This window comes from Rhizobium sp. 01T417 (assembly GCF_056398905.1).
Genome location: NZ_JBFTQH010000003.1, coordinates 224370 through 279775 on the forward strand (window position 1 = coordinate 224370; position 55406 = coordinate 279775).

The 55406-nt window shown below is 60.6% G+C and carries 56 protein-coding genes and 1 tRNA gene (2 of these 57 cut by a window edge); 33 read left to right on the forward strand and 24 right to left on the reverse strand.

Annotation, left to right across the window (positions count from 1 at the left end; all coding sequences use genetic code 11):
• Positions 1-314, reverse strand: the beginning of a protein-coding gene (sppA, locus tag AC1DPR_RS04940) for a signal peptide peptidase SppA (RefSeq protein WP_112665779.1). Its footprint begins 637 nt before the window's first position; 314 of the gene's 951 nt are visible here — the first part of the coding sequence; it begins with the start codon at positions 312-314; the stop codon falls past the left edge of the window.
• Between the two features lie 212 nt (positions 315-526).
• Between sppA and lptC the strand changes: the two genes are divergently transcribed.
• The 6 genes from lptC to ptsN all read left to right on the forward strand — a co-directional run bounded on the left by lptC (position 527) and on the right by ptsN (position 5720).
• Positions 527-1192: an LPS export ABC transporter periplasmic protein LptC gene (lptC, locus tag AC1DPR_RS04945; protein ID WP_025658730.1), complete on the forward strand. Its 666-nt coding sequence runs from the start codon at positions 527-529 to the stop codon at positions 1190-1192.
• 13 nt (positions 1193-1205) lie between these two features.
• Positions 1206-1826, forward strand: a complete 621-nt coding sequence (locus AC1DPR_RS04950; protein WP_026371837.1) for an LptA/OstA family protein — start codon at positions 1206-1208, stop codon at positions 1824-1826.
• A 39-nt stretch (positions 1827-1865) separates the two neighbouring features.
• A complete protein-coding gene (lptB, locus tag AC1DPR_RS04955; protein WP_018857727.1) occupies positions 1866-2648 on the forward strand; it encodes an LPS export ABC transporter ATP-binding protein in 783 nt (260 codons plus the stop codon).
• 156 nt (positions 2649-2804) lie between these two features.
• Entirely contained in the window at positions 2805-4364 is a 1560-nt protein-coding gene (gene rpoN / locus AC1DPR_RS04960; RefSeq protein ID WP_018857726.1) for an RNA polymerase factor sigma-54, read from the forward strand.
• A 252-nt stretch (positions 4365-4616) separates the two neighbouring features.
• Positions 4617-5192, forward strand: coding sequence for a ribosome hibernation-promoting factor, HPF/YfiA family (gene hpf, locus AC1DPR_RS04965; protein ID WP_025658734.1), 576 nt, complete (start codon positions 4617-4619; stop codon positions 5190-5192).
• Between the two features lie 63 nt (positions 5193-5255).
• Complete coding sequence (gene ptsN, locus AC1DPR_RS04970) at positions 5256-5720, forward strand: PTS IIA-like nitrogen regulatory protein PtsN (RefSeq protein ID WP_007529605.1); 465 nt, start codon at positions 5256-5258, stop codon at positions 5718-5720.
• A 73-nt stretch (positions 5721-5793) separates the two neighbouring features.
• Here ptsN and AC1DPR_RS04975 read toward each other — a convergent pair whose 3' ends face one another.
• The 3 genes from AC1DPR_RS04975 to AC1DPR_RS04985 form a co-directional block, all read right to left on the reverse strand.
• Positions 5794-8133, reverse strand: coding sequence for a methyl-accepting chemotaxis protein (locus AC1DPR_RS04975; RefSeq protein ID WP_018857724.1), 2340 nt, complete (start codon positions 8131-8133; stop codon positions 5794-5796).
• A 220-nt stretch (positions 8134-8353) separates the two neighbouring features.
• Positions 8354-9253: a ribokinase gene (locus tag AC1DPR_RS04980; protein ID WP_018857722.1), complete on the reverse strand. Its 900-nt coding sequence runs from the start codon at positions 9251-9253 to the stop codon at positions 8354-8356.
• 48 nt (positions 9254-9301) lie between these two features.
• A complete protein-coding gene (locus AC1DPR_RS04985) occupies positions 9302-10528 on the reverse strand; it encodes a DNA recombination protein RmuC (protein WP_025658737.1) in 1227 nt (408 codons plus the stop codon).
• A 195-nt stretch (positions 10529-10723) separates the two neighbouring features.
• Here AC1DPR_RS04985 and AC1DPR_RS04990 point away from each other — a divergent pair, with 195 nt between their 5' ends.
• The 4 genes from AC1DPR_RS04990 (at position 10724) to truA (ending at position 14696) form a co-directional block, all read left to right on the forward strand.
• Positions 10724-12220, forward strand: coding sequence for a methyl-accepting chemotaxis protein (locus AC1DPR_RS04990; RefSeq protein ID WP_477815815.1), 1497 nt, complete (start codon positions 10724-10726; stop codon positions 12218-12220).
• A gap of 97 nt (positions 12221-12317) precedes the next feature.
• Positions 12318-12836, forward strand: coding sequence for a peptide deformylase (gene def / locus AC1DPR_RS04995; protein ID WP_025658739.1), 519 nt, complete (start codon positions 12318-12320; stop codon positions 12834-12836).
• Positions 12837-12960: 124 nt separating this feature from the next.
• Positions 12961-13896 (forward strand): methionyl-tRNA formyltransferase, encoded by a 936-nt coding sequence (fmt, locus tag AC1DPR_RS05000; RefSeq protein ID WP_477815816.1) that lies wholly within the window; start codon positions 12961-12963, stop codon positions 13894-13896.
• The gene (gene truA, locus AC1DPR_RS05005) at positions 13896-14696 is read left to right on the forward strand and encodes a tRNA pseudouridine(38-40) synthase TruA (RefSeq protein WP_477815817.1); all 801 of its coding nucleotides are present in this window, start codon (positions 13896-13898) and stop codon (positions 14694-14696) included. The genes fmt and truA overlap by 1 nt, the downstream gene beginning before the upstream one ends.
• Before the next feature lie 12 nt (positions 14697-14708).
• Here the strand turns inward: truA and AC1DPR_RS05010 are convergent, their stop codons facing one another.
• The 3 genes from AC1DPR_RS05010 to dapD form a co-directional block, all read right to left on the reverse strand.
• A complete protein-coding gene (locus tag AC1DPR_RS05010) occupies positions 14709-15305 on the reverse strand; it encodes a hypothetical protein (protein WP_062371269.1) in 597 nt (198 codons plus the stop codon).
• Positions 15292-16485: a succinyl-diaminopimelate desuccinylase gene (gene dapE / locus AC1DPR_RS05015; protein WP_477815818.1), complete on the reverse strand. Its 1194-nt coding sequence runs from the start codon at positions 16483-16485 to the stop codon at positions 15292-15294. Before dapE ends, AC1DPR_RS05010 begins: the two co-directional genes overlap by 14 nt.
• Before the next feature lie 160 nt (positions 16486-16645).
• The gene (gene dapD / locus AC1DPR_RS05020; RefSeq protein ID WP_018857714.1) at positions 16646-17506 is read right to left on the reverse strand and encodes a 2,3,4,5-tetrahydropyridine-2,6-dicarboxylate N-succinyltransferase; all 861 of its coding nucleotides are present in this window, start codon (positions 17504-17506) and stop codon (positions 16646-16648) included.
• Between the two features lie 181 nt (positions 17507-17687).
• Here dapD and AC1DPR_RS05025 point away from each other — a divergent pair, with 181 nt between their 5' ends.
• A complete protein-coding gene (locus tag AC1DPR_RS05025; RefSeq protein WP_018857713.1) occupies positions 17688-18554 on the forward strand; it encodes an LOG family protein in 867 nt (288 codons plus the stop codon).
• A 49-nt stretch (positions 18555-18603) separates the two neighbouring features.
• Here AC1DPR_RS05025 and AC1DPR_RS05030 read toward each other — a convergent pair whose 3' ends face one another.
• Together AC1DPR_RS05030 and AC1DPR_RS05035 are read right to left on the reverse strand one after the other, a co-directional pair.
• Positions 18604-19227 (reverse strand): EF-hand domain-containing protein, encoded by a 624-nt coding sequence (locus AC1DPR_RS05030; protein ID WP_477815819.1) that lies wholly within the window; start codon positions 19225-19227, stop codon positions 18604-18606.
• Positions 19228-19336: 109 nt separating this feature from the next.
• On the reverse strand, positions 19337-20044 hold the full coding sequence (locus tag AC1DPR_RS05035) for a pyrimidine 5'-nucleotidase (RefSeq protein ID WP_018857711.1): 708 nt from the start codon (positions 20042-20044) through the stop codon (positions 19337-19339).
• Positions 20045-20145: 101 nt separating this feature from the next.
• Here AC1DPR_RS05035 and AC1DPR_RS05040 point away from each other — a divergent pair, with 101 nt between their 5' ends.
• Positions 20146-21225, forward strand: a complete 1080-nt coding sequence (locus AC1DPR_RS05040; protein WP_113470574.1) for a trifunctional transcriptional activator/DNA repair protein Ada/methylated-DNA--[protein]-cysteine S-methyltransferase — start codon at positions 20146-20148, stop codon at positions 21223-21225.
• Complete coding sequence (locus AC1DPR_RS05045) at positions 21222-21995, forward strand: isocitrate lyase/PEP mutase family protein (RefSeq protein WP_113470575.1); 774 nt, start codon at positions 21222-21224, stop codon at positions 21993-21995. Before AC1DPR_RS05040 ends, AC1DPR_RS05045 begins: the two co-directional genes overlap by 4 nt.
• Before the next feature lie 33 nt (positions 21996-22028).
• Here the strand turns inward: AC1DPR_RS05045 and argB are convergent, their stop codons facing one another.
• Positions 22029-22916, reverse strand: a complete 888-nt coding sequence (gene argB / locus AC1DPR_RS05050) for an acetylglutamate kinase (protein ID WP_018857708.1) — start codon at positions 22914-22916, stop codon at positions 22029-22031.
• Between the two features lie 134 nt (positions 22917-23050).
• Between argB and AC1DPR_RS05055 the strand changes: the two genes are divergently transcribed.
• The 3 genes from AC1DPR_RS05055 (at position 23051) to AC1DPR_RS05065 (ending at position 24988) form a co-directional block, all read left to right on the forward strand.
• The gene (locus AC1DPR_RS05055; RefSeq protein WP_112823941.1) at positions 23051-23590 is read left to right on the forward strand and encodes a sigma-70 family RNA polymerase sigma factor; all 540 of its coding nucleotides are present in this window, start codon (positions 23051-23053) and stop codon (positions 23588-23590) included.
• Complete coding sequence (locus AC1DPR_RS05060) at positions 23587-24306, forward strand: anti-sigma factor domain-containing protein (RefSeq protein WP_113470576.1); 720 nt, start codon at positions 23587-23589, stop codon at positions 24304-24306. Before AC1DPR_RS05055 ends, AC1DPR_RS05060 begins: the two co-directional genes overlap by 4 nt.
• Positions 24307-24430: 124 nt before the next feature.
• Complete coding sequence (locus AC1DPR_RS05065) at positions 24431-24988, forward strand: fasciclin domain-containing protein (RefSeq protein ID WP_112665797.1); 558 nt, start codon at positions 24431-24433, stop codon at positions 24986-24988.
• 52 nt (positions 24989-25040) lie between these two features.
• Here the strand turns inward: AC1DPR_RS05065 and yihA are convergent, their stop codons facing one another.
• The 4 genes from yihA to rpmH all read right to left on the reverse strand — a co-directional run bounded on the left by yihA (position 25041) and on the right by rpmH (position 28180).
• Positions 25041-25700, reverse strand: coding sequence for a ribosome biogenesis GTP-binding protein YihA/YsxC (yihA, locus tag AC1DPR_RS05070; protein WP_018857704.1), 660 nt, complete (start codon positions 25698-25700; stop codon positions 25041-25043).
• A 126-nt stretch (positions 25701-25826) separates the two neighbouring features.
• On the reverse strand, positions 25827-27623 hold the full coding sequence (yidC, locus tag AC1DPR_RS05075) for a membrane protein insertase YidC (protein WP_113470618.1): 1797 nt from the start codon (positions 27621-27623) through the stop codon (positions 25827-25829).
• Positions 27623-28024, reverse strand: a complete 402-nt coding sequence (rnpA, locus tag AC1DPR_RS05080) for a ribonuclease P protein component (RefSeq protein ID WP_007802014.1) — start codon at positions 28022-28024, stop codon at positions 27623-27625. Before rnpA ends, yidC begins: the two co-directional genes overlap by 1 nt.
• A 21-nt stretch (positions 28025-28045) precedes the next feature.
• Positions 28046-28180, reverse strand: a complete 135-nt coding sequence (gene rpmH, locus AC1DPR_RS05085; RefSeq protein WP_016552555.1) for a 50S ribosomal protein L34 — start codon at positions 28178-28180, stop codon at positions 28046-28048.
• Between the two features lie 447 nt (positions 28181-28627).
• Between rpmH and AC1DPR_RS05090 the strand changes: the two genes are divergently transcribed.
• The 3 genes from AC1DPR_RS05090 (at position 28628) to AC1DPR_RS05100 (ending at position 32507) form a co-directional block, all read left to right on the forward strand.
• Positions 28628-30628, forward strand: coding sequence for a methyl-accepting chemotaxis protein (locus AC1DPR_RS05090; RefSeq protein WP_477815820.1), 2001 nt, complete (start codon positions 28628-28630; stop codon positions 30626-30628).
• A gap of 156 nt (positions 30629-30784) precedes the next feature.
• Positions 30785-32308 (forward strand): ATP-binding protein, encoded by a 1524-nt coding sequence (locus tag AC1DPR_RS05095; RefSeq protein ID WP_025658753.1) that lies wholly within the window; start codon positions 30785-30787, stop codon positions 32306-32308.
• Between the two features lie 122 nt (positions 32309-32430).
• A tRNA-Arg gene (locus AC1DPR_RS05100) sits at positions 32431-32507 on the forward strand.
• A gap of 173 nt (positions 32508-32680) precedes the next feature.
• On the opposite strand, the gene AC1DPR_RS05105 is transcribed toward AC1DPR_RS05100, so the two are convergent.
• From AC1DPR_RS05105 to AC1DPR_RS05115, 3 genes are all read right to left on the reverse strand, one after another.
• Entirely contained in the window at positions 32681-33874 is a 1194-nt protein-coding gene (locus AC1DPR_RS05105; RefSeq protein ID WP_477815821.1) for a succinylglutamate desuccinylase/aspartoacylase family protein, read from the reverse strand.
• Between the two features lie 520 nt (positions 33875-34394).
• Positions 34395-34865, reverse strand: a complete 471-nt coding sequence (locus AC1DPR_RS05110) for an aminoacyl-tRNA deacylase (RefSeq protein WP_113470619.1) — start codon at positions 34863-34865, stop codon at positions 34395-34397.
• A gap of 175 nt (positions 34866-35040) precedes the next feature.
• On the reverse strand, positions 35041-35613 hold the full coding sequence (locus AC1DPR_RS05115; RefSeq protein ID WP_018857698.1) for a cysteine hydrolase family protein: 573 nt from the start codon (positions 35611-35613) through the stop codon (positions 35041-35043).
• Positions 35614-35731: 118 nt separating this feature from the next.
• On the opposite strand from AC1DPR_RS05115, the gene AC1DPR_RS05120 reads away from it, so the two are divergent.
• From AC1DPR_RS05120 to AC1DPR_RS05135, 4 genes are all read left to right on the forward strand, one after another.
• Positions 35732-36718 carry a GlxA family transcriptional regulator gene (locus AC1DPR_RS05120; RefSeq protein ID WP_018857697.1) on the forward strand — a complete coding sequence of 329 codons (987 nt, stop codon included), beginning with the start codon at positions 35732-35734 and terminating at the stop codon, positions 36716-36718.
• A gap of 101 nt (positions 36719-36819) precedes the next feature.
• Positions 36820-37143 carry a hypothetical protein gene (locus AC1DPR_RS05125; RefSeq protein ID WP_026371834.1) on the forward strand — a complete coding sequence of 108 codons (324 nt, stop codon included), beginning with the start codon at positions 36820-36822 and terminating at the stop codon, positions 37141-37143.
• Between the two features lie 197 nt (positions 37144-37340).
• A complete protein-coding gene (locus AC1DPR_RS05130; RefSeq protein WP_018857695.1) occupies positions 37341-37709 on the forward strand; it encodes a hypothetical protein in 369 nt (122 codons plus the stop codon).
• Positions 37710-38469: 760 nt separating this feature from the next.
• Positions 38470-39507, forward strand: coding sequence for a 4-hydroxyproline epimerase (locus AC1DPR_RS05135; protein WP_018857694.1), 1038 nt, complete (start codon positions 38470-38472; stop codon positions 39505-39507).
• Positions 39508-39510: 3 nt separating this feature from the next.
• On the opposite strand, the gene AC1DPR_RS05140 is transcribed toward AC1DPR_RS05135, so the two are convergent.
• Both AC1DPR_RS05140 and AC1DPR_RS05145 read right to left on the reverse strand, forming a co-directional pair.
• Positions 39511-39993 (reverse strand): RbsD/FucU domain-containing protein, encoded by a 483-nt coding sequence (locus tag AC1DPR_RS05140; protein ID WP_113470579.1) that lies wholly within the window; start codon positions 39991-39993, stop codon positions 39511-39513.
• Complete coding sequence (locus AC1DPR_RS05145; RefSeq protein WP_113470580.1) at positions 39977-41224, reverse strand: ROK family transcriptional regulator; 1248 nt, start codon at positions 41222-41224, stop codon at positions 39977-39979. Before AC1DPR_RS05145 ends, AC1DPR_RS05140 begins: the two co-directional genes overlap by 17 nt.
• 233 nt (positions 41225-41457) lie before the next feature.
• Between AC1DPR_RS05145 and AC1DPR_RS05150 the strand changes: the two genes are divergently transcribed.
• The 6 genes from AC1DPR_RS05150 to pyrC all read left to right on the forward strand — a co-directional run bounded on the left by AC1DPR_RS05150 (position 41458) and on the right by pyrC (position 46706).
• Positions 41458-42483 carry a sugar ABC transporter substrate-binding protein gene (locus AC1DPR_RS05150; RefSeq protein ID WP_018857691.1) on the forward strand — a complete coding sequence of 342 codons (1026 nt, stop codon included), beginning with the start codon at positions 41458-41460 and terminating at the stop codon, positions 42481-42483.
• 152 nt (positions 42484-42635) lie between these two features.
• A complete protein-coding gene (locus AC1DPR_RS05155; protein ID WP_018857690.1) occupies positions 42636-43700 on the forward strand; it encodes an ABC transporter permease in 1065 nt (354 codons plus the stop codon).
• A 1-nt stretch (position 43701) separates the two neighbouring features.
• Positions 43702-44484, forward strand: a complete 783-nt coding sequence (locus AC1DPR_RS05160) for an ATP-binding cassette domain-containing protein (protein WP_018857689.1) — start codon at positions 43702-43704, stop codon at positions 44482-44484.
• Positions 44481-45107, forward strand: a complete 627-nt coding sequence (locus tag AC1DPR_RS05165; protein ID WP_018857688.1) for a nucleoside triphosphate hydrolase — start codon at positions 44481-44483, stop codon at positions 45105-45107. Before AC1DPR_RS05160 ends, AC1DPR_RS05165 begins: the two co-directional genes overlap by 4 nt.
• A gap of 117 nt (positions 45108-45224) precedes the next feature.
• Entirely contained in the window at positions 45225-45575 is a 351-nt protein-coding gene (locus AC1DPR_RS05170; protein ID WP_018857687.1) for a DUF805 domain-containing protein, read from the forward strand.
• A gap of 90 nt (positions 45576-45665) precedes the next feature.
• Positions 45666-46706: a dihydroorotase gene (pyrC, locus tag AC1DPR_RS05175; RefSeq protein ID WP_113470581.1), complete on the forward strand. Its 1041-nt coding sequence runs from the start codon at positions 45666-45668 to the stop codon at positions 46704-46706.
• A gap of 43 nt (positions 46707-46749) precedes the next feature.
• On the opposite strand, the gene AC1DPR_RS05180 is transcribed toward pyrC, so the two are convergent.
• Positions 46750-47238, reverse strand: a complete 489-nt coding sequence (locus AC1DPR_RS05180; protein ID WP_477815822.1) for an anthrone oxygenase family protein — start codon at positions 47236-47238, stop codon at positions 46750-46752.
• Between the two features lie 207 nt (positions 47239-47445).
• Between AC1DPR_RS05180 and AC1DPR_RS05185 the strand changes: the two genes are divergently transcribed.
• On the forward strand, positions 47446-48096 hold the full coding sequence (locus AC1DPR_RS05185; RefSeq protein WP_113470582.1) for a TetR/AcrR family transcriptional regulator: 651 nt from the start codon (positions 47446-47448) through the stop codon (positions 48094-48096).
• Positions 48097-48136: 40 nt separating this feature from the next.
• Here the strand turns inward: AC1DPR_RS05185 and AC1DPR_RS05190 are convergent, their stop codons facing one another.
• Positions 48137-49408: an MgtC/SapB family protein gene (locus AC1DPR_RS05190; RefSeq protein WP_018857683.1), complete on the reverse strand. Its 1272-nt coding sequence runs from the start codon at positions 49406-49408 to the stop codon at positions 48137-48139.
• Between the two features lie 239 nt (positions 49409-49647).
• Here AC1DPR_RS05190 and AC1DPR_RS05195 point away from each other — a divergent pair, with 239 nt between their 5' ends.
• On the forward strand, positions 49648-50337 hold the full coding sequence (locus tag AC1DPR_RS05195; protein ID WP_025658768.1) for an orotate phosphoribosyltransferase: 690 nt from the start codon (positions 49648-49650) through the stop codon (positions 50335-50337).
• 90 nt (positions 50338-50427) lie between these two features.
• Positions 50428-51354 (forward strand): carbohydrate kinase family protein, encoded by a 927-nt coding sequence (locus AC1DPR_RS05200; protein ID WP_113470583.1) that lies wholly within the window; start codon positions 50428-50430, stop codon positions 51352-51354.
• Between the two features lie 6 nt (positions 51355-51360).
• On the opposite strand, the gene AC1DPR_RS05205 is transcribed toward AC1DPR_RS05200, so the two are convergent.
• Positions 51361-52161: an alpha/beta fold hydrolase gene (locus tag AC1DPR_RS05205; protein ID WP_113470584.1), complete on the reverse strand. Its 801-nt coding sequence runs from the start codon at positions 52159-52161 to the stop codon at positions 51361-51363.
• 159 nt (positions 52162-52320) lie between these two features.
• On the opposite strand from AC1DPR_RS05205, the gene AC1DPR_RS05210 reads away from it, so the two are divergent.
• Positions 52321-52605, forward strand: coding sequence for a BON domain-containing protein (locus AC1DPR_RS05210; RefSeq protein WP_018857679.1), 285 nt, complete (start codon positions 52321-52323; stop codon positions 52603-52605).
• 78 nt (positions 52606-52683) lie between these two features.
• Here the strand turns inward: AC1DPR_RS05210 and pgi are convergent, their stop codons facing one another.
• Positions 52684-54318, reverse strand: a complete 1635-nt coding sequence (gene pgi, locus AC1DPR_RS05215) for a glucose-6-phosphate isomerase (RefSeq protein ID WP_018857678.1) — start codon at positions 54316-54318, stop codon at positions 52684-52686.
• Positions 54319-54456: 138 nt separating this feature from the next.
• Positions 54457-55406: the 3' portion of a long-chain fatty acid--CoA ligase gene (locus tag AC1DPR_RS05220; RefSeq protein WP_113470586.1), read on the reverse strand. Its footprint extends 751 nt past the window's final position; 950 of the gene's 1701 nt are visible here — the last part of the coding sequence; its start codon lies off the right edge, out of view; its stop codon occupies positions 54457-54459.

Sequence of the window (55406 nt, forward strand, 5' to 3'; positions counted from 1 at the left end):
GCAATGGCGCGGATTGCCTTGAATATCCGCTCTCCGCCATAAGTCGTGCCCCCGGGTGAGGAAATCGAGACGATGACGGCCTTCACCGCATCGCTCTTTTCGATTTTCTTCAGCCGCTCCAGCAACTCGTCATCATCGGTGATCAGCCCGGAAATGGTCACATGGGCGACGTGCGGCCGACTGGTCGCGATATCGCCGATGAGTGCCCGGTAAGCAGCGTAACCCAATAGCACGAGCAGCAGCACCGCGACGACGCGCCAGAAACCGACCTTGCGGCGAAGCCTGCGGCGATCGGCGATCATGGAACTGTCCATACATTCCTCCAGGGGGTGGGGAGCACGCGTGATCCCGCAAATCTAGGGCTCCTGCGCCGTTCGGACACGTAGATTTTGCACGCGTCGGCGCCTTTGTTGCTTGTTGCAGAAAAAAATCCATATTGGCAAGTCAGTGTAATAATGCGAAACGAACTGTGATCGAGCGCGAGAATGCTTATATACGCTGCTCCATCACCTACACGGACCAGGTTATGCTCAATACTTTGAACACCACGGGACAGGCTGACTATGTGACGCCGGAGCGAAGCGCCTATGTCGCTGCGCGCTTCCATTCGGCACGGGTGCGCCGCCTGAAGGTCATTCTTCCGATCGCGGCCGTTGTGGTGTCGCTGATCTTCATTGGTGTATCCGTGATCCGCACCTACCTGCCGGAGAATATCAAGATCGAGGGCGCCAAGATCGAGAATGGCAAGGTGGTGATGGAAAAGCCCGCCATCTCCGGCCGCAACTCGGATGGCATCAACTATTCGATGCTGGCGGAACGCGCGCTTCAGGATATCAAGAATCCCAACCTGATGACGCTTGAGAATATCAAGGCGGCCGTCCCGATGAAGGACGATCTGATCGCCCGCGTCGAGGCGACGGCCGCAGATTACGATCGTGCGACCGACAATCTCGATGTCAAATCTCCCTTTGCCATCCTTTTGAGCAATGGGCTGACGGCCAACTTCCAGAGCGCCAAGGTCGACATCAAGGGCGGGAAGCTCACCAGCGAGGATCCCGTAAGCATTCAGAAAGATGGTGCCTCTATTGTTGCGCAGTCGGTCAAGATGACGGATAAGGGGCAGACGATCACATTCGAGGGAAATGTACGCATGAACGTCGATCCCTCAGCTATTCACAAACAGGGCACTTAACAGCCGGGTCACCATGACAAACGCTTGTCGCATTTCTACCCGCAAGGCGGGAGCAGTATTTCTGAGTGGCGCGGTTGCGCTGCTTGTGTTGACCGGAGGCGCCCTGGCGCAGGCAACAACCAGTCAGATGGATGGGCTGAAGCTCAGCAGTGACGAACCGATCCAGATCGAGAGCGACAAGCTGGAGATCCACGATAAGGAGCACACGGCCGATTTCACTGGCAATGTGAAGGTCGTGCAGGGCAAGACGACGCTGCAGGCCGGCCACATGACGGTCTACTACAAGCCGAAGGCCGGCGATGCGAACGCGCCTGCCGCCGACGCCAAGGCCGCCGACACCAAGAATGCTTCGGCATCGATTTCATCCGGAAACGCCGATATCGATCACATCGTGGTGACGGACAAGGTGTACCTGACCTCGGGCACGCAGACAGCTACCGCCGACAACGGTTCGTTCGACATGGCCAAGCAGCTTTTCATCCTCAAGGGTGACAGGGTCGTCCTCACCGATGGGCCCAACGTCTTTACGGGTTGCCAGCTGACCGTGCACATGGAGACGGGACAGGCACAGCTGGAGAGCTGCGGGGGGCGCGTCCAGATTCAGCTTGATCCGAAATCGCAGAAACAGAACTGACCCCGGCCGTACCACGTGAAGTTATTCTCGCTATCGACCATGTTCGGCAGGTCCGGGCAGCAAGCTGCTGAAGCCCCCGCCGGCGACAAAAGCCGTTACCAGGGCACGCTGATTGCGCGCGGTCTGACCAAGACCTATAGCACCCGCCGTGTCGTGAACGGCGTGTCGCTGGTCGTTCGACGCGGCGAGGCCGTTGGCCTGCTGGGTCCGAACGGCGCCGGCAAGACAACCTGCTTCTATATGATCACCGGGCTTGTGCCCGTTGATGAAGGTACGATCGAGATCGACGGCAACGAAGTCACGACGATGCCGATGTACCGTCGCTCGCGGCTGGGCGTCGGATATCTGCCGCAGGAAGCGTCGATCTTTCGGGGGTTGACCGTCGAAGAGAATATTCGCGCCGTCCTGGAAGTGCACATCAACGACAAGGCTGCGCGCGAGAAGAAGCTCGACGAACTGCTCGATGAGTTTCACATTCGCAAGCTGCGCAAGAGCGCCGCCGTGTCGCTTTCCGGTGGCGAGCGTCGCCGCCTCGAAATTGCCCGCGCGCTGGCGACCGATCCGACCTTCATGCTCCTCGATGAGCCGTTTGCGGGCGTTGATCCGATCTCCGTCGCCGACATTCAGCATCTTGTGCATCATCTGACGGCGCGCGGCATCGGCGTGCTGATCACCGACCACAATGTGCGCGAGACGTTGGGCCTGATCGACCGCGCCTATATCATCCATGCCGGCGAAGTGCTGACGCACGGTCGTGCCAACGACATCGTCAACAACCCGGAAGTGCGGCGCCTTTACCTCGGCGATAATTTCAGCCTCTGACGCGCTCTCGCGCCGCGGAAATTCACCTTCTGTGACAGTTCCGCTTGACCAAATAGAATAAAAAAGCAATTTTTGGGCCAACTTGGATTTCCGTGGCCTGAGCCCGTGGCAGGACGCGGTTTCCCGGAGGAGACGAACGGGAGTTTCGCGTCCGCTATGGCACTGTCGGCCAATCTTTTCCTGCGCCAGAACCAGTCGCTGGTGATGACACCGCAACTGATGCAGTCCATCCAGTTGCTGCAGATGACGCATTTCGAGCTGACGCAGTTTATTGCCCAGGAAGTCGAAAAGAACCCGCTGCTCGAGATTCCGTCAAATGATGCGGAATCGGGCAGCGAGCGCGGGGGCGCGGAGGACGAGGCCTACGCGCATCAGGCTGAAGACCCCTCCGACGACGGCTACGATAGCCGAACCGAGGTCTTGTCGGGCGATTGGTACGAGAGTGGCAACAGCGGTGGGGCAAGCCGCCTCAGCGACGAACTCGACGCCAATTATGCCAACGTGTTTCCCGATGACGGCGTCCCGCAGCGCGCCGATGCTCCGGAGCTGATCAGCCAGTGGAAGTCGATGCCCGGCAGCGGCGAAGGGGCGGAGAGCTACGATCTCGATGATTTCGTTGCCGGTCAAATCTCGCTTCGCGATCATCTTGCCCAGCAGTTGCCCTTTGTCCTGCCCGATATGGCCGATCGCCTGATCGCTCAACATCTCGTCGATCAGCTGGATGAGGCAGGCTATCTCCAGGGCGATGCGACGGAAGCAGCCGACAGGCTGGGCGCAGGTGTCGACGATGTCGAGCGTGTAATCGCCGCCTTGCAGGCGCTCGATCCGCCCGGTGTATTCGCCCGCAATCTGGCGGAGTGCCTGGCGATCCAGCTTCGGCAGAAAGACCGCTTTGACCCTGCCATGCAGGCGCTGGTCAGCAATCTCGAGCTCCTGGCCCGGCGTGACTTCGCGACGCTGAAGCGGCTGTGTGGCGTGGACGAGGAAGATCTGCTCGACATGCTGGGCGAGATCCGGCAGCTCAATCCCAAGCCAGGTGCCGGCTTCGAAACCGGAATGTCGGAAGCGATCATGCCTGATGTCGTCGTGCGGGCAGGCTCCGACGGCGGCTGGCTGATCGAGCTCAATCCCGACACATTGCCGCGCGTTCTGGTCAACCAGGCGTATTTTTCAAAAGTCACCAAGAGTGGTGAGGATCACGCGTTTCTGTCGGAATGCCTGCAGACCGCCAACTGGCTGACCCGGAGCCTCGACCAGCGCGCCAAGACGATCATGAAGGTGGCGAGTGAGATCGTTCGGCAGCAGGACGCCTTCCTGATGCATGGGGTCGATCACCTGCGGCCGCTCAACCTCAAGACGGTGGCCGACGCCATCAAGATGCACGAATCCACCGTCAGCCGCGTCACATCCAACAAGTACATGCTGACGCCGCGGGGGCTCTTCGAGCTCAAGTATTTCTTCAGCGTTTCGATCAGCGCCGTCGAAGGCGGTGACAGCCATTCGGCCGAGGCCGTACGCCACAAGATCCGGACGCTGATTTCGCAGGAAAGCCCGGAATCCGTTCTTTCCGACGACGATATCGTGGTTATTCTCAAGAAGGGCGGCATCGACCTGGCCCGTCGCACGGTGGCTAAATACCGGGAAGCGATGAACATCGCATCCTCGGTCCAGCGCCGGCGGGAGAAGCGCGCTTTGGCCAAGGTTGCGGGTTTTTGATTGCTGCCTGGAGCTACCGATACGTGTATTTATAAATTCTAATTCATGCATCTGTTGACATTTTGGTAACTTCTGGCTAGAAGCGCGCCGCAATTGGCGCTGTGGGCAGCGTTGGAAGTTATCCCCATCATCCTCAGGGAGCCTGAAGCCGGCAACTTCGGCCGATCTTGCTTGGGATCGCGCGAAGTGCTTGGATGAGGGTGAGCCTTGGCGTAAACTGGTACCCGCAAACACTGTAAGAAGGGAAACTCCATGAGTGTGCGTGTATCCGGTAAACATATGGAAATTGGTGACTCGTTCCGTCAGCGGATCGAGGACCAAATCGGTGTCGCCGTCACGAAATACTTCGACGGAGGGTATTCTGGTCAAGTGATCGTGCATAAGGCCAACGCCCGTTTTTCCGCCGACTGCAAGCTTCATCTCGATAGCGGAGTTGTATTGCATGCCGCCGGAGAGGCGATGGACCCGCAGTTGGCCTTCGATGCCGCTTCCGAGCGGATCGAGAAGCGCCTTCGCCGCTACAAGCGCAAGCTGAAGGATCACTACGCCGGAAATCACCAGAATGGTTCTGCGGAAGTTGCCTACACCGTCATGGATGGCATGTCGGACCACGAAGACGAGATCCCGGATGACTTCGCGCCGGCGATCGTCGCCGAAAGCACCAAGCAACTAAAAACAATGTCTGTCGCGACCGCCGTGATGGCGCTCGACATGACGGATGAGCCGCTGCTGCTATTCCGCAGTCCAGGCAAGGAACAACTGAACATCGTTTATCGTCGGCACGACGGTAACATTGGCTGGATCGATGCAGCCAGTATCAAAAGCTGAGATCAAGGCGAAGGGCGGCAGTTAGGCTGCCGCTCTCCTCTCTTGGCGCAGAAGGAAAATAAAATGGCTTTGGCAGATTTGCTGCAGCAAAATGCGATCATTCCCGCCCTTAGGGTAAATTCCAAGAAACAGCTCCTCCAGGAATTGGCTGCAAAGGCGTCGAAAGTCACAGGGCTTTCGGAGCGGGAAATTTTCGATGTTGTCCTGCAGCGCGAACGCCTTGGCTCGACCGGCGTCGGTAACGGGATCGCTATTCCGCACGGTAAGTTGGCAAGCGTCCATTCCATCGTCGGCATCTTCGCGCGTCTCGATCAGCCCGTCGATTTCGAGGCCCTGGACGATCAACCCGTGGATCTGGTGTTCCTGCTCCTCGCACCGGAAGGCGCTGGCGCTGATCACCTCAAGGCCCTCTCGCGCATCGCCCGCGTGCTGCGCGACCACGATCTCGTCGCCAAGCTGCGTGCGACCGACTCCGCCTCGGCGATCTATGCGTTCCTCAATGAGGAGCAGACCTCGAACGCAGCCTGAGCATTCAACATGCCAGTAAAAAAGGCGCCTGATTGCTCAGGCGCCTTTCTTCATTCAAGCCGTCGAGTTCGGCTTAGAACTCTTCCCAGTTGTCCTGAGCGAGCGCTGCCGAGCCCTGAGTCTGCGGAACTGCGCGGCGCGGTGCCGGTGCTGCAGCTTGGCGATACGTCGGTGCAGCAGTCGGCGCGCGCATCTGCTGAGCCGTCGAGCGTAGTGCGGAAGCGTGGCTCATGCCGGATACGCGGAAGCGTGTCACGAGTTGCTTCAGCGTCTGGGCCTCGTCGTTCAGCGTGATGCTGGCTGCTGTCGTCTCCTCGACCATGGCTGCGTTCTGCTGGGTAACCTGGTCCATCTGGTTCATGGCCTGGTTGATCTCCTTCAGTCCGATCGCCTGTTCACTGGCCGATGCGGAGATCTGGCGGATAAGGCCGTTGATGCCCATGACCTGCTCGGAGATCTTATGCAGCGTATCGCCGGCGCGGCCGACCAGATCGACGCCTTCCTTGACCTGTACGGCCGAAGTGTTGATGAGCGTCTTGATCTCCTTGGCGGCGTTCGCGGAACGCTGGGCCAGCTCGCGGACTTCCTGCGCGACGACGGCAAAGCCCTTGCCGGCTTCGCCGGCGCGTGCGGCTTCAACGCCGGCATTCAGGGCCAGCAGGTTGGTCTGGAAGGCGATCTCGTCGATGACGCCGATGATGCGCGAGACCTCGGTGGAGGACTGCTCGATGCCCTGCATCGAAGCAATTGCCTTGCGCACCACTTCGCCTGACTTTTCGGCATCCTCGCAGGCGAGGTTGACGTTATCAGCCGCCGTGCGGGCGTTTTCGGCGCTGGAGTTGACCTGTGCGGTGAGCTCGTTGAGCGCGGCTGCCGTTTCTTCCAGGCTTGCTGCCTGCTGTTCCGTACGCTTGGCGAGGTCGGAGGCGCTGCCGCTGATTTCGCTTGTACCGGAGCCGATGTTCACGACGCTGAGGTTCATCGTGTTGATGGTTTCCTCGAGGCTTTCGAGAGCCGCGTTGAAGTCCTGCTTCAGCTTGGCGTATTCGCCCGGGAAGTCCTCGGTGATGCGATGGCCGAGGTTGCCCTGGGACAATTCGGACAGGCCGGAGCCGACGATCGACACGATATGACGCTGCAGCGTGATCGACTGATGCCGCTCGGCTTCCGAGCGGCCACGCTCGGTTTCCGCTGCATCGCGCTGGTTGTTTGCCTCGGCCTCAAGACGCTGCGTGTCGGCGAGTGCGAAGCGGAAGCCCTCAAGAGCCTTGGCCACGGCGCCGATCTCGTCAGCGCGATCCTGACCGGCTACCGGCTGCTCGTACTTGCCGTCGCTGAGTGCCTTGACGCTGGCGACGAGACCGCCGATCGGACGCTGGACGAGGGAACGGACGGCTAGGTAGAGGGCAATCATGACGGCTGCGAGCACGAGAATGCCGGCGACAACCATCATGGAGGTTTGATCTTGAACAGGCGCGTTGATGGCCGAGTGCGGGACGTCGACGAGGATGACCCAGGTCGTGTTCACGTCGGGCAGGGCAAAGGGATAGACGACGCGGTCGAAGGGCTCGTAGCTATCGTAGCTCAGGTCCTTGACGACGGCTGGCTGTAGCGTCGAAAGCGCGCTCTTCACGGCATCTGTGCCTTCGCCGTCATAGTCCTTCATGGAAAGCTCGGGAATCGGCGAGACAATCCATTTGCCGGTCTGCGAGAGCAGCGTAACGCGGCCAGAGCCGAAGGGGTGGAGCGTCGAAAGCTTATCGCGGAGCGATTTGAGGGAGATGTCGACGCCGCTGACGCCGATCATCTTGCCACCCGAGAACACCGGATAGGCAATGGACGTCATCGCGGTATTCTCGCCGGTCGTCGTCTCGGCATAAGGCGGCGACAGCGCGCCCTTCTTGCTTTCTGCGGCGAGCGCGTACCAGGCAGCCTTATAGTCGGAATCGAAGGTGGAGAAGCTGAAGCCGCCGTCCTTGCTCTTCGTCCAGTACGGGTTGAATGTGCCATCCTTGGCTGCGCCGAATTCGGCCTTGCCGGCCATGGACGGCGACTGGCCGTCGAAGGCGTTCGGCTCTTCGGCAAACCAGCTGCCGAAGGCAAACTGGTTGCGCTCGACGTTTGCCTTCAGCATGTCCAGAACGGCCTTGCGGTCGAGATATTTGCCCTCCTGACCATGACCGATCGTGCCGGCCATCGAGCGCGCGGCCCCTGCCAGCTCGCCGACGGATGAGGCAACCTCGTTGGCGATAGCCTTCGCCTCGAGATTAGCTTGGTCCATGGTGAGGGTCCGCACGCGGTTGCGCGTCTCGCCGATGAGGAAGAAGTTGGAAATGAGGAGGACGAGGGCGATGGCAACGCCCGTAATGAGGATAAGCTTGGCTGCAAGCGATTTCATGCGAAAGATGAACATGGATTCCTCGGGAAGCAAGGATGTGCCGTACGGGGCATTCATCGGCACAGGGGACGAGGGCGTCGCCCCCTCATGGAGCAGCCGTGACAGAAGCCGACCCCTTGGCGAAGGCCGGCGATGGCTGGAACATCGCCGGAAACCTATTAAATTTGAATGAAATCTAATGAAAACAGAAGCTGCATACGGCAAACCGCCCCGATATGTCGCGGGGCGAATTGCCCTATAGCTCGTTTGCGACTTCGGCGCTTGATGGGATCGATGGCTGAGCGCCTTGCTTGAGGCAGGCGAGCGATCCTGCGACGGCGGCCCGCCGCAGCGATGCCTCGAAATCGAGGCCTTCGTCCAGGCTCGCGGCGAAATAGCCGCAGAACGTGTCGCCGGCACCGACCGTATCGACAGGCTCGATCTTCAATCCCTTCGCACGGGAGATGACGCCGTCGCGGATTGCGATGACGCCGTCTGCGCCGAGCGTCACGATCAGGGTTTGCCCCGTCTCCGCATTGAGTCGTTTCAACGCGGCCTCGCGATCCGCCGTGCCCATGTTTTCCTGGCCGGCAAGACGCTCGAACTCGGTTTCGTTCGCGATCACGATGTCGGCAAGGCGGCCGAGGCGTGGAGCGTCTTCGATCAGTGGGGCCAGGTTGAGGATGGACGTGACGCTCTTGGCGCGCGCCGCGGCCAGCGCCCGCTCGACGGCCGGAACGGGCACCTCGAGCTGCAGCATCAGGATGTCGCCCTCCTTCATCGCGTCGATCGCGACGTCGGCATCGGCCGGCGTCATCGTGCCGTTTGCGCCAGGCACAACGGCAATCATGTTCTCGCCGTCACCGCCGACGAGGATCAGTGCGGTTCCGGTCGGCTCGTCGACCTGCTTGACGGTTTCAAGTCCAGTGCCGGCGTCCTTCAAGAGAGCAACCGCCGGCTCCGCAAAGGCGTCGCGGCCGACGGCTCCCGCCATGTGAACGGTTCGGCCGGCGCGTCGCGCCGCAAGTGCCTGATTGGCGCCCTTGCCGCCTGCTGCCGTTGAGAAGCCGTTGCCGGCAACCGTTTCGCCGGGCTTCGGCAAGCGCGCGGTGGTGGCGATGAGGTCCATGTTGATGGAGCCGAAGACTGTGATCATGAGTGTCCCGTCCAATGCTTTTCTTGAGCGCGACACTGCCTGAAGGGCTTACTCGTCGTCAACCACTCTGAGCTTCAGAAGCCCGCTGCGGCTGTCGACGGATTTTGGCGCGCCATCACCGTCCCGCGCCGCGGCCTTGCTGTTGTCGCCGCCCTCGAACTCCAGAGCTTCGATTTTCGCGCCGCGCTTGGTGAGCTTATCGGTGGAGGTGAGGATCTGGTCGACATCTCTTTGCGTCATGGAAAAATGGCTCTGCAGCTTGCGAACACGCTCGTCGAGACGGCCGAGATCGTCCATCAGGTTCGCGACTTCGCCCTGGATGACGTGTGCCTGGGCCCGCATCCGCTGATCTTTCAGGACTGCCTGAATAACCTGGATGGAGAGCATCAGCAGCGAAGGCGACACGATGACGATGCGCGACCGGTGCGCCTTCTGCACGATCGCTTCGAAATTCTCGTGGATCTCCGCGAAGATCGATTCCGACGGCACGAACATGAAGGCCGTGTCCTGCGTCTCGCCCTGGATCAGATATTTCTCGGAGATATCGCGGATGTGCGTTTCCATGTCGCGGCGGAACTGCTGCGAGGCGACCTTGGCTCCGTCAGGTCCGCCGGCGTCCCGGATCGCGTTCCAGGCTTCAAGCGGGAACTTCGCGTCGATCACCAGCGGTGGTGCGCCGTTGGGCATGCGAATGGTGCAGTCCGGGCGCGAGCCATTGGAAAGCGTCTGTTGGAAGGCATAGGCCCCCATCGGAAGGCCGTCGGCGACAATCGTCTCCATGCGCGATTGGCCGAAAGCGCCGCGTGTCTGCTTGTTGGAGAGGATCGCCTGCAAACCGACGACATCTTTCGCCAGTGTCTGGATGTTGTTCTGGGCGGCATCGATGACGGCGAGACGCTCCTGCAGCCGCTGCAGGTTCTCGTGCGTCGATTTGGTCTGCTCGCTGATCGTCGAACTGACGCGCTGCGACATACCATCGAGACGCTGGTTGATCGCCTGGTTGAGCTCGGACTGCCTCGAGCCGAACACTTCGGCCATTGTCGACATGCGCCCGTGCATTTCCGCCTGGATTTTCAGAAGTTCGGCCATTCGAGCATCCGTCTCGGCGGCACGGAGGCTCGCTACCTCGGCCTGCTCGCGCCGCACCTGCCCGCTGCGGACGAGAAGGAGGATCAGCAACAAGACCAGAGCCGCGATCGCGCCTCCGGCGAGCGCCAGCGTGGCAGGACTGATACGGGAAAGGGCGAGGAGAAACGACTCAGAGCTGGTGTTCATTTCGCCACCATAACAAACTCGTGTGGGATGGCTAGATCAAAACGTGAACAACTCGCAAGCCTTCCCAAAGGATTGGCTCGTAGAGGGAACAAACGACAGTTGACAAATCTCAAGTTCATTTAACCTTTGCTCAACCATATTGCGTAAAAGGTCAGGTCAAATTCCCTTTTGCATCAATTACAAAGCAGAGAGATCATGACCAGCCAGCAGTCCGACAGCACGCTCAAGCAACGCCTCGATTTCATCGAGCTGGACGACGGAGCCCGCGCGGCGCTGCGTGAGATGCGCCCGGCAATCTCGGAGTTGCTCGGCGGCGCTCTCGACAAGTTTTACGCGAAGCTGGCAAGGACGTCTGAGGTCGCAAGTCTCTTTGCCGATAAAGCGCATATGGGACATGCCAAGAAGCGCCAGGAAGACCACTGGGCCAATCTGGCTGGCGGCAACTTCGACGAAACCTACGTCAAAGGCGTGGTCACGGTGGGCAAGACCCATGCCCGTATTGGCCTCGAGCCTCGCTGGTATATCGGTGGCTACGCGCTGCTGATGAGCGAACTCGTGAAGGGCCTGATGGCCAAGCAGTGGCCCTCCATGTTCGCCAGGCAACAGGGCAAGGTGCTGGCCGAGAAGCTTTCAGCGGTCATCAAGGCCGCGATGCTCGATATGGACTATTCGATCTCGGTCTATCTGGAAGCGCTCGAAGAGAAGCGACGAAAGCTGGAAGAAGAGCGCGTAAAGGCCGAGCAGGATCAGGCCGTTGCGCTCGATCATCTTCGCCGCGGTCTGGAGGCGCTGTCGAACGGCGATCTCGAGGCCACGCTGCCGCCAGATCTCCCCGGTAATTTCAAAGCCATGGCCGACGACTATAACCGCGCCGTCGCCGCTCTTCGCGCGTCCTTTGGCTCGGTGCGGGCAACCTCGGGCGAGATCCTGAGGGGTACGGACGTGATCGCCAAGGCCTCCGATGACCTTGCTTTGCGGACGGCCCAGCAGGCAGCTGGCGTCGAGGAAAGCTCGGCGGCGTTGCAACAGCTTTCGGTCAGTGTCGGACAGACTGCCGCAAACGCCGAAAAGGCATCCGGTGCGGTCCGTGAGACGCAGCAGAAGGCCAAGAACTCCGGCGAACTCGTCACCAGCGCCGTTTCCGCGATGGCCGGCATCGAAAAATCCTCGACCGAGATCGCCAAGATCATCGGCGTCATCGACGAGATTGCTTTTCAGACGAACCTGCTGGCGTTGAACGCCGGCGTGGAGGCTGCGCGTGCCGGCGAAGCGGGCAAGGGCTTTGCCGTCGTGGCGCAAGAGGTCCGCCAACTGGCGCAGCGCACCGCCGACGCCGCCAAGGAGATCAAGAACCTGATTTCGGAAAGCTCGGTCCAGGTGAACGAAGGAGTGGACATCGTCAGCAGCACCGGCGAGGCGCTGAACGACATGATCAACCGCATCGATATCATCAACAGCTTCGTTGCCGATATCGCCGCGGCCGCGCGCGATCAGGCAACCGGGGTCAACGAGGTCAGTGTCGCCATCCGCAACATGGACACGATCACGCAGCAGAACTCGGGAATGGTCGAGAACACCTCTGCCGAGACGCGGCGCCTGCGCGGCGAAGTCGACAATCTGGTTGCACTGCTGCAGCGCTTCCGTACCGGCGTCGAGCAACGTTCGATGACCACGACACGCCGCGCCGCATGACGGGAATGCGGCGAAATTCCGGGCTGGGGCGTAAAAAAGCGCTCCGCCAGCCCACCGGATAATTCCATCCTGGAAAAAGATGCGTTATGGGAACGCCATGACCATCAAGCCACTCATCATTCTCCCCGATCCGCTGCTTCGTCAGGTTTCCAAGCCGATCGAGCGCGTTGACGCCGATCTTCAGCGACTTGCCGACGACATGCTTGAAACCATGTACGACGCGCCCGGTATCGGCCTTGCTGCCATCCAGATCGGCGTGCCGCGCCGCATGCTGGTCATCGACGTTTCCCGCGAGGGCGAAGAGAAGCAGCCCCTCGTATTCGTCAATCCGGAGGTCGTGGCATCGACAGACGAGCGTTCGGTATATGAGGAGGGATGCCTTTCGATCCCTGACTATTATGCCGAAGTCGAACGCCCGGCGACCGTCACCGTCAAATATCTCGACCGTGATGGCAAGGAGCAGACGGTGCAAGCCGACGGCCTGCTCGCGACCTGCCTGCAGCACGAGATTGACCACCTGAACGGCGTACTCTTCATCGACCACATTTCTCGCCTGAAGCGGGACATGGTGATCAAGAAGTTCACAAAGGCGGCGAAGTCGGCGAAGGCGCTCTAACCGGACCTTTGCTGACGCAGCCTCGCTGGACAGGCGATTTCGCGGGCCGGATGCCTGAAGGGGCTTGATCTGAAGCTCGCAAGCCCGTTTGAAGACGTCTGACCGGAAACATGGCGGGATAGAAATGTCGCTTCGCATCATCTTCATGGGCACGCCCGAATTCTCCGTCCCGACCCTGCGAGCGCTGATCGACGCGGGTCACACGATTCTTGCCGTCTACACGCAGCCGCCACGGCCGGGCGGACGGCGCGGGTTGGACCTGCAGAAGTCGCCGGTGCACCAGGCGGCTGAGCTGCTCGGCATTCCCGTCTTTACGCCGGTGAATTTCAAGGATCCGGAAGAGCGCGAGCGCTTCAGGGCGCATGATGCAGATGTCGCTGTTGTGGTTGCCTATGGACTGCTATTGCCGGAGGCGATTCTGACCGGCACGCGCCACGGCTGCTACAATGGTCATGCCTCACTCCTGCCCCGGTGGCGGGGTGCTGCTCCGATTCAGCGGGCGATCATGGCCGGCGACGAAAAGACCGGCATGATGGTGATGAAGATGGACAAGGGGCTCGATACCGGCCCGGTGGCTCTCACCGGTGAAGTCGAGATCGGCCCCGACACCACGGCCGGGGAATTGCACGACAAGCTGATGCATGTCGGGGCCAGGGCAATGGCTGAGGCAATGGTCAAGCTCGAGATGGGCGATCTTCCCCTGACGCCGCAGCCGTCGGACGGTGTGCTCTACGCCGCCAAGATCGACAAGGGCGAGACGCGGATCGACTTCTCGCGGGACGCCGCTGACATCCATAATCACATTCGCGGTCTGGCGCCGTTTCCGGGCGCGTGGTTCGAAGTGGCAATCGGCGGCAAGCGTGAGCGCGTCAAGGTGCTGGCCTCGGAAATCGCACAAGGCCTCGGCAGCGCTGGCGAGTTGCTGACCGATGATCTGGTCGTTGCCTGTGGAACCGGCGCCGTTCGCCTGACCAGACTGCAGAAAGCCGGTGGCAAGCCGTTGTCGGCCGCTGATTTCCTGCGCGGGACACCGCTTCCATCGGGCACGAGGCTTCCCTGATGCATCGTTACCGCATGATCGTTGAATATGACGGTGGTCCTTACGTTGGCTGGCAGCGGCAGGAGAATGGACCGTCTGTCCAAGGGGCGATCGAGAAGGCGATTCTGTCGGCAAGCGGTGAGACGGTGTCGATCCGCGGCGCGGGGCGCACCGATTCCGGCGTTCATGCAATGGGCCAGGTCATCCATGCCGATCTCGCCAGGGAGTGGTCGGCCTTCAAATTGCAGAATGCGCTGAACGCCCACCTCAAGATGGCCGGGGAGCGGGTCGCGATCGTCAGCGTGGGAGCGGCGAGCGAGTTCTTCGACGCACGGTTCTCGGCGCTGCGGCGCCATTATCTTTATCGCATCATCAGCCGCCGGGCGCCGTTGGCGCTGGAGGCCGGGAAGGCATGGTGGGTCCCAAAAGCGCTTGATCATGAGGTCATGCATGCGGCGGCGCAGACGCTCGTCGGCAAGCACGATTTCTCCACCTTCCGCTCCGCACATTGCCAGGCCAACAGTCCGATTCGAACACTCGATCGGCTGGACGTGACGAGAAACGGCGAACTGATCGAGATTCGTGCTACGGCCCAAAGCTTCCTGCACAACCAGATCCGTTCTTTCGCGGGAACACTCAAGCTCGCGGGGGAGGGCAAATGGACGCCGGCCGACGTCCGCGCCGCGTTGGATGCGCGAGACCGCAAGGCCTGTGGCCCGGTCGCGCCGCCGGATGGACTCTATTTCATGCAGGTGGACTATCCCGACGTCATCGTCGACCGGCGCCCGCCGGTGGAAGGCGACGACGGCGAGGACTTCTGATTTTTTCGCTGATCAGACGGGATAAATGCCGAGAAAGCGCTGCAGGTATTCCGACAGCATCAGTGATGGCACGAGCAGCACCAGCGTGAGTGCCCCGACCATCAGGCCTTGGCCGTAAAAGATCATCCTCAGGATGCGTGCGATCGCAAAGACCTGCGCAAGCATGAAGGCCAGCAGCAGCACCGAGACGAGGCCAACCAGCTGTGGCAGGAAGAAGACGAGCGCGAGCAGCATCCCATTGACGTAGGACAGCGGCACGCCGAGCCAATTGACGCTGACGATAACAGGCCCAAAACGCTCGCCCTTCTTGAAGGCCAGCAGCAGCAAGCCTGCAAAGACCAGCGGCACGAACCAATTGGCGGCCTCGACGAGCCCGAGTCTGAAATAGAAGAGTGCGCCGACGTCGGTATGCGGCGGCATCGTTTGCAGGAAGGCCTGGCGCCACCATAGCCACGAGATGCCCATTGGCGGCAGGCACCAGAAGATCGCCCAGAACGAGCGGTTGACGCCGCGATCCGACATGTCGAGGAAGCGAAAGCCGCGCGGATCCATGCGGATCAGCAGCCAGATCCCGGCAAGATAGTACTGAACTTCCCTAAAGCCCGGCATTCGCGAACCAGCGCTCGATGAAGGTTTCATAGATTACCGTGAGTCGCTCGAGGTCGGAAATTGCGACGCGTTCATCGACCATGTGCATCGTCTGGCCGACAAGGCCGAACTCGACGACCGGGCAGTAATCCTTGATGAAGCGGGCGTCCGACGTGCCGCCCGTCGTGGAGAGCTTCGGGGACTGGCCGGTGACGCTTTCGACGGCCGAAGACAGCGAGGCGATCAGCGCGTTGTTGCGGGTCAGGAAGACGTGGCTCGGGCGCTCGGCCCAGACGATATCGTATTTGAGCGGCGCACGGCCGGGGCGCAGCACGCCTTCCGCTGCCGCGGCATCGAGGCGGCGCAGGATCTCCTGTTGCAGGCTCGCGGCGGTCCACGTGTCGTTGAAGCGAATGTTGAAGCTCGCCGTTGCCTTGGCGGGTACGACGTTCGTCGCCGGATTGCCGACGTCGATGGTCGTCACTTCCAGGTTGGACGGCTGGAAATTGTCGGTGCCAGCGTCGAAAGGTGGGTCCATCAGCGCTTGCGTGAGTTGCAGGATGCCGCGCACCGCATTGTCGGCAAGATGCGGGTAAGCGGCATGGCCCTGGACGCCATGCACGGTGATTTTGCCGGAGAGCGAGCCACGGCGGCCGATCTTGATCATGTCGCCGAGCTTGTCCGGATTGGTCGGCTCGCCGACGAGGCAGGCATCCCAGCGCTCGCCGCGCTCGGCCGCCCATTGCAGCAGCTTGATCGTGCCGTTGATCGCCGGGCCCTCCTCATCGCCGGTGATCAGGAATGAGACCGAGCCCTTCGGTGCGCCATGCTTTTCGATATAGCGGGCAATGGCCGCGACAAAGCAGGCGACCCCGCCCTTCATGTCGACAGCGCCGCGTCCGAAGAGTTCGCCGTCCGCAATCTCGGCGGCGAAGGGCGGATGCGTCCAGGCGGCTTCGTCGCCAACCGGCACGACGTCGGTATGCCCGGCAAACAACAGGTGCGGGCCTTCGCCGCCGAGCCGCGCATAGAGGTTCTCGATATCGGGCGTTCCCGGCTCGGTCGCCTTCACCTTATCCACCTTGAAGCCAAGCGGCGACAGCATTGCCTCGAGCGCCGAAAGCGCGCCGCCTTCAGCGGGCGTGACGGACGGGCAGCGAATCAGAGTCTGAAGATTGGCAACGGGATCGGTAGCGGTCATGGGAGTGGAACTATCCAGCGGTAGTGGCAAAGAAAAGGCAAGGCGGCGGTACCGCCTTGTTGAAATGTGCCGTTCATTTTGCCGGATCAAGTCCGACCGTCAGCGTTTCGGAGGCACCCATCGTTTCAGACGCGTAGATCGCCGGAACCTCAAGACTTGATCAGTCGCGAAGCAGTTCGTTGATGCCGGTCTTCGAGCGGGTCTTTTCGTCGACGCGCTTGACGATGACGGCGCAGTAGAGGTGCGGCGCCGGCTGGCCGTTGGCCATGGTGGCATTGCCCGACGGCATCGAGCCTGCAACGACGACGGAGTAGGGCGGCACTTCGCCGTACATCACTTCGCCGGTGGCGCGATCGACGATCTTGGTCGACTTGCCGATATAAACGCCCATGCCGAGGACCGAGCCCTCGCGGATGATGCAGCCTTCGACGACTTCCGAACGCGCGCCGATGAAGCAGTTGTCCTCGATGATCGTTGGGCCGGCCTGCATCGGCTCAAGAACGCCGCCAATGCCGACGCCGCCGGAGAGGTGCACATGCTTGCCGATCTGAGCGCAGGAACCGACGGTCGCCCAGGTATCGACCATCGTGCCTTCGTCGACGAAGGCGCCGAGGTTGACGAAGGACGGCATCAGCACGACGTTCTTGGCGATGTAGGCGGAGCGACGCACGACGCAGTTCGGCACGGCGCGGAAGCCGGCAGCGCGATACTGGTTTTCACCCCAGCCTTCGAACTTGGATGGCACCTTGTCCCACCAGGTCGAGTTGCCCGAACCGCCCTTGACGACTTCCATGTCGTTCAGGCGGAACGAGAGGAGGACGGCCTTCTTCAGCCATTGATTGACCTTCCAGACGCCGTCGTTGCCACGCTCGGCAACGCGTGCCTTGCCGCCATCGAGGAGTTCGAGCGCTGTTTCGACGGCGTCGCGGACTTCGCCCTTCGTCGACGTATTCACATTGTCGCGGTTGTCGAAGGCGGCTTCGATGGTCTTTTCGAGGGAGGAAAGGTCGCTGGCGCTCATGGGAATTCCTTAAACTTCGATCTTTATCGTTGGAGACCGAAGCCTCCGGAATTGTGATTGGCAGGGTGCGATCTGCTCTATCGCATGAACGGGTAAAATGGAATGATTTTTCCCGCGGCGTTTCAACGCCTCGGGACGACATACCGGCTCTGAAAGCCGGCGGTATTGAAAGGCATTAGGCATGGCAAAGGCACGAAACGGCAGACTGCGGCGCAAGGATGGCGTATGGGCCCCGCTCAAGACGAGTGCGGTCGACAAGCATCGCGCCGAGTCCGTCCCAAAGACGCCGCAGACCCTGTCACCGGCCTATCGTCTTGCCTATGTCGACGAGGATTTTTTGTGCCGCGAGGAGTTGCGGCCGATCCGGCTGCAGCTCGAACTGCTGAAGGTGGAGATGTTGCTCGCCGAGCGCGGCATCAAGTCAACGGTGGTGATGTTTGGTGGCGCCCGTATTCCTGCTCCCGGCCAGAGCGCATGGGCGGCGCGCAACGAGGTGCAGCGGGCCAATCTCGAGGCCGCGTCCGTCTACTACGACGAGGCACGCAAGTTTGCGCGGCTCTGCTCGAAGTATTCGGCGAGCTTCGATTTCCACGAATACGTTATTGTCACCGGTGGCGGGCCTGGTGTCATGGAGGCCGGCAATCGTGGTGCCGCCGATGAAGGCGCGCCGTCGATCGGTCTCAATATCGTTTTGCCGCACGAGCAGGCGCCGAACGTCTACGTCACGCCGGAGCTCAGCTTCAACTTTCACTACTTCGCCATCCGCAAGATGCACTTCATGGTGCGCGCCAAGGCGATTGCGGTCTTTCCCGGTGGTTTCGGCACGCTGGACGAATTCTTTGAGTGCCTGACGCTGATTCAGACAGGCCGCATGGAGAAGATGCCGCTCATCCTGTTCGGAGAGAAGTTCTGGCGCAGCATCATCAATTTCGAGGCACTGGCCGAGTTCGGCACGATCGCGCCTGACGACGTCGATCTGATCAGCTTCGTCGACACCGCGGATGCCGCCTGGAAGATTATCGAGGACTTCTACGAACACCACGAATAGAAAGGCCCGCCAGAACGACGGGCCTTGCGATCGATCGGTAAGTCCAAACTTACGGGAATGGACGATCCGGCATATCGTCGAGCGAGATTACCCCGTCCTTGTTGCGATCCATCCAGGTGAAGAACTTGTCGAAGGCGGCTTCGGCTTCCTGCTTGGAAATCTGGCCGTTCTCGTCGGTATCGAAGCGCTGCATCATCATCATGCCTCGCATCATTCCGCCACGCATGCCGCGGCCTTCAGGGGTGGCCTGCGGTGGTGCTGGCTGGGCGCTGTCGGCATCGGCCGGCGGTGCCATCGGCATTGCATCGTCATCCGCGGTATCATCCGCAGGTGTCTTCATCTTGGCCATCATGGCTTCGCGGTGCTTGCGGATTTCCCCTGGCGTCAGCGAGCCGTCCTTGTCGGTGTCGATCGCGACGAAGATTGCCTCCATGCCGTCCTTGGCTTCCTGCTTGGAGATCTGGCCGTCCTTGTTGGTGTCGAACTGCTTCAGCATGCGAACGAAGATGACTTCGCGGATCGCGCCCATGCGCGGGCCCATCATCATGCCCATGCTGTGCTGCGGGCGAGGCCGATGAGGCTTCTTGTCGTGAGATGCTGCAAAACTGGTGCCTGCGGCACCAACGATCAAGACGGAGGAGAGTGCGGCCAGTATCAGCTTGTTCCGAGACATTTCAGCTCCTTTCAATATGCAATCGCAATCGGATTACAGATGAGAGGGTAGGGCTGGTGTGGCAAAACGCCCAATTAAAGATCGGTAAGCTGGATAAAACTTTCGTAACCTAACCGGTAATCTTCGCAAGAAAATCAGTGAGATCGTCGGTCACGAAGTCGATATGATCGTCCTCGCCGCTGGTCTTTTCCCACCATTCGACAACCGTGTCTTCGAGATTGTTTGGCACCAGCAACACTGTCTGCATGCCAAGGGTCTTTGGAACCTTGAGATTGCGCGGCAGGTCTTCGAACATCGCCGCCTTGCCGGTCTCCACCCGCTTCAACGCTGCGAACTTGTCGTAGGTCGCCTGCGCCGGCTTCGGCACGAAGTCCGCCGCCACGATGTCGAAGATGTCGTCGAAATGCTCGAGGATGCCCAGCGCGCCCGCCGCCATCTCGGCATGCTTGACACTTCCATTGGTGAAGATGAATTTCCGACCCGGCAGGGCCTTGATGGCCGCGCCCAGTTCGGGCTGCGCCGTCAGGCTGGAGTAATCGATCGCATGTGCCTTCTCTAGGAAGTCGTTCGGATCGATGCCGTGGTGGATCATCAGTCCCTGCAGCGTCGTGCCATGATCGAGATAGTATTGCTTCTGCAGCTTGCGGGCTTCGTCCCGCTCCATCTGCAGCAAAGTCGAGACGTAGGCCGTCATGTTCTTGTCGATCTGCGCGAACAGGTTGACGTGATGCGGGTAGAGCGTGTTGTCGAGGTCGAAAACCCACTCGGTCACATGCGAGAAGTCCGCCTTGGTCGGCGTGCGATCTATCTTGGTCATGGGGGCGTTATGGCACGGCTTGCCGCGCAAGGAAATCGGCAAGAAAAAATAGACGCCCGATTTGCGGCGGACGCAGCCGGCAAGGGATGTTAGAACGCCTCATGCTCTTCGATCTGCCCAATGACGATGCGCTCTACGACGCGCTGATTACCCGAAGCCCTGCCTATGAGGGCCGCGCTTACGTTTGCGTCAAGACAACCAGCATTTTCTGCCGGCTGACCTGCCCGGCTCGCAAGCCGAAGCGAGAAAATACCCTCTTCTACGATTCCATCGCCACCTGCATGCGATCCGGATTTCGGCCGTGCCAGCGGTGCCGGCCATTGGAAGAGGCGGGCAGGGAGCCGATCGTTGACGAACTCCTCGAGGCACTCGACAACAATCCGGCAGCGCGATGGACGGAGGACGATCTTATCGCGCGCGGCTACGACCCCTCGACCGTGCGGCGGGCTTTCAAGCGATCAACAGGCGTGACGTTCCTCGATATCGCCCGCTATCGCCGTCTTGGCGAGGCGGCGAAGCAACTGGCGAATGGCGCTCGTGTCATCGATGCTCAGATTGAGGCTGGGTATGAGTCCGGCAGCGGCTTTCGCGCCGCATTCCAGCGGCTGATCGGCAAGGCGCCTGTCATGTCGCAGAAGCGTGATCTCCTGTTTGCCGATTGGTTCGAAACGCCTCTCGGGCCCATGGTGGCGGTCGCGGACCAGACACATCTGCATCTCCTTGAATTCCACGACCGCAAGGCGCTGCCGGCCGAACTGGATAAGCTGCAGCGCAAGACGCGCTCCTCGGTTGCGGCCGGCCGCACACCTGCGATCGATCAGATCGATACTGAGGTGAAGGACTATTTCGATGGCCGGTCTGCTACGTTCCGGACGCCGCTTGCGCTGGGCTTCGGCACAGCCTTCGAACGTCAGGTCTGGTCGAAGCTGATGGAGATACCCGTCGGCGAGACACGCGCTTATGGTGATATTGCGCGTGACATGGAGAACCCGCAGATGGTGCGGGCCGTCGGGCGCGCCAATGGCGCGAACCAGATGGCAATCGTCATCCCGTGCCATCGCCTGATTGGCGCCGACGGATCTCTGACCGGCTACGGCGGCGGGCTCTGGCGCAAGCAATGGCTTTTGCGGCACGAAGATGAGATGAAGACCAAGGGATTGTTTGTGGAGGAGATCCAATGAATCAGGCCGAGAAGGCAAAGGCATTCGGTGCGCTGCATCAGAAGGGCAACCCTGTCGTCCTTTACAACATATGGGACGCCGGAACGGCGAAGGCCGTGACCGAGGCCGGCGCCAAGGCTCTTGCGACGGGAAGCTGGTCAGTCGCCGCCGCGCAGGGTTATGGGGATGGTGAAAAGATTCCGCTCGAAGCGCTGGTTGCCACCACGCGGTCGATCACCACGGTGAATGACCTGCCGCTCTCGGTCGATTTCGAGGGCGCCTATTCGACGGAACCGGCCGGTGCCGCCGCCAATGTCGAAAAGCTGATCGACGCCGGCGCCATCGGCATCAATTTCGAAGATCAGGAGGTCGGCGGTGAAGGCTTGCACCCGGTTGAGAAGCAGGCCGCCCGCATCCGCGCCATTCGCGAGATGGCGGATCGCCGTGGCATTACCTTCTTCATCAACGCCCGCACCGATCTGTTTCTGCGCGAAGGTGATCTCTCAAAGCACGCAGGACTGGTCGATGCAGCGATCGAGCGTGGCAAGGCTTACGCCGCTGCCGGTGCCAACGGCTTCTTCGTGCCTTGGCTAATCGATGAGGGCCTGATCGAGAAAATCTCAACCGCCTCGGACTTGCCGGTCAACATCATGATGCGACCGGGCGCTCCCGATGTTAAGACGCTGGCGAGGCTTGGCGTCAGCCGCGTCAGCTATGGGCCAGGACCCTATCGGATGATGATGGAGAAGCTGAAAGAGGCAGCCACGGCGGTCTATGCCGCCGCAGGCTAAAGCACAACTCCCGGAAAAGCGCAGAGCCGCGGCTCAGGGAACGATCAGCGTTCCCGCGCCGTGCTCGGTGAAGATCTCGAGCAGCACGGAATGCGCGGTCTTGCCGTTCAGGATGACGACACCCTGGACGCCGGCCTTGATCGCATCGATGCAGGTCTCGACCTTCGGGATCATGCCGCCGGAGATCGTGCCGTCGGCGATCAGCGCGTGCGCCTGGGCAACGGACAGTTCCTTGATCAGATTGCCCTGCTTGTCGAGAACACCGGGGACGTCCGTCAGGAAGAGCAGACGGGTTGCACTCAGCGCCCCGGCGATCGCGCCGGCAAAAGTGTCGGCGTTGATGTTGTAGGTTGCGCCGTCGCGGCCGGGCGCGACCGGTGCGATGACCGGGATCATCTCGGAGCGGGCAAGCAGATCAAGCAGCGTGCGGTCGACTTCGACCACCTCGCCGACGAAGCCGAGGTCGAGCACGCGCTCGATGTTCGAGTCCGGATCCTTGACCTTCTTCTGCGCCTTTTCGGCAAAGACCATGTTGCCGTCCTTGCCGCAAAGGCCGATCGCCCATTCGCCCGTCTGGTTGATGAGCGCGACGATCTCCTTGTTGATCGAGCCGGCGAGAACCATTTCGACGATCTCGACCGTCTTGGCGTCGGTGACGCGCAGGCCGCCCTCGAACTTCGATTCGATGCCCATCTTCGTCAGCATCGCGCCGATCTGCGGGCCGCCGCCGTGGACGACAATCGGATTGACGCCCGACTGCTTCAGCAGCGCGATGTCGCTCGCGAAGGCCTTGCCCAGCTCGGGATTGCCCATGGCATGGCCGCCGTACTTCACGACGATCGTCTTGTTTTCGTAACGCTGCATGAAGGGCAGGGCCTGCGCTAGGAGGCGTGCCTGGGTTTCGCTTTCGGACTGGTTCATGGGATACCCCGTGGAATTGATCGCGGCCTTTTATCTCAAGTTTTTGACAGATGGAATAATCCAGAGGCCAATAGTTTGCCGTATGTGCTGGCAACCGCGCTCGAGAAGATCGGCGCTTTGGCTAGAGGCATGGGATGACCAGCGACGAAATCGCACATTTGATAAGCCTCGTTGCGATCGGGGACCGCAAGGCATTCGCTGTGCTCTATCGCGAGACGAGCCCGAAACTCCTTTCCATCTGCCTGCGTATCTTGAGAGACAGAACGGACGCCGAGGAGGCGACCCAGGAGGTCTACGTCAAGATCTGGCAACGCGCCGGCGTTTTCGCTGCCGGATCGGGGGCACCGTCTTCCTGGCTCGCTGCAATTGCGCGTAACCAGGCAATCGACATCATGCGCGCGCGCAAGCCAATCGCCGACGAACTGGACAGTGCATACGACCTCGCGGATGACGATCCTTCGCCCGAGATACAGACTGTGATCAAGGATGAGGGAAGGCGGATTGACACCTGCATGGAAGAGTTGGAAGCTGATCGGGCAACGGCGGTGAAGAAAGCTTATGTCGAAGGGCAGAGCTATCAGGAACTGGCCGATCAGTTTGGCGTCCCCTTGAACACGATGCGCACATGGCTGCGTCGCAGCCTCTTGAAACTGAGAGAGTGCATGGAACGATGACATCGCCGGATCAGAGCAAGGGAGGCCGCTCCCGCGACGAGGTACTCGCCGGTGAGTATGTTCTTGGTGTTCTTTCCTTCAAGGATCGGCGGGTTGTGGAAGAGCGGATGCGCCGCGACAGGCAGTTCGCAGCCATCGTCAGCCGCTGGGAGACCAACCTTTCCGCTTTCAACGACGATTACGACGTCGTCAGCCCCGGTCAGGAAACGTTCAAGCAGATCGAAGCACGTTTGTTCGGTGAGGCGGAAGCTGTCGCGGTGCCGTCGCGCGGTCTATGGAGCTCTATCGTTTTCTGGCGTTGTCTTGCGCTCGTCTCGCTGCTGATCACGGCGGGTGCACTGACAATCGCGACCGTCGCGGTCACGCCGCCTCAAACACCGGCACCGCTCGTCGCCGAGCTGACCGCTGCCAACAGCCAGGTCAACCTGCTCGCCTCCTATGAGCGGCAGAGCGGAAGGCTGAGGATCGTGCCCGTAGCTATTGGCAAGCCGCAGGAGAAGTCACTGGAGCTTTGGCTCGTTCCGGCAACCGGCACACCAAGGTCGCTTGGCGTGTTTCCTTCGGATCAGACCGGCGAGCTGGTCATACCGGTTGATATGCGCGGCAACATAGGCGAGGGCGCGTCCCTTGCCGTCAGCCTCGAGCCCTTTGGCGGCTCTCCGACAGGCCAGGCCACGGGCCCGATCGTGGCGAGCGGCACGACGCACCGCCGCTAACACTTTTCGGCACACCTGCGTTCGCGCTGAAACTCTTCCTGCGAGCCTTCCGTAGCTCCTCATGTCCGCAAGGGAATGCCGGCATTCGGCCGGTCTCATAAGCGGATGCTAGAGGAGAACCGTCATGATGAAGTCCACCCTGCGCTTGAGTGCGCTTGCCGTTGCCGTTTCCACATTTGCTTTCGTCGCTGAGGCCAAGAATCCGATTGTTGGTGGTGCTGCGATGTATCCGACGAAAGACATCGTGCAGAATGCGATGAACTCGAAGGATCACACGACGCTGGTTGCTGCCGTCAAGGCTGCCGGTCTCGTGTCGACACTGGAAAGCAAGGGACCCTTCACCGTATTCGCTCCCACCAATCAGGCCTTTGCCGAATTGCCCGCCGGCACGGTCGACACGCTGCTGAAGCCTGAAAACAAGGCAACGCTGACCAAGGTTCTGACTTGCCATGTCGTCGCGGCCGATGCGATGGCCAGGACCGTTGCCAAGATGATCAAGGCCGACGGCGGCGAACACGACATCAAGACCGTCGGCGGCTGCGTGCTGAAGGCCAAGGAAAGCAGGGGCAAGATCACGATCACCGATGAAAACGGCGACGTCGCCCACGTCACGATAGCCGATGTGAAGCAATCCAACGGCGTCATTCACGTCGTTGACAAGGTTCTGCTGCCGAAGATGTAAATTAGTTCAGGCGGTCAATAGAAGGCGCCCCGTTCCACCGGGGCGTCTTCTTTCATTTCCAGTTGGCGATACCGACCGTTTGCGCGATTGCCTCGCGCAGGTCATCGAGACCCTCGCTCTTTTCCGAGGACGTGGCGATGATGGCCGGATAGGCGGCGGGCCGCTTCTTGATCTTTTCCGCGGTCTCCGCGAGCAACTTGGTCACAGCCGGTGGTTTGATCTTGTCGGTCTTGGTCAGAACGATCTGGTATGAGACGGCAGCCTTATCCAGTAGATCCAGCACCTCATCGTCGTTCTTCTTCACTCCGTGGCGGCTGTCGATCAACACGTAGACGCGCTTCAACGTCGCGCGGCCGCGCAGGTAATCGAAGACGAGCTTCGTCCAGGCGTCGACCTGGTCTTTCGGCGCCTGCGCGTAGCCGTAGCCCGGCATGTCGACCAGAGCCATCGGCGGAAGGTCGCCGCTTTCGCCCGAATAGCCTTCCGGCACGAAGTAGTTGAGCTCCTGCGTCCGGCCTGGCGTATTGGAGGTGCGCGCCAGCCCCTTGTGACTGACGAGCGCGTTGATCAAAGAAGACTTGCCAACGTTCGAACGGCCGGCAAAAGCCACTTCCAGCGGTCCTTCCGGCGGCAGGAATTTCAGGGAGGGAACACCGCGGATAAAGGTCCAGGGGCGCCCGAACAGCGGCTTGTCGTTCTTATTGTCGGTCATTCGGCCTTTTCCAGCAAAATCCAGTGTGCCTATGGCATTCAGGTTCCAGGCGATTTTGTCAACCGCACAGTCGTCGGACACCGCGGCGGGGTACAAATGAAAAGCCCCGCCGGAGCGGGGCTTTCGTCATTTCTCTGTCGGAGCCGGCTTTCGTTTGAAGAGCCCCTTCAGATTGTCGAAGAGCTCGATCTTCACGCCATGGCGGCGCATGATCACGCCCTGCTGGATGACCGAAAGCGTGTTGTTCCAGGCCCAGTAGATGACCAGGCCAGCCGGGAAGCTTGCCAGCATGAAGGTGAAGACCAGCGGCATCCAGTTGAAGATCATCGCCTGTGTCGGATCCGGCGGGGTCGGGTTCATGCGCATCTGCAGGAACATCGTCACACCCATGATCAGCGGCCAGACGCCGAGATGCAGGAAGGTCGGAGCGGCAAACGGCAACAGGCCGAAAAGGTTGATGAACGAGGTCGGATCGGGCGCCGAAAGGTCCTGGATCCAGCCGAAGAACGGCGCGTGGCGCATCTCGATGGTGATGTAGATCACCTTGTAGAGCGAGAAGAAGATCGGGATCTGCAGCGCGATCGGCCAGCAACCGGCGATCGGATTGATCTTCTCTTCCTTGTAGAGCGCCATCGTCGCCTGTTGCAGGCCCATGCGGTCGTCGCCGAACTTAGCCTTCAGCTCTTCCATCTTCGGCTGAACACGCTTCATGTTCGCCATCGAAGCGTACTGCTTGCTGGCGAGCGGGAAGAACAGCGCCTTGACGACGATGGTGGTCAGCAGGATCGCGACGCCGAAGTTGCCGAAGTAATGGAAGAAGAAGTCCATCAGCCTGAACATCGGCTTGGTCAGGAAGTAGAACCAGCCCCAGTCGATCAGGCGATCGAAGCGAGGGATCTGATACGTATCCTTGTAGTTGTCGATGACAGGAACGACCTTGGCGCCGGCAAAAATCAGGTTCTTGAGCTCAGTCGACTGTCCGGGCGCGACGGTGACCGCATTCTGCTTGTAGTCCGCCTGGAAACGCGGTTGTCCGTCCGTGAAGTGGCTGAAGCGGGCGTCGAAGGGGGTCTGCTGAGGCGGGATGAGCGTCGCTGCCCAATATTTGTCGGTGATCCCGAGCCAGCCCCCGGTTGCGTTCGCCATATTGACGGCTTCTTTTTCAACGGCGGTATACTTGCTTTCGACAAGTCCATCTTCGCCGATAACACCGATGAAACCTTCATGCAGAACATAGGTGGAGGCGACAGCCGGCTTGTTGTAGCGCGTGATGCGCCCGTAGCCGGAAAGTGCGACCGGAGCCTGACCGGAATTGGTGATCTTGTCCGTGACCGTGAACATGTAGTTCTCGTCAACGGAAATGGTGCGCGCGAAGGTGACGCCCCTGTCATTGGTGTAAGTAAGCGTGACCGGGGTCTTTTCGGTCAGCTTTGCGTCAGCCGGCGCTGTCCACACCGTCGAGGGACCCGGCACGCTGCCGGTCGCGTCGCCACCGATATAGCCGAGTTCGGCAAAGTACCCGTCCTTCGTTTCGGAGGGGCTGAGCAGGGTGATGATCGGGCTGCTGTCGTCGACTGTCTCGTGGTAGCGCTTGAGCCGGAGGTCGTCCAGACGGGCGCCGACAAGGTTGATCGAACCGGAAAGTGCCTGCGTATCGATCGTGATGCGCGGGTTCTTCGCAAGAGCATCTGCAATCGACGCCACCGCCGGAACCTGGTCGGTGGGAGCCGCCCCGTTCGGCTGCGCCGTCGTTGCGCCGCCGGGCGCAGGCGTCTGCACTTGCTCGGTGTGTTGCTGTGCCTTCTGGGCAAGCTCCGCCTTGCGCTGAGCCTCGATGCGCGGATTCATATAGAGGAACTGCCAGCCGAGAACGATCAGCACTGAGAGAGCGATCGCAATGAAATAATTGCGGTTGTTTTGCATCATACGTTCCTGGGGCGGCCGTCTCCGGACCGCTTGTGTTTCGGCTTGGTCTCGACGCGAGTTTTGAGCTCTGCGGCTAATTCTTTGAAGGATGCTTTCAGCACGTCCCTTCGCGCGACAACCACATAGTCGTGTCCGGGCTGCATTGCAAACCCTGCATGAAGTCGCACCGCTTCTTTCAGGCGCCGCCGCATGCGGTTTCGTTCGACCGCGTTGCCGTGTTTCTTGGTGACGGTGAAGCCGACGCGGGCTTCGGTCTCCGGCTCCTTCCGGTCGAGCACCTCAAGCAGGAAGAAACCGCCTTTTCGTTTTTCGCCCTGGCGGACAGCAAGAAACTGCGGGCGGCTTTTCAGCCGCCCGGCAGTCATTTTCTTGTTATTGGTCGTCAATTCGCCCGCCATCTCTTATCGGGCAATTCGGCCTTAGGCCGAAAGACGCTTGCGACCGCGTGCGCGGCGAGCAACGATGACCTTACGGCCGCCCTTGGTGGCCATACGTGCACGGAAACCGTGGCGGCGCTTGCGGACAAGCTTGGATGGTTGGTAGGTACGCTTCATTTATTTAAACACCGCGGAGTGCGGCCCTTCTTGAATTTGCATATTGCAAGGAGCGTTGTTTTTCGAACGGGCGAGGCTAACGAAAGCCTTATATGACCGGACGTGCGGCGGCTTATACGGATGAAGGGCCCCAAAGTCAATTATCGCCGGGAATTTCCGAGTTTGCGCCCGGAGTACAAGATTTAGTGAAGCGCATTAATCATTGTGACAAGCAGTGAGCCATGCGCTGGCGTAATATTTTTCTCAAGTTTCAACTACAGCACGCATCCTGCCCAGCGTCTAACGCTTCTGCGCGCAAAAAGCGAAGCGGCGGCGATTAAGTACGGGTAATTTTTTGTAGTGCTGCAGCCAAACACCCGAAATCTAACGTTAATTTATTTGGGCCAATTTTAGCTATCGGCCGGAATGCTTTCCCGGCTTGTCATCAGTCTTTGGGGGGCTTTTCCTTTGAAAATTCGAGGTAAGATCAATCTGCTTGTTTCCGCCATGTGTGGCGTTGCATTGCTGATCGGGGCGACGGCGCTTTGGGCCGTGCATCAATACGATACTAATCTGTCGGCTTACGAAGACGCATCTGATCGCGCCTACGCCGGTGAGCGCCTTAACCGTTTTGTGACGGCGACGGTCATGGAAGCACGCGGAATTTACAGTGCGCCCACGACGAAGGAGGCCGCTACCTTCGCCAAGGGACTGCTTGCGAACCTCGACCAGATCGACAATGTGATCGCCTCCTGGACCCCGCTCGTTCCCGAAAGTCAGAAGGGTGCCTTTGCCAAGCTGGTTGAACGTGCCAAGGAATTCCGGACATTCCGCACCGAAACAGCGCGTCTCGGCACGGAAGTGAGTCCGCAGGCTGCCAGCGAGCAAGGCAACAACGATGCCAACCGCGCCAACCGCAAAGCCTTCCAGGCCGAAATCGACGCTGTCGTGGCCACCGACAAGGCGACTCTGGACGCTGTCAATGCTCTCGTCGAAAGCTCGCGCACCTCAATCTTGTGGCTCGTGATCGCGATCAGTGTTGTCGGCGTCACGGCTGGTATCGGCATGGGCTTCTACATCGGCACGATCCAGCTTAGCCGTCCAATCAACAAGGTTACCCAGGCGATCAAGGAAGTGGCTGACGGCAATTTTGATGCCGACGTGCCGTTTGCCGGCCGTCAGGATGAAATCGGTGAGATGGCTGCGGCCGTTGCCGTCTTCAAGGAAAACGGTCTCGCCGTCCGCCGCATGAACGCGCAGGAGGCCGCCATGCGTGCCAAGAGCGACGATCTGCAGTCCAGCATGTCCGTGGTCGTGGCTTCCGCAGTTGCCGGCGACTTCAGCCGCCGCATCGAAAAGGACTATGGTGACGAGAACCTCAACCAGTTCGCCACCAACATCAACCAGCTGCTCTCGAGTATCGATGCCGGTGTCGGCGAAACACGCCGCGTAATTGCAAGCCTGGCGGAAGGCGACCTGACGCAGACGATGCGCGGCAGCTTCCACGGCGCCTTCGCCGAACTGCAGCAGAACGTCAACAGCACCTTCGCCACCCTTCAAACGACCATACGCGAAGTCCGCGAAACGGCAGAAGGCTTCCACGGAAACACCAACGAGCTGCGCGCCGCAAGCGACGACCTCTCCAAGCGCACCGAGCAGCAGGCAGCGGCTCTCGAGGAAACCTCGGCAGCCCTCGATGAGATCACGGCCGTGGTCAACAATTCGACAGAGCGCGCGCAGGAGGCCAGCGTCATGGTGTCCGAGGCCAAGGACGATGCCGGCAAATCGGGCGTTGTCGTCCGCAATGCCGTCGACGCCATGGGCCGCATCGAGCAGGCCTCGCGCGAAATCAGCCAGATCATCAACGTCATCGACGAGATCGCCTTCCAGACGAACCTGCTCGCCCTCAATGCCGGTGTCGAAGCCGCGCGTGCCGGCGAGGCGGGCAAGGGCTTTGCCGTCGTCGCCCAGGAGGTCCGCGAACTGGCGCAGCGCTCGGCAACTGCCGCAAAGGACATCAAGGGCCTGATCACCAAGTCGGGGGACGAAGTCCAGGTCGGCGTGAAGCTCGTTCAGGCCACCGGCGAGGCGCTGTCCCAGATCGAAAGCCGCGTCAACGCGATCAACGACCATATTCACTCGATCGCGACTGCCGCGAAGGAGCAGTCGACCGGCCTCAAGGAGGTCAACACGGCCATCAACCAGATGGACCAGGTGACGCAACAGAACGCCGCCATGGTCGAGGAAACCTCCGCGGCAACGCACAAGCTCTCCGGCGAAGCCGACGGCCTCGTCCGCCTCATCTCGCGCTTCAAGGTTTCGAACGTGCCGGCCGCGGCTCCTGTCGCCGTTGCGCGCCAACAGGAGCATCGTCCGGTGGCCTCACCAGCGCGCCGCGCCATGGGGACCGTCGCACGCGCATTCGCCGGCAATGCCGCCGTCGCCGAGCAGAATTGGGAAGAGTTCTGATCAGCCCTCTTCCTCTTTCGACCGATCGGAAACGCCGCCTCGGGGCGGCGTTTCCTTTTGTCGCAAGCGGCGTTGCTCTCAAAGATTTGAAAGCGGACCGCCATCGGCTAATATAGAAGTCGCGAAGGGCGCTTGGCGCCGAGCGGACGAAAGACGATGCAAGCCAACGATCAAGGCGAGAATCTTCCCCAGAGCGGTGCTGCAGGGAACGAGACCAACAGGGCGGAGCACCGCCCGTCCGGAAAGTTCGGCGGGCTTTCCGGCAAGCTGCTGTGGCTGACGGTTGTCTGCATCATGCTGGCCGAGGTTCTGATCTTCTTCCCCTCGGTTGCCAGTATGCGTCTGCGCTGGCTGGATGAGCGGTTGAACGCCGCGGCCGCGGCCGCGATCGTTATCGATGGCCTGCAGCCGGTGGAGTTGCCGCGCGCCTTACAGAAGGAAACTTTGGAGGCGACCGGCACCAAGGCGATCGTCTTGCGGAAAGAGGGCACCTCGCGTCTGCTTGCGACGACGGATATGCCGACCTCCGTTGACGAACAGTATGATCTGACCGACGTGCCGCCGATGATCGCGATCCGCGATGCGCTCGATACGATGATTTTCGGCGGCAATCGCATGATCCGCGTCTATGGCCCGGTGCAGGACACGAATACCGGCGTGGAAGTGCTGATGAAGGACAAGCACCTCCGCAATGCGATGCTGGTCTATTCCCGCAACGTCTTTCTGTTGTCCATTCTGATTTCGATGTTCACCGCGACACTGGTTTTCTTCGCGATCAACCGGATCCTGATCCGGCCGATTCGCAAGCTGACGGGCAGCATGCAGCAATTCTCCTCCGATCCGGAAAATCCGCAGAACGTCTTTGTCGGCGATGGCGGGCGCGATGAGCTTGCGGTTGCCGGCCGACACCTGACCTCGATGCAGATGGAGCTGCAGAAGACGCTGAAGCAGCAGAAGAACCTTGCTGCCCTGGGGCTTGCCGTCTCCAAGATCAATCACGACATGCGCAACATCCTGGCCTCGGCGCAGCTGATGTCGGACCGCCTCGTGGACGTCGACGATCCTATGGTGAAGGCCTTCGCGCCAAAGCTGCTGCGCACGATCGACCGCGCTGTCGGCTATACGACCGAGGTCCTGTCCTATGGCCAGGCAAGCGAGGCCGCTCCGCGCAGGCGCCGCGTCCGGCTTTTCGACCTGACACAGGACGTCAAGGACATGCTCGCGGTCGATGCCCAGAGCGACATTGAATTCGTCGAACAGATGGCGCCCGACCTTGAGGTCGATGCAGACAGCGAGCAACTGTTCCGGGTTATCCACAATCTCTGCCGCAACGCCGTGCAGGCGTTGAGCGTGCCTGGCGCGGGGCGGGGACCGGATGGCATCAAGCGAATCACGGTTTCGGCCCAACGTGTCGGCAGCGTCGTCAGCATCATAGTCGACGACACTGGCCCCGGCATGCCGCAGAAAGCCAGACAGAATCTCTTCGCAGCCTTCCGCGGCTCAGCCCGCTCCGGCGGCACGGGCCTCGGCCTGGTAATCGCCCGCGAACTGGTGCTGGCCCACGGCGGCACGATCGCTCTTGTGGAAAAACCCTCGGTCGGAACGCAGTTCCGCATCGAAATTCCGGACCGCCCGGTATCCCTGGACGATTATCGCGGCCGAGCACTCCAAGAAAAGTGATGCATTTTTCGCATTTCAGCTCTGCACCACCAAAGTCGCGATTTTTTCAGAATGCCTATTGCAATCCCTCAAAGGACCCTTTAGAGAACCGCCCACGCAAGCGGTTTGACCGCTTCCGGCACGCACCCGTAGCTCAGCTGGATAGAGCACCAGACTACGAATCTGGGGGTCAGGAGTTCGAATCTCTTCGGGTGCGCCATTCCCATCATTAAGACGAAAATGCTGTGAAGCTGCGGCTTTGTTTCGACGAGAGCCTCTGCGTCTCGCCGTGTGGCAGCTAGCAAGGTGGACACGCCAAACCCTTGGCGTGCGCGCAAGAGCGTCGCAAATGCTTGTCCTGCGAAGACGAGCAAGGATCGCCTACACGGTGAACTATTCGGGATAGACCTCGGAGCCTTCAGGCGTTGGCTTGTTGAAAAGGATGAATACCAAGGGGTTGCCGGGCTCGGACATTGCATCGCTGCGTTGACCCGTTATCTCGCCAGCCACACCGCTTGTATACTCCGCAACTACCTCGCCGAAGCTGTTGCGCTGTATGGCCACCTTTTGCCCGGCTTCGACCTTGTCGTTCAGCTTGACCAGATGCTCGACGATCCCGCCCGCGGTGGCAAGAATCGGGAAGGCGCTGTTTCCGACGAAGACACTCACGTCCTTGCCTGTGCGTCCCATCGACCCGGCGACGATGCCGTAATGCTTGAGGACATTCATCGTGCCTTCCACGAACAGAGAGATCATGTCGAGGTCCAGCACCCGCGCAGCGCCGATCTCCGGCGTAAAGGCCGGAATTCCCACGTCGATGAACGCGTTATGCAGGACACCGGGATAGACATGGTTGTCGAAGATCTGGYCGACCGGATAGAGCTCCAGCATTGCCTTGACCTCGGGCAGATCCATGCCGCCAATATTAAACGCTGTCACTTCGAATCCGGTTGTTCCGGTGTGGAAGTCAATCGCGAAGTCGGCGTTCGGCCGCAGCAGCCGGTTGAACAGGAGCCCGGCGTGCCGGCTGGCCGCGGTGGCGCCGTTCTCATTCCCGGGCCACTCCCTGTTCATGTCGATCAGATCAATGCCTCTGCCCTGATTGGGCCATCTGCGCTGCATGCTTTCGACGGCTGGGCGGGACACGTCCGTGACCGCCATCACCGTGCCCGACATTTCCGCCGGATCGAGCTGGTTCATCACCGTCTGGACTGTATGGATAGAACTCATTTCGTCGCCATGCACACCACTGACAAGGATGGCGCGCTTACCTGGCTTTGTTCCCTTGGCGACCACCACAGAGACATGCCAGTGCTGTCCGGTGGGCATTTCAACGCCCTGAAAATAGAGGGCATGCTTCTTGCCGGGCTCCAGGTCGTTGACGTCAAGCGCGCTGACGACTTTCTTCCCGTCGATGACGTCGCCGGTGTAGGCTGTTCCTGATGACTGATTGGTAGAGGGTGCCGCTGCTTGCTGGGCATTTGCAGCGCCAGCGTTGACGGCAAGGGCGGCGGATGCGCCGACCGTCGCGATGGATGCTACCAGGAAATGGCGGCGATCGAAGCCTTCTTTAGATTCGTCCGGCATGATGGAAGCCCTTTGTGGTTTGAAAAGTTACATTAGAACAACGGCATACACATCGACTGCAAAGGTCGCGCACGATTTCAAACTAGGGTGCGCTGCTGAACTCGCAAGGTTTGCGGGGCTCGCGATCTTGCGGCTTCACTCGGCAAGATCCGAAAGTAAGATGAAGCGGGCATGCTTGGACATCGACAGCGATAACAATCACGTGCCAGTTCTCAGTTTCACCTCGCCCGATGCTGCGTTCATGTCCCTCGAGTGCTACAGGCAACGTACTCACAAGATGTCGGATCCGATCCCGGCCAGTAGTCCTGGTGTGGCTCGCAATTTTGTCATGGGGAGGGTGTCGAGACGCTGCAGATCAAAGGGAATCGGATCGAAGGGCGCCACATTCCAAAATCGGTCACGCCCACAGTGCTCGCTGATCGGGCAAGCCTGCCTACGGCGAAATGTTGCCTTCTTGGCATGCGTCAAGCGCATTGCCTTGCCAGAGCAATCGAATCGCGAACGGTTCTTTAACCCGACCTTACGGCCGGTGACTGAAGCGGGCGATTTGCGCGTCCCTCATCAGGTTCCGGAAGCTGGGGCCGCTCATATGCACCAGCGTCGTGTGGTCGCCGCCCTCGAAATAGATGTCACTGGCATCGCCGAGGCTTTCGTCGAGGATCACAGGTACGTTGTAGGCCGATCCGATCGGTGGGACAGCGCCAATGTCGCAGTCGGCGAAGAGCGAGCAAACCTCATCTTCCGAGGCGAGGCCGAGGCGCCTGTCCATGACATCTTGCAACGTGCTGAGCTCGATCCGGTGCGTGCTGGGAACGACGGCCAGGACGTAGCCCATCTCGTGATGCACGACGACGGATTTCGCCAGCCGGCTGCCCGGAACATGCGCGGCTTGCGCCGATTGGCTGGTTGTCGCTGTGCGATGATGCGGGACGGTATCATAGGCGATACCCTCACCGTCGATATAATCCTGAAGTTTCCTTGCGATCGTCATCGTGGGCACCCCTTATATTGCGTGGGGAGGCATAACAGGCATTCTCCTCTCATCATCTGTGAAGTCAACGGCGAACGGGACCAGTCGGTCCGTTGGTCGCCGCCACAGGACGATGGCGGTCATCTGGGCTCTTCAGTGGTCAGCCCGCGTCGCAGGCGCGCCCGATGCCGCCTGCCTAAGCAGAGGCTCTCAATTCGCCGCGCATGGCGAGTGCCTCGTTGGTCGAGAGCACGGAGGCGTAGGCGAAGGCGAGTGCCGCCATGAAGGCCGCATGCGCTTGCGCGGCAGGGACGAGCGTGCCGTTGAATTCGAGGTCGCGCGTTGCGCAAGCGTCATGGATGACCATCACCCGATAGCCGAAATCGTTGGCGGCCCGCGTCACGGCGTCGATGCACATGTGGCTCATGCTGCCGACGACCGTGACGTCCTCGATACCATGGCGGTCGAGTGTCGCTTTCAGATCCGTTTCACGGAACGAGTTGATATGGTTCTTGACGATGACGGACTCGCCGGGTCGGTTCAGCACCTTCGGATGAATCTGGGCGCCCTCTGAGCCGGCCATGAAAAAGGCGGCATTCTCGCTCGCCGACTCATGTCTGACGTGAACGACAAGATCGCCTGCATCTCGAGCAGCCGCGATGATCCGCGCCGCATTGTCGGCAGCCGCCTCGGCACCGCTCAACGGCCATTTGCCGTCCGGAAAATAGTCGTTCTGAATGTCGACGACGATGAGGGCTCGCTTGCTCATGTGCTTGTGTCCTTTCGGTTCTTCCGGGGGCGATCCCCGGCCGGTGATGGACAAACTAAGTCTGAATCGGCATGGTGTGGATTGGCGAAATTGACATTATCGAGGCAAAAACTGACAAATGAGCCAAACCGACGCGCCGGCCGAGATCGGCATCCTGCTTTATCCGAACGTCCAACTCGCAGCCGTCCACGGTCTGACCGATCTCTTCCACCTGGCCAATCGGTTCGCAACTGCCCGGCAGCCGTCAGGAGGCCCCGCCCTGCGCGTCAGCCATTGGCAAGGGGCAGAAACCTCGGCAGCGGTCGAGCGCGTCTTCGATACGGCGCCCGGCACTCCCGGATCGCCGGCCGTGCTCATCCTGCCGCCGAGCTTCGGCGACCCGATGACGTCAGAGCAAGCCGCTCCGCTGGCGCAATGGCTTCGTGCGCGGCATGCCGAGGGAACGACGCTGAGTTCCGTCTGCGTCGGCGCCTTCCTTCTTGCTGAAACGGGCCTTCTGGCGAACCGTTTGGCGACGACCCACTGGGTCTGCGCGGACGCGCTGGCTCAGCGCTTTCCCGAGGTGAGGGTCGACGCCGACAAGCTTATCATCGACGATGGCGACGTGATTACCGCGGGCGGCCTGATGGCCTGGACCGATCTCGGCCTCAAACTCGTCGACAGATTGTTGGGATCGACGATCATGCTCGAGACCGCGCGCTATCTTCTCGTCGATCCGCCGGGCAGGGAGCAGCGCTACTACAGCAATTTCTCGCCGCGTCTCAATCATGGCGACGAGCAGATCCTCAAGGTGCAGCACTGGCTGCACGCGAGTGGTGCGCGCCAAGTGACGCTTGCGGCGATGTCGGAGCGTGCCCGCCTGGAGGAGCGCACGTTCCTGCGTCGTTTCCGCAGGGCGACCGGCCTTCGCCCGACTGAGTATTGCCAGCATCTGCGGATCGGCAAGGCGCGCGAAATGCTGGAGTTTTCCAACCGCACGGTCGAGCAGATTGCGGGTGCGGCCGGCTACGAGGATCCGGGCGCGTTCCGAAAGGTGTTCCACAAGATCACGGGGCTATCGCCCGGAGACTACCGCAACCGCTTCGGATTGACCGGGCGGGCATGAAGGCTGCTGCAGAGCTGACGCGCTAGCTTGGCGCAATATTGCGACGCCACGGTGAACTTGGCGCTGCGTGCAGCGGTTCGTGGCGCATGGCCGGAGGGAATATGTTGAGGGGTATGGGGCGAGCGTTTGCGTTGTGCGTGGTGGTTGCGGCGCTTGCCGGTTGCGTCGACGCCAATGCGCCGACCCTCGTGCCCGTGGCCACGCCTTTCGATCCACCGCTCAATCCGCCGGGCATCGCGCATCACATCTGCGCCGCCGATGGCAATTTCATGTATCGCGAGGCGAAGAAGCAATACGAACTGCGCGTCGGAATGGCCGGCGCTCCGATCGATCCGGCCCAAGAGGAAGCGAATGCGACCGCTGCCGCGCACCGGCAGTATGTCGCGTGCCTGTCGAGCCAGGGATACCGAATCGCAAATAGATGAGTTTGCGGGCCTGCTGAGTTCCGAGGCCGGATCGCTTGATCCGCCATGCCACGATCGAGTGCGCGCTGTAAAGAATCAGGACCCACACATCACGCGCAGTCGCTGCCGATCACGAATGCAGGAACCCGCGTGTGATGGCGGAACTTTGCTACGGTAGAACGCATTTTTCTAAGGTAAATCCAGAAGGAGGATTTATCATGAAAATGTTCAGCTTCGCTTCCACTCTCTCGGCCGGAACTCTTCTCGCGCTGGCATCAATCACTCCCGTCGAGGCGGCACCTGTGCAGCAGGTTCCTCTCCCAAGTGCCTCGAACGTTGAGATGGTGCAGTACAATCAGCGGGCAGGTCACTTGAACGGCTATCGTGGCTCGCGCACCGAGCGCCCCGGCACCCGCCGCGGTCCGGATGGCTACTGGTATCCGCTGGCAGCCTTCGGTGTCGAGGGCGGTACGACCGGCTCGATCGGCACTCAACCGGCACGGCCGATGCAGCGGCAAACCTACTGTCAGAACACATTTGGCGGCACCAATGGCGATGGCAGCATGCCATGCGATAACGGCTATTGATGGGGTTGAGCCGAGGGAAAGGCGAGACGAATTCTCGCCTTTCCGTCATCTTCTTCCTTCAACCTTTGGTGATGTTTTTCTGTGCTTGCGGGGTCTCCGGGCCAACCAGGAGATCTGCGGTGCCCCGAGATCGTTTCGGGACGGCGTTACCCGATTGCCGTCTCTCGCCGCCGCAGGCACAACCTCACGGCCGACGTTGTTTAAGAAAAATTGATCAGTCGATCAAATATGCCGCAAAAAGAGGCTGCAAGATTGGTGGAGCTATGCGGGCATTGCAATGCTGCATTGCGGTAATCTCCCTATTCCTGATCGAAACAATGGGCTATCTATTACCTCGAAGGCAGCGCACTCCTCCTCCCAGCGCTCCTTCATCGGACTGACAACACTCCTCCTCCCAGTTGTCAGTCAGGATCAAGAGCCCGGTGCACCTCCTCCCGCACCGGGCTCTTTTCTTTTTCGGTCCTTCCTGCAAATCATCAGCGCTGTGCCGGCCCAGTTTTTCGGAGCTGCGGTACGCTGGCTTAATGCCGTCAGCCGCAGTGTCGCCTGGAAGTTTTTCACCGGCGAAGATTCCCCGTAGGCAATCGACTGCGATCTGATATATCAGAACTGGCTGCAACGACACTCACACGCCTGCGGATAGGCGAGATCTGAACCAAGCTCATCGGCGAAATGCTGGATTGCTGCCGGAGGGTGTCGACAATATTGCCGGACAATATTCGCGTGATGGCGAGATCACGCGCTTGAGAGGAGTTGACGAATGAGATGGAAGCGCACGATCCAGCTTCTGGATGTCCACGCGGAAGGTGAAATCGGCAAGGTCGCGATCGGCGGTGTGCCGAAGATCCCCGGCAATACGGTCGCCGAACAGCTGAACTGGCTGAACACCGATCCGAAGGGCCAGGAACTGCGCCGCTTTCTCTGCCTCGAGCCGCGCGGCGCGCCGATCGGCTCCGTCAATCTGCTGTTGCCGCCGAAGCATCCGGCTGCCGATGCGGCCTTCATCATCCTGCAGCCTGACCAGGCGCATGCAAGCTCGGGCTCGAACTCGATCTGCGTCACCACTGCATTGCTGGAATCCGGCATCGTCGAGATGAAGGAGCCGGAAACCATCGTCACGCTGGAGACGGCCGCGGGCCTCGTCAAGGCGACGGCGACCTGCCGCGACGGGCGCTGCGAGAAGGTCAAGCTCACCATGGTTCCGTCCTTCGTGCATGAGCTCGACGTGGACGTCGACACCCCGCACTGGGGCAAGATCAAGGTCGATATCTGCTACGGCGGCATCTTCTACGCGCTGGTCGATGTCGGACAGATCAACCTGACGATCGAGAAGGGCAATGCCGCGGCACTCGTGCAGGCCGGCATGGTGCTGAAGGAGCTGATCAACCGCAGCATCGAGGTTGTCCATCCGGAAATTCCAGCGATCTCGGGCGTTGCCTACGTCATGTTCCGCGACCTCGAGGCGGACGGCACCGTTCGTACCTGCACGACCATGTGGCCGGGGCGCGCCGACCGCTCGCCCTGCGGCACGGGCAATTCCGCCAACCTCGCAGCACGCCATGCGCGTGGCGAGGCAAAGGTCGGCGACATCTTCAAGTCGCGCTCGATCATTGGTTCGGAGTTCGAGGTCGGTCTGCTGGCGGAAACCGAAGTCGCCGGCCGTGCCGCGATCATTCCGACGATCGCCGGGCGTGGCTTTACCTTTGGTCTTTCGCAGGTCGCGCTCGATCCCTTCGATCCGCATCCGGGTGGCTTTGCCCTAACTGATGTCTGGGGGCCATTGGCAGGGGAAATCTGACGCTCAATAGGTAAAGGGGTCGACCTCTGCCTTTTCAACGGCGTGGTCGCCCGCCTGCTCTGGGTAGATGACGCCCTTCCGCAGGATGACGTTGGCGTAAAGTCGCGGTTCGCTTGTTTGGATGACGGCGTGAGCGGCCCGAACGCGATTGTAGAAGTCAGCCCCGACCAGCGGCACGACCTGCCGGTGTGGCTCGTGGCGGGCGCAGCAATCGATTATCTCTTCATGAACAGGGTCGAGCTTGTCGCGCTCGGCCTTCACGGTCGACCGGAAAATCGCATCCGGAACGAAGTCGTCGATCGGCAGGACGCTGAGAACGGCATCGAGCACGGGTACGATACCGTGGCCATCGAGGCGGATCAGCCGCCTTGCATGTTCGACACCGGGATAGTTGCCGTCAACGATGGCGATTTCGTCCCCATGCCCCATGGTGCGTAAGGTCGAAAGCAAGTCCGGGCTCAGAAGCGGGTTAAGTCCCTTCAGCATATTCGACCTCTTTGAATAGAACGTTCTGGTCCGTAAGGTAGCGCGCGAAGATCGGCAGGCTGGCGCCGCCGATGGCGCGCGCATGAGCGCCGACCGCGCCTTCGATAATGTCCGGCATGACAACGCCCTGCAGATCGAGCATCGCTGCTTCATGGATCGTCGCTTGCACAATCCGTTCCCGTACCCATCCGGGAAAGCCACCGTCGATGACGGCCGCACTGAAGTCGATGATCGAGGCCGCGGCGACGATTGCCTGTGCGAGCGCTTTGGCGGTGTCCTGGATCCACGTCTCAAGAGGCTCACCGAAGTCGATCCAGTCGTCGGCCGAATACCAGAGCGGCTGCGGGTCAATGCCGCGCTCGCGCAGCATGTTCTCCAGCACGAAGATCGAGGCAACTTCGAGCAACTGCAGTGTTTCGCCGTTCTTGCCGCGAACGGGAAGGGGGCCGATGGCTCCGGCTGTGCCCGTGCGACCGGAAAAGATTGCCGAATTGAGAACGATACCGCCGCCGATGAAGGAGCCGATGAAGAAATAAACGAAATCGGGATAGGACGGCCCGATACCGAACACGAGTTCGGCGCCGCAGGCACTTGTCGCATCGTTCTGCAGGTAAACGGGGTAGGGCACGCGGGCGGCGATTTCTGCGTGGAGGTCGAAGTCGCGCCACACGTCCATCGCGCCTTTGGGCGATCCCACTTCTTCTTCCCAGTTCCAAAGCTCGAAGGGTGCTGCGATGCCGATGCCGGCAATGCGGCTGCGCTGCTGCTCGTCGAGCCGGCTTTCAAGCTCGCGGATGCCTGACGTAATGAAGTCCAGGAAAACCTCGGGCAGCGGATAGGCATAGGTTTGGTGAAGTTGCAGGCGGATATTGCCCACGAAATCCATCAGCACCAGGTCGGCGCTGCGTCGGCCCATCTTCACGCCGAACGAGTAAACGGCGTTGGCATTGAGGCGCATCGGGATCGAGGGTTGACCGACGCGCCCGCGCACCGGCTCGCCGCGAGAGAGCAGCCCTTCCTTCTCCAGTGCCCGCATGATGACCGACACCGTCTGTGCCGAAAGGCCGGTGCGGCGTGCGATATCCGCCTTCGACTGGGAGCCGTAAAGGCGCACCAGCGACAGCACAAGCCGCTCGTTATAGGCGCGGACCCTGATCTGGTTCGCGCCGCCCGCGGGACTCGATATAGGCGGTTGGGCCGGTGTGTGAACCGGACCGTCTAAAGACGACATTGGCCGCTCCTCCCGTCTCGTGGCCTATGCGCTATTTTTGCTCAGCATGCCATAGCGAATTAATAATTCAATTGGATTTATTTATTGACAAGGCGATTTCTTTCGCTCTTAATTACCCTCGTCAAACGGCACAGAACGGCTTGGAGGAGGCCCGTCGGCGAGACTGCAGCGTTCTCGTGCTCGTCAATTCCGGCACCGCCAGGGGGTGGGTCGGCTATTTCTGGGAGGATTAAATGAAGAAATCAGTGCTTTCCGCAGCGCTTGGCGCGCTCGCCCTCGGTGTCGCCTTCTCGGCGCCGGCAATGGCCGCGGATGTTTCCGCCTGCCTCATCACCAAGACCGACACCAACCCCTTCTTCGTCAAGATGAAGGAAGGCGCGACAGCAAAGGCAAAAGAACTCGGCGTGACGTTGAAGTCCTACGCCGGCAAGATCGACGGTGACAGCGAAAGCCAGGTTGCCGCGATCGAAAGCTGCATTGCCGACGGCGCGAAAGGTATCCTGATCACCGCATCCGACACGAAGGGCATTGTCCCGTCCGTCAAGAAGGCACGTGATGCGGGCCTCCTGGTGATCGCCCTCGACACGCCGCTCGATCCCGCCGATTCTGCCGACGCAACGTTCGCGACCGACAACCTGCTCGCCGGCAAGCTGATCGGCCAGTGGGCCAAGGAAACGCTTGGCGACAAGGCAAAGGATGCCAAGGTCGGCTTCCTCGATCTGACGCCGTCGCAGCCAACCGTCGACGTTCTGCGTGACCAGGGCTTCATGATGGGCTTTGGCATCGACACCAAGGATCCGAACAAGATCGGCGACGAGGACGATGCGCGCATCGTTGGCCACGACGTGACGAACGGCAACGAAGAAGGCGGCCGCAAGGCTATGGAAAACCTTCTGCAGAAGGATCCGAGCATCAACGTCATCCACACGATCAATGAGCCGGCTGCTGTCGGCGCCTATCAGGCCCTCAAGGCTGTCGGCATGGAAAAGAACGTGCTGATCGTTTCGGTTGATGGCGGTTGCCCGGGTGTCAAGTCCGTTAAGGACGGTGTCATCGGCGCCACCTCCCAGCAGTATCCGCTGCTGATGGCTTCGCTCGGCATCGAGGCGATCAAGAAGTTTGCGGACAGCGGTGAAAAGCCGAAGCCGACCGAAGGCAAGTCCTTCTTCGACACCGGCGTTTCGCTGGTGACCGACAAGCCGGTCTCAGGCCTCGAGTCGATCGACACGAAGGTCGGCACCGACAAGTGCTGGGGCTAAATCCCGCGATATAACTTACTGCCGGCCGGGGCTTGATCCCCGGTCGGTTTCGACCGACCATGGCTGCTGTCTCGGGAACCGGCAAACAAAGACCGGTGTGATATGGGGCAGGGCTTCCGCGCGCGGTTTGGCGCGAAAGCGGAGGAGGAACAATGACCGGAGCACAGGACTTCGAACGGGTGCTTGACGGCAGCGACAAGAATGTCGCGTCGTTCGAGCATCAAGCCGTACCATTTGTGAAGCGTGCGCAGCATTTCTTGCACTCGACACCGGCCGCTGTGCCGCTGATCGTGCTGGTGCTGTCGATCATCATTTTCGGCATCGCGATTGGCGGGCGGTTCTTTTCGTCCTACACGCTGACGCTCATTCTCCAGCAGATCGCCATCGTCGGTATCCTGGGGGCCGCGCAGACGCTGGTCATCCTGACCGCTGGCATCGATCTTTCGATCGGTGTGATCATGGTCATCTCGGCCGTCATCATGGGCAATTGTGCCATCACCTATGGCATCCCCACACCGATCGCCGTGCTGGCCGGCATGCTGGTAGGCGGCCTCTGCGGTCTCCTGAACGGTTTCCTCGTCGCGTTCATGAAACTGCCGCCGTTCATCGTGACGCTCGGTACGTGGAACATCGTGATGGCCACGAACTTCATCTATTCCGCCAACGAAACGATCCGCGACACCGATGTCGACGCGCAGGCGCCGTTGCTGCATTTCTTTGCGATCAGCTTCAGGCTCGGCAGTGCAGTCCTGACGCTCGGCGTCATTGCCATGGTGCTACTTGTCCTTGCGCTCTGGTACATCCTCAATCACACCGCCTGGGGCCGCCACGTCTATGCCGTCGGCGATGATCCGGAAGCGGCAAAGCTTTCAGGTATTCAGACCAAGAGCGTGCTGCTCACCGTCTACACCGTCTCTGGCATCATCGCCGCCTTCGCAGCCTGGGTCTCCATCGGCCGCAACGGCTCGATTTCTCCCTCGTCTGCGGTAACGGATTATAACCTGCAGGCCATCACGGCGACGGTGATCGGCGGTATCTCGCTCTTCGGCGGCCGCGGCTCAATCCTCGGAACACTCTTCGGCGCGATGATTGTCGGCGTCGTCTCTATGGGCCTCAACATGCTCGGCGCCGATCCGCAATGGAAGGTGTTGCTTACCGGCGTGCTTATCATCGCCGCGGTCGCAATCGACCAGTGGATCAGAAAGGTGTCGGTGTAATATGGCGAACGAACCTCTCCTCTCGGCACGCGGTCTGGTCAAGCGCTACGGACGCGTTACCGCACTCGATCATGCCGATTTCGATCTGTACCCCGGCGAGATCCTGGCAGTCATCGGCGACAACGGAGCCGGCAAGTCCTCGCTCATCAAGGCGATCTCGGGCGCCATCAGCCCCGATGAGGGCGAGATCACGCTGGAAGGCAAGCCTGTGCATTTCAAGTCTCCGATGGAGGCGCGCGATGCCGGCATCGAGACGGTCTACCAGAACCTCGCTCTATCGCCGGCGCTTTCGATCGCGGACAATATGTTCCTCGGCCGAGAGATTCGTCGGCCGGGCATCCTTGGCAGTTGGTTTCGCATGCTCGATCGCCCGGAGATGGAGAATCGCGCCCGCACCAAGCTTTCCGAGCTTGGCCTGATGACCATCCAGAATATCAACCAGGCCGTCGAAACGCTCTCGGGCGGTCAGCGGCAGGGTGTGGCGGTCGCGCGTGCTGCAGCCTTCGGTTCCAAGGTCGTCATCATGGACGAGCCGACGGCTGCCCTTGGCGTCAAGGAAAGCCGCAAGGTCTTGGAACTGATCCTGGACGTGCGCTCGCGCGGTCTGCCGATCGTGCTGATCTCGCACAACATGCCGCATGTCTTCGAGGTTGCCGACCGTATCCATATCCACCGGCTCGGTCGTCGCCTGACGGTCATCAATCCGAAGGAATACACGATGTCCGATGCGGTCGCCTTCATGACCGGCGCCAAAGCCGCTCCGACGGAGCCGGTTGCCGCATGAGTGCAACGATCGATGAAATCGCCGGCGAGGTCATCGATCGCGCCGGTGACACCAAGCGCTTCCTGATCGCCATCGCCGGCCCGCCCGGCGCTGGCAAGTCCACCATGGCGGACAACCTGGCCGACGCCCTGAAAGCCAGGGGCGAAACGGCCGAGGTCCTGCCGATGGATGGCTTCCACATGGACAATGCCATCCTCATTGAACGCGGTCTTCTGGCGCGCAAGGGTATCCCGGAAACCTTCGACGTCAGGGGCTTTCTCGATATCATCCGGGCCGTGCGTCCCGCCGACCAGGACGTGCTGATCCCTGTCTTTGACCGGTCCAGGGAAATCGCCATCGCCTCGGCGCGTGTGGTTTCGCCGGAGCATCGCTTCATTATCGTCGAGGGCAATTACCTGCTCTTCAGCCAGGGCAAATGGGCAGAGCTCGAAGGTATCTTCGACTACTCTGTCATGCTCGCCCCGCCGATCGAGGTGCTCGAGGAACGGCTGTGGGCGCGTTGGCGCGGCTACAAGCTGACAGAGGAAGAAGCGAGCGCCAAGGTTTACGGCAACGATTTGCCTAATGGTCGATTGATCCTTGGCAATCGCCGCAGGGCCGATGTGACGCTCGAGATCGCCTGACCTGTCTGGCGGTCTGGCTGAATGCCGGGACTTGCATCGCCTGATGGAATCGTTGCAGGCTCACCTTCATACAACTTTTGCGGTTTGGCACCCTGTGTGGACATGAAGGAAGAGCGCATGAGTTTCACGGAAGCAGTCTCATCAGTCTTCTCTAAATACGCGGTTTTCAGCGGCCGCGCCGGTCGCCCGGAATTTTGGTGGTTTGCGCTCTTCAACGTTATCGCCTCGGTGATTCTGGGCGCCGTCGACTATCTTCTCTTCGGCCGCGAAATACTCGGCGCCGTCTATGGGCTTGCCGTGCTGCTTCCGGGTCTCGGCGTGGCGGTCCGCCGCCTCCATGATATCGGCCGCTCCGGCTGGTGGATTCTCGTCGGCATCATTCCGCTGGTGGGCTGGATCGTTCTGCTCGTGTGGTATCTCACCCCCGGCACGCCCGGCTCCAACGAATATGGTGCAGCACCAGCCTGAGTGTCGCGGGCAAAGTGTTTGCCATGGCCCGCTTCGGGGTGATAATGCGCAGGGCTGAACCTTATAGGCCAGCCTCCGGAGTTCCAGCGCATGCAATCGATTACCATCCGTCGCCCCGATGATTGGCACCTGCACCTGCGGGACGGCGCCATGCTGGAAGGGGTGATCGGCGATACCAGCCGCGACTTTGCCCGCGCGATCATCATGCCGAACCTCGTGCCGCCGGTGGTGACCACGGCGGATGCCGAAGCTTATCGCGGCCGCATCATGGCGGCGCTGCCGAAGGGCGACATATTCCAGCCGTTGATGACGCTCTACCTGACGGAACATACGAATCCCGATGATGTCGAGGTCGGTAAGACGAGTGGGCTGATCACGGCGGTCAAGCTCTACCCGGCCGGTGCCACGACCAATTCACATGGCGGGGTGCGTGATATCGAAAAGGCGATGCCGGTGCTGGAGCGCATGGCCAAGATCGGCCTGCCGCTCTGCGTTCACGGGGAGGTGACGACGCCTGAGGTCGACATCTTTGACCGTGAAGCGGTGTTCATCGAGACGGTGCTCGATCCGATCCGCAAGCGCTTGCCCGAACTCAAGGTGACGATGGAGCACGTCACCACGAAGGACGGCATCGACTACATCAAGTCCGCGAAGGGTGGTCTCGCAGGCTCGATCACCACCCACCACCTGATCATCAACCGCAACGCCATCCTCGTCGGCGGCATTCGCCCGCATTACTATTGCCTGCCGGTGGCCAAGCGCGAAAACCATCGTCTTGCGCTGCGTGCCGCTGCAACAAGCGGCGATCCGCGCTTCTTCCTCGGTACGGATTCGGCGCCGCATGTCGATCCCTTGAAGGAATGTGCCTGCGGCTGCGCCGGCATCTATACTTCGATCAATACGATGAGTTGCCTTGCGCATGTCTTCGAGCAGGAGAATGCGCTCGACAAGCTCGAAGCCTTCGCGTCGCTGAACGGCCCTTCCTGGTATGACCTGCCGGTCAATGAAGTGAAAATAACGCTGGTCAAGCGTAACGAACCCGTCAGTTTTCCCGCCAAGATCGAAACCGGCGCTGGCTCCGTTACGGTTTTCGATCCGATGTTCCCGCTCCATTGGGATGTCGAACGCTAAAGCTTTCCATTGGCAATTTTGCGCGGACTGCAGTCCCTCCCGCTTAGATGAGCATCAAGGCGCGGACGAAGGCCATGGATGCGAGCAGCGAGGCGATTGTCCTCACATGGTTCCACCACGTCCAATCCTTGAGATAGCTCGCCCAGAGCGCGGTCGCCTCGGCGCCGCCACCACCGACTTTCGCCAGCGCGTCGTTCATCGGCACGTTGAAGACGATCGTCGAGAGGAACGATGCAAAGATATAGAGCACCGCTCCGGCCAGCATCCAGACGCTGATGCCTTCGCGCCAGTTGAAGAATGCGAAGGCAGCGATCACAAGGCAGAGGACCGCGGTCGGCACGAAAAGCAGCATGAAGGGCGAGCGCACGATCGTGACGTTGATGGAGTTCATGGCCGCTATGCCCTGTTCGGAGGGAATGCGGGCGAACGACGTCATGATGAAGGTCGAAAAGGCAAAGAAGATGCCGGCGACGAGGCCGCTACCGATCGCAGCAGCCGCCAGAACGATCCAGAGAACCAGTGTCATGTTCATATCCTCCACGGGCCATTGGCGGCAGCATCACGCAGATGGGGCCGAAAATCCTTGGCGGGGCGGTCGAAAAATTACTGGGTCCCGCGCGTCGATGAGAATGGAATGCCGCATAAGAATACTCCTCCGGCAAAAACAAGAGAAAGTCTCTCATTTGTAAAATGAGATAAGCTCTCTTATTTTCGTCGTCAAGGAAAAACGGAGAGTGGAATGGGCGAAGAGGTTTCCGTGAGCCGCAGAAGACAGCCGGAATCAACCGGCCAACCGCGCCGGATTCCGCAGCAGAAGCGCGGGCGGGAGCGCTTCGAGAAGATCCTTTCGGTGGCGCTCGAGCTCATCGAAATGAATGGCAGCGATGCGCTGAAGATGAGCGAGATCGTTGAAAAGGCAGAGCTATCCTTCGGCGCGCTCTACCAGTATTTCCCGGACAAAAGCTCGATCATCCGCACACTGGCCGAACGCTTCAACGAGCAGGGCAAAGCCTGCGTCGAAGCCGAGCTTGCGGCGGTAAGGGACGCGGCGACGCTGCGGCAGGCGCTTTGTAACATCGCCGACCAGTATTACGACTTTTTCCGGCAAGAGCCGGTGATGCGCGATATCTGGGTCGCCACCCAGGCCGATCGGCTACTGCAACAGATCGATGCCGAGGACATGGAGTTTCATGCCCAGGCGTTGCTTTCGGTTCTCGCCACGCTGGAACCAGGGCGGAGCAAGGGCGAACTTGTCGCCATTGCCAGGCTGACCATGCAGCTGCTGGCAGCCGCCGTCCGCTATGCGATCTCGCTGGATGATACCGAGGGACGGGCTGCGATTGTGCTTTACCAGCGAATGCTCCCGATCGATATCGGCCGGTTGTCGTAGTCACGGCGACTGGTGGAACTGGTCACGCCGGTCCAATTGTTCAGGCCGGCAAAAAGCTGCGCGCCGCGAAATAGCCGATGGCTCCGAGCGCGACCGCCACGACCGAAGCCAGCCCGAGCGCCATCGCGTATTCCCGCCGGCCGGCGGTGAAGGCAAGCACCACCTTTGTCACCGCGTTGACCGCGACGGCGATCAGAATGACGTCAGCCGCCTTAATCACGTCGATCGTCGAGCCGGCGAGGCGCGCGGTGGATAGCGTGATGGCATCGACGTCGACGAGGCCGGAGATCGCCGCCACGACGAAGAGCGCGGACGGGCCGACATATTCGATCGCGATCTTCGACACGAGACTGATCAGGCCGAGCAGCAGAGCAAAGGAAATGACCGTGGTGAGCTCGAAGGGGTTCTTGAGGTCGATCTCCGGCGCCTTTGTCGCGGTCTCCGAACGCCAGACCGAAAACAGCGCCGCTGCCAGGAAACCGATGATTGCAGGGACCAGCGCGGCGGCGAGGGGCGCCAGCAAGGTGAAGGAAAGCGCGCTGGCGATGACGAGAACGCGGGCGAAGGAGAGGGCGCCGGCAATGCCTGCCCCTGCCGCAAGGTGGCGTGCGCCCTCCGGCGCCTGCGCCGAATAGCGGGCGAAGGAAAGCGTCAAGGCGGTGGACGAGACAAGCCCGCCCGCGGCACCTGCCAGCAGAACGCCACGGCCCGGGCCCATCAATCGAATGGCGGCATAGCCGGCGAAGGACAGGGCTGCGATGGTGATCGTCAGCAGCCAGAGCGAGTAGGGGTTGAGCGCGCCCCAGGGATCCAACGCCCTGTTAGGCAACAGCGGCAAGGCGATGACGGTCATTGCAAGCAGCACCAGCGCCGAGCGGAGCTCCACCCACGTCAATCCTCTGAGGAAGCCATGCAGGCTATGGCGAGCCGCAAGAATGACCGTCGTTGCGACACCGCCGGCTGCCGCGGTAACGATGTCGCCGACAGCTGCCAGAAAGCCGAGCCCGAACACCACCAGGGCGGCCACGACCGAGGTGATGCTGTAGTCTTCGTTTTCCTTCGTCTCCTGCCACTTGCCGGCAATGTAAATGGCCCCCAGAAGCATGGCGATCGTCGCAGGCAAAAATGGGCCGGTCATCGCTTGAAGCGTTCCGGCTATTCCGCCGAGAAAACCGGTAAGGCCGAACGTCCGGATGCCCGCCGCTCTGCCGCCAGCGCGAATGTCGCGCTCCTGCCATCCCCGCTCGACCCCGACGAGCAGGCCAATAGCAAGGGCGACGCCGAGCCGCTGAAAAACCTCAATATGCTCCATGACGTGACGATATCGCCGCCGCGCCGGCGCGCAAGCGCAAATAACTGAAAGAATTGATGCATTGCTGGCTCAGCGCAACGAAGGCGGTGCCTTCAGGCACCTCTGGACGGATGCCCGGCCGACGTCTTCAAGCGCTGTCGCGTTTTTTGCCCTCATCGACGGCGTGGAATCGCTCGCCGTTCTGGAAAACTGCCGCGCTTGCTGCTATTGGCCCATAAATTTGACCAAAGGAGAGAGCGATGATCCAGACGACATTCACCGACCGCGCCGTGATGGCGGAACTCGTGGCGAAGATGCTCTGGGAGATCAAGGCGGTGCACTTTAATGCAGCGCAGCCCTACAAATTCGCCTCCGGCATGGCGAGCCCGGTCTATATCGATTGCCGCAAGCTGCTCTCCTTTCCGCGCGTGCGCTCGACCGTGATGGATTTCGCCGCCAGCGTCGTTCTGCGCGAAGCCGGTTTCGAGCAGTTCGATTGCGTGGCGGGTGGCGAGACTGCGGGCATCCCATTTGCAGCCCTTCTCGCCGATCGCCTCAGCCTGCCGATGATCTATGTCCGCAAGCAGCCGAAGGGTCATGGCCGCAACGCGCAGATTGAAGGCAACATGCCGGAGGGCTCACGCGTCCTCGTCATCGAGGACCTGACGACGGCAGGCGGCAGCATGTTCAAGTTCATCGATGCCGTCAGGGCTGCTGGCGGCGTGGTCGATCATGGTATCGCCCTGTTCTATTACGGTATTTTCGATGAAGGCGCGCTGCGCTTTGCCGATGGCAAGGTGAAGCTGCACTACATCGCCACCTGGCGCGATGTGCTTGCGGTTGCCAAGGCGCAGAAGCTGTTCGACGAGAAAACCTTGAGCGAAGTCGAAGCCTTCCTCGATGCGCCGCTCGCCTGGTCGGGACGCAATGGCGGCATTTCATCACTTTGAATGAAGAATTGCGTCGCGGCGCTTTGCTTTTGCCACGAAATTATCTAATCGATTTGAGCATCGATGGATCGTAATGCTTGGGAGGCCGGAATGATTTTGTGCTGTGGCGAAGCGCTGATTGACATGCTGCCGCGGGAGACGACTCTGGGCGAGAAGGGCTTTGCCCCATACGCAGGGGGCGCGATCTTCAACACGGCGATCGCACTCGGACGCCTCGGCATTCCGACAGCCTTCTTCACCGGCCTCGCCGACGACATGATGGGCGAAATCCTGCGCGATACGCTGCAGGCGAGCAATGTCGACTTCAGCCTCTGCGCCATCACCCCACGCCCGTCGACGGTCGCCTTCGTCAAGCTGGTCAACGGCCAGGCAACCTATGCCTTCTACGACGAAGGCACGGCCGGGCGCATGATCACGACCGACGATCTGCCTGTCCTCGGCGACGATTGTGAGGCGTTGCATTTCGGCGCGATCAGTCTCATCCCGAGCCCCTGCGGCGAGACCTATGAGGCGCTGCTCGACCGCGAATGCGACAAGCGGGTGATTTCGCTCGATCCGAACATCCGCCCGGGCTTCATCAAGAACAAGGACGCCCATATGGAGCGCATCAAGCGCATGGCGGCGAAGTCCGACATCCTGAAATTCTCTGACGAGGATCTGGAATGGTTCGGCCTCGAAGGCAGCCATGACGACCTGGCGGCCTACTGGCTGAAGCAGGGCGCCAAGCTCGTGGTCATCACCAAGGGTGCCGAGGGCGCGTCGGGCTACACCAACGAGCGCAAGGTCACCGTGCCGAGCGAGCGCGTCACTGTCGTCGATACCGTCGGCGCTGGCGACACCTTCGATGCCGGCGTGCTTGCCTCGCTGAAGATCGACGATCTCCTGACCAAGGAAAAGGTCGCTTCGCTCAGCGAAAAGGCGCTGCAGAACGCGCTTTTGCTTGGTGCCAAGGCCGCTGCCGTCACCGTCTCGCGCGCCGGCGCCAATCCGCCCTGGGCGAAAGAAATCGGCCTCTGAGACAGGCTATAGCCGATCGAGAAAGGCGAGCACTTCGCGGTTGAAGTGCTCTGGCCGCTGCAGCGGCGCGAAATGGCTGACCTCCGGAAGCAGGATGAGTTCGGCATCGGGGATGCTGCGGACCAGATAATCGGCGTGCTCGCGCTTGATGAACTCGTCATTGTCTCCGAGCACGACCGCGACCGGCACCTTGATGCCAGCGAGATCGGTAGCCGTATAGTTTGGCTCGGTTGCCATCATCTTCGACACATCGCCCACGAAGCTCTCGAAGGCATCGGGCGTGGCGGATAGCGCCTGATAATCCTTCCGATGACGACTGAAGCAGCGATCGATGACCGGTGTCGGCTTGAATTCAAGCGTGCCACTGGGATCCATGTTGCAGGCGAAGAAAAACACACCGGGTACCCGCTCTGGCCGCTGGTCGGCGAGGATCAGCGCCGTACAGGCCCCGTCGCTCCAGCCGACAAGGGCGGACTTCGTAAGCTCAAGGCAATCCATCACCGCAAGAACGTCGCCTGCCATCTGGGCATAGTGATAGGGGCGCATGTCGCGCGTGCTGCGGCCGTGGCCGCGACTGTCGATAACGACGACCTGTCGGCCCGCGGCGACCAGTGCCGGCACCTGATAGCCCCAGTTCCCCGCATTGCCGAGCCCGCCATGCAGCAGGATCACGGCTGGGCCGGAACCGTAGGTCGCATACCAGATGCGAGCGCCGTCGTTCGCGACGAAGCCTTCGCGCTGCGGCCTTGGCAGGGGCGCTGCGCCATGTGCCTCGAAATTCAGAAGCTCGTCGTCCGTCACATCCATTCAACCTCTCCTCATAGCGATGTACCTAAGACGCATCGTGAAGCCGAATTTCGACATTGACCAAGCGCTACCACAAGACAAATGCCGGCGCATGTCATACTTAATAGACTGCTAATATTACGGCCTGTAGCTTCAGCGTTTAACGTTGGAGGAGAAGAAATGGTTCTACGCGTTGATGGTCAAGGCTGGTCGCTCAGCAGCGTCGAAGCCGGACATTGTTCGGCGGCGACCAAAGCCGCGGTCAAGTGCGCACTGGAAGCGTCATCGGAGTTCGACAGCACGCAGATCGTTGTTTCAATGCTTGGCGATTTCGTGGTGCTTGAAGGCTTCGTCCGCTGTCGCGGAGATGACGAACTAGCCGCGGATGTCGCCGCTGCCATCGTCGGATCGACTCAGGTTCACAATCGACTGATATGTCGAGGCTTCCCGAAGAGGTCGAACTAGAGGACGGGCTTTTAAGCCCTCAAGCCAATTTCCAGACTGTGTAAAGCTCCCGCGGCCAGCCGCGGGAGCTTTCTGATCTCAATGCTCTGTTTTGGCAAGTTTTGCCAGTGCGGCAACGAGGCCCTGCGTCGAGGAGTCGTGGCCGGCAGCGCTTTCCTTGCCTTCCACGACAGGCAGCAGACCAGTCGCCAGTTCCTTGCCGAGTTCGACGCCCCACTGGTCGAAAGAGTTGATGCGGAACAGCACGCCTTCGACGAAGACTCGGTGCTCATAGAGCGCGATCAGGCGACCGAGCGCGTAGGGCGTCAGCTTGTCGTAGACGAAGGTGATCGACGGGCGGTTGCCGGTGAAGACACGATGCGGTGCGATGAAGTCGGCCTTCTTGTCGTCCATGCCCTTGTCGGTCAGCTGCTTCTTCGCCTCGTCGAAGGTACGGCCCTTCATCAGCGCTTCGGACTGCGCAAGCACATTCGATATCAGAAGCTCGTGCTGGTGGCGCAGATTTGGCTCGAAGGCGTTCGCCGCGATCATGAATTCGGCCGGGATGACGCTCGTGCCCTGGTGGATCAGCTGGTAGAAGGCGTGCTGGCCATTGGTGCCGGGCTCGCCCCAGACAACAGGACCGGAATTACCCTCGACGGGCGTGCCGTCGATCGTGACACCCTTGCCGTTCGATTCCATGTCGAGCTGCTGCAGATAGGCCGGGAAGCGCGACAGGCGCTGGTCGTAGGGCAGGACGGCACGGGTCGGATAGCCGAGTACATTGCGGTGATAGAAGCCGATCAGGCCGAGCAGCATGGGCAAGTTCTTGGTGATCGGTGCGGTGCGGAAGTGGTTGTCGACGGCATGGGCGCCCTCGAGAAACTTGATGAAATTTTCCGGGCCGATGGCGATCATGATCGGCAGGCCGATCGCCGACCAGAGGGAGTAGCGGCCACCCACCCAGTCCCAGAAGCCGAAGACGCGTTCGCTCTCGATGCCGAAGGCCGCGACCTTGTCGAGTGCGGTCGAAACGGCAGCGAAATGATGCTGGACGGCGGCGTCGCCGAGCGCGTCGGCGATGAACTTGCGCGCCGTTTGCGCGTTCGTCATCGTCTCTACGGTCGTGAAGGTCTTGGAGGCGACGATGAACAGTGTCGTCTCGGGCTGAACGAGCTTCAACGTGTCGGCGATATTGGCGCCGTCGATGTTGGAAACGAAATGCGCGCGCGGTCCATCATGGAAGGGCGCCAGCGCCAGCGTTGCCATCACGGGGCCGAGGTCAGAGCCGCCGATGCCGATGTTGATGACGTCGGTGATGGCCTTGCCGGTCGCGCCCTTGAGACTGCCGGAGCGGATGCCATCGGCGAATTTGCCCATGGCGGCAAGCACGGCGTTGACATCAGGCATGACATCCTTGCCGTCGACAAGCACCGGCGTATTGGAGCGGTTGCGTAGCGCCGTGTGCAGAACGGCTCGGTTTTCGGTGAAGTTGATCGCCTTGCCGGCGAACATTTCGTCACGCTTGACTTCAACGCCGCCCGTCTCCGCGAGCTTGACCAGGAGAGCCAGGATCTCGTCGTTCACGGCCGTCTTGGAATAATCCATCAGGAGGTCGTCGAGCGACACGCTGAAGCGCGAGAAACGCTGCGGGTCGGCGGCAAAGGCGGCGCGCAGATCGGTTGCCTTGGTGGCGGCTGCAGTGCTCTTCAATTGTTCGACGATGGCATTCATGGGAGGCTCCTTTGCAGGGCGAGAGGGTCGCGGAAACTATTCGCTTTGTAGGGCGCAAATCAAGTTCGGCGACCTCTCGGAACGCAAAAAAGCCATCTGAACAAACGGATGGCTCATAATTTCACGCGACCGTCAAACTTAGCCGCGCAGATCCTTGCGCAGGATTTTTCCGACTGGCGTTTTCGGCAGTTCGGTGCGGAATTCCACGAAGCGCGGCCGCTTGTAGTTGGTGAGGTTTGCCGCGCAATGCGCCTTGACGTCTGCCTCCGTCAACGCCGGGTCCTTGCGAACCACGAAGAGCTTCACGGCTTCGCCGGAATGCCCGTCGGGGATGCCGACAGCCGCCGCCTCGAGGATGCCGGGATGCATCGCCGCCACTTCCTCGATCTCGTTCGGATAGACGTTGAAGCCGGAGACAAGGATCATATCCTTCTTCCGGTCGACGATCTTGGTGTAGCCGCGCGCATCCATGAAGCCCATGTCGCCGCTGCGGAAATAGCCGTCCGGCGTCATCACGCGGGCGGTCTCCTCCGGTTTGTTCCAGTAACCAGCCATCACCTGCGGGCCGCGGATACAAATCTCGCCGATCTCACCAAGCGGCAGCGAATTGCCGTCCTCGTCGCGAATGTCGAGATCGGTGGATGGAATCGGTAGCCCGATGGAACCGGTGAACTCTGCCGAATCGAAGCGGTTGGCGGTGGCGACCGGCGATGTCTCGGAGAGACCATAGCCTTCGGTGATATGGGAGCCGGTGATCTTCATCCAGCGCTCGGCGACCGGTCGCTGCACCGCCATGCCGCCACCGAGCGACATCACGATGGAGGAAAAGTCGAGCTTGGCGAAATCGGCGTTGTTCATCAGCGCGTTGAAGAGTGTGTTGAGGCCGGGGAAGATGTGGACCTTCACCCTGCCGAATTCCTTGACCAGCGCCGGAATATCGCGCGGGTTGGCGATGAGGATATTGTGGGCGCCGAGCGACATGCCCATCAGCGAATTCACCGTCAGTGCGAAGATATGATAGAGCGGCAGGGCACACAGGAAGTTCAGAACCTCTGGGCGCGGCTTCTTGTCGAAAGCCGATCGCAGCC

Coding starts and splice junctions, on each gene's coding strand:
- AC1DPR_RS05170 (WP_018857687.1), top strand. CDS start 45,225: ATGAGTTTCACGGAAGCAGTCTCATCAGTCTTCTCTAAATACGCGGTT.
- AC1DPR_RS05045 (WP_113470575.1), top strand. CDS start 21,222: ATGAATCAGGCCGAGAAGGCAAAGGCATTCGGTGCGCTGCATCAGAAG.
- AC1DPR_RS05095 (WP_025658753.1), top strand. CDS start 30,785: ATGCAAGCCAACGATCAAGGCGAGAATCTTCCCCAGAGCGGTGCTGCA.
- AC1DPR_RS05185 (WP_113470582.1), top strand. CDS start 47,446: ATGGGCGAAGAGGTTTCCGTGAGCCGCAGAAGACAGCCGGAATCAACC.
- AC1DPR_RS05035 (WP_018857711.1), bottom strand. CDS start 20,044: ATGACCAAGATAGATCGCACGCCGACCAAGGCGGACTTCTCGCATGTG.
- AC1DPR_RS05125 (WP_026371834.1), top strand. CDS start 36,820: ATGTTGAGGGGTATGGGGCGAGCGTTTGCGTTGTGCGTGGTGGTTGCG.
- pgi (WP_018857678.1), bottom strand. CDS start 54,318: ATGAATGCCATCGTCGAACAATTGAAGAGCACTGCAGCCGCCACCAAG.
- AC1DPR_RS05135 (WP_018857694.1), top strand. CDS start 38,470: ATGAGATGGAAGCGCACGATCCAGCTTCTGGATGTCCACGCGGAAGGT.
- fmt (WP_477815816.1), top strand. CDS start 12,961: ATGTCGCTTCGCATCATCTTCATGGGCACGCCCGAATTCTCCGTCCCG.
- AC1DPR_RS05115 (WP_018857698.1), bottom strand. CDS start 35,613: ATGAGCAAGCGAGCCCTCATCGTCGTCGACATTCAGAACGACTATTTT.
- AC1DPR_RS05150 (WP_018857691.1), top strand. CDS start 41,458: ATGAAGAAATCAGTGCTTTCCGCAGCGCTTGGCGCGCTCGCCCTCGGT.
- AC1DPR_RS05145 (WP_113470580.1), bottom strand. CDS start 41,224: ATGTCGTCTTTAGACGGTCCGGTTCACACACCGGCCCAACCGCCTATA.
- lptC (WP_025658730.1), top strand. CDS start 527: ATGCTCAATACTTTGAACACCACGGGACAGGCTGACTATGTGACGCCG.
- AC1DPR_RS05120 (WP_018857697.1), top strand. CDS start 35,732: ATGAGCCAAACCGACGCGCCGGCCGAGATCGGCATCCTGCTTTATCCG.
- AC1DPR_RS05025 (WP_018857713.1), top strand. CDS start 17,688: ATGGCAAAGGCACGAAACGGCAGACTGCGGCGCAAGGATGGCGTATGG.
- AC1DPR_RS05195 (WP_025658768.1), top strand. CDS start 49,648: ATGATCCAGACGACATTCACCGACCGCGCCGTGATGGCGGAACTCGTG.
- AC1DPR_RS05190 (WP_018857683.1), bottom strand. CDS start 49,408: ATGGAGCATATTGAGGTTTTTCAGCGGCTCGGCGTCGCCCTTGCTATT.
- AC1DPR_RS04975 (WP_018857724.1), bottom strand. CDS start 8,133: ATGTTCATCTTTCGCATGAAATCGCTTGCAGCCAAGCTTATCCTCATT.
- def (WP_025658739.1), top strand. CDS start 12,318: ATGACCATCAAGCCACTCATCATTCTCCCCGATCCGCTGCTTCGTCAG.
- rnpA (WP_007802014.1), bottom strand. CDS start 28,024: ATGGCGGGCGAATTGACGACCAATAACAAGAAAATGACTGCCGGGCGG.
- AC1DPR_RS05140 (WP_113470579.1), bottom strand. CDS start 39,993: ATGCTGAAGGGACTTAACCCGCTTCTGAGCCCGGACTTGCTTTCGACC.
- AC1DPR_RS05180 (WP_477815822.1), bottom strand. CDS start 47,238: ATGAACATGACACTGGTTCTCTGGATCGTTCTGGCGGCTGCTGCGATC.
- argB (WP_018857708.1), bottom strand. CDS start 22,916: ATGAACCAGTCCGAAAGCGAAACCCAGGCACGCCTCCTAGCGCAGGCC.
- AC1DPR_RS05030 (WP_477815819.1), bottom strand. CDS start 19,227: ATGTCTCGGAACAAGCTGATACTGGCCGCACTCTCCTCCGTCTTGATC.
- AC1DPR_RS05165 (WP_018857688.1), top strand. CDS start 44,481: ATGAGTGCAACGATCGATGAAATCGCCGGCGAGGTCATCGATCGCGCC.
- AC1DPR_RS05210 (WP_018857679.1), top strand. CDS start 52,321: ATGGTTCTACGCGTTGATGGTCAAGGCTGGTCGCTCAGCAGCGTCGAA.
- AC1DPR_RS05040 (WP_113470574.1), top strand. CDS start 20,146: ATGCTCTTCGATCTGCCCAATGACGATGCGCTCTACGACGCGCTGATT.
- yihA (WP_018857704.1), bottom strand. CDS start 25,700: ATGACCGACAATAAGAACGACAAGCCGCTGTTCGGGCGCCCCTGGACC.
- hpf (WP_025658734.1), top strand. CDS start 4,617: ATGAGTGTGCGTGTATCCGGTAAACATATGGAAATTGGTGACTCGTTC.
- AC1DPR_RS05110 (WP_113470619.1), bottom strand. CDS start 34,865: ATGACGATCGCAAGGAAACTTCAGGATTATATCGACGGTGAGGGTATC.
- ptsN (WP_007529605.1), top strand. CDS start 5,256: ATGGCTTTGGCAGATTTGCTGCAGCAAAATGCGATCATTCCCGCCCTT.
- AC1DPR_RS05010 (WP_062371269.1), bottom strand. CDS start 15,305: ATGCCGGGCTTTAGGGAAGTTCAGTACTATCTTGCCGGGATCTGGCTG.
- AC1DPR_RS04985 (WP_025658737.1), bottom strand. CDS start 10,528: ATGAACACCAGCTCTGAGTCGTTTCTCCTCGCCCTTTCCCGTATCAGT.
- AC1DPR_RS04950 (WP_026371837.1), top strand. CDS start 1,206: ATGACAAACGCTTGTCGCATTTCTACCCGCAAGGCGGGAGCAGTATTT.
- lptB (WP_018857727.1), top strand. CDS start 1,866: ATGTTCGGCAGGTCCGGGCAGCAAGCTGCTGAAGCCCCCGCCGGCGAC.
- dapD (WP_018857714.1), bottom strand. CDS start 17,506: ATGAGCGCCAGCGACCTTTCCTCCCTCGAAAAGACCATCGAAGCCGCC.
- dapE (WP_477815818.1), bottom strand. CDS start 16,485: ATGACCGCTACCGATCCCGTTGCCAATCTTCAGACTCTGATTCGCTGC.
- AC1DPR_RS05155 (WP_018857690.1), top strand. CDS start 42,636: ATGACCGGAGCACAGGACTTCGAACGGGTGCTTGACGGCAGCGACAAG.
- truA (WP_477815817.1), top strand. CDS start 13,896: ATGCATCGTTACCGCATGATCGTTGAATATGACGGTGGTCCTTACGTT.
- AC1DPR_RS05065 (WP_112665797.1), top strand. CDS start 24,431: ATGATGAAGTCCACCCTGCGCTTGAGTGCGCTTGCCGTTGCCGTTTCC.
- AC1DPR_RS04980 (WP_018857722.1), bottom strand. CDS start 9,253: ATGATCACAGTCTTCGGCTCCATCAACATGGACCTCATCGCCACCACC.
- AC1DPR_RS05060 (WP_113470576.1), top strand. CDS start 23,587: ATGACATCGCCGGATCAGAGCAAGGGAGGCCGCTCCCGCGACGAGGTA.
- AC1DPR_RS05205 (WP_113470584.1), bottom strand. CDS start 52,161: ATGGATGTGACGGACGACGAGCTTCTGAATTTCGAGGCACATGGCGCA.
- AC1DPR_RS04990 (WP_477815815.1), top strand. CDS start 10,724: ATGACCAGCCAGCAGTCCGACAGCACGCTCAAGCAACGCCTCGATTTC.
- AC1DPR_RS05160 (WP_018857689.1), top strand. CDS start 43,702: ATGGCGAACGAACCTCTCCTCTCGGCACGCGGTCTGGTCAAGCGCTAC.
- pyrC (WP_113470581.1), top strand. CDS start 45,666: ATGCAATCGATTACCATCCGTCGCCCCGATGATTGGCACCTGCACCTG.
- rpoN (WP_018857726.1), top strand. CDS start 2,805: ATGGCACTGTCGGCCAATCTTTTCCTGCGCCAGAACCAGTCGCTGGTG.
- AC1DPR_RS05200 (WP_113470583.1), top strand. CDS start 50,428: ATGATTTTGTGCTGTGGCGAAGCGCTGATTGACATGCTGCCGCGGGAG.
- AC1DPR_RS05130 (WP_018857695.1), top strand. CDS start 37,341: ATGAAAATGTTCAGCTTCGCTTCCACTCTCTCGGCCGGAACTCTTCTC.
- AC1DPR_RS05055 (WP_112823941.1), top strand. CDS start 23,051: ATGACCAGCGACGAAATCGCACATTTGATAAGCCTCGTTGCGATCGGG.
- rpmH (WP_016552555.1), bottom strand. CDS start 28,180: ATGAAGCGTACCTACCAACCATCCAAGCTTGTCCGCAAGCGCCGCCAC.
- yidC (WP_113470618.1), bottom strand. CDS start 27,623: ATGCAAAACAACCGCAATTATTTCATTGCGATCGCTCTCTCAGTGCTG.